The organism is Geomonas subterranea (genome assembly GCF_019063845.1).
Taxonomy (GTDB): Bacteria; Desulfobacterota; Desulfuromonadia; order Geobacterales; family Geobacteraceae; genus Geomonas; species Geomonas subterranea.
Window position 1 is genome coordinate 2,185,692 of record NZ_CP077683.1, and the last position, 57,671, is coordinate 2,243,362.

Consider the following 57,671-nt stretch of genomic DNA (forward strand, 5'->3'; position numbering starts at 1 on the left):
CTGCCATGACCCGCCTCCTGTTACCGTTTGGTAACGGCGATGATAGCCCCTCCCCCGCAGCGGGCCATGACTCAGGTCAAAATTGCGGAAACTGTCAGCGGATCTCCACCCGGTTTCTACCGGAGCACTTGGCCGCATACATGGCCTGGTCCGCCCGCCGGATCAATGCATTGGCCTCCCGACGCAGGTTCACGACGTTCGCGACGGGGGGAACAAACACCAGCGTCCAAACCAGCGCGAGCATGAGCGAGTAGGTCCGCGAGTGGTCCCGGCTCCGTGGCGGGAGTGAACCTTCGGGATGAACTGGCGCGTCCTTGTCCGCCGGGTCCCCGACAGCCCTATTGCAGGGTGAAATATATGGTCGCACCTTTGCCCACTTCTCCCTCGCAGCCGATCCGGCCGCCATGACGCTGAACGATCCTATTCACCGTGGCCAGCCCGATGCCGGCCCCCTCGAACTGCTGGGCGTTGGGAAGCCGCTGGAACGCCTCGAAAATGCGTTCGGCGTGGCCGCTGTCGAAACCGATGCCGTTGTCCCTGACGAAAAAGAAATCCCGCCCATCCCGGCATTGAACGCCCACTTCTATCCGCGTCTCCGCGCAATGACCGCTGTACTTCCAGGCGTTCCCCATCAGGTTCTGCATCACCACCCGCAACAACACGGCGTCGGCACGCGCGCTCATCCCTTTGGCGATGGTGAACACAGCCGGCCGAAGCGGCTCCCGGGCCATCAGGCCGGCTGCGATGTCGTCGGCGAGCGCGGTGAGATCCACCTCCGCCAGGACCAGTTCGTTCGCGGTGGCCCGCGCGAATTTGAGCAGGGCCGTGATCAGTTCGTCCATTTTCTCGACCGAGGCCAGGATGGCGTCGATGTACTGGTCCGCGTCGCTACGGTGCTGTGCCGGGATGTACCTCAGCAATTGGCAGTAGCCGGACACGGCGGTCAGCGGCGTGCGCAGGTCGTGTGACACGGTCGAGCAAAAGGCATCGAGTTCGCGGTTGACGGTTTCCAGTTCCCTGCCCCGCAGGGACAGGTCGCGGTTGAGTTCGATCAGCCTCCGCTCAGCCTGGTCCCGTTCGTGGATGGTGCGGGTCAGGCTCCTCGCCCCGATCGCTATCCCCATCACTCCGAGCGCCCAGAGCAGTACGAAGCTGGCGGCATTCACCAGGCAGTTCTGCATGGCGATGGCCATGAGGGGCGTCATGGGCACGGCGACGCTCAGTCCCCCGCGCACCTCTCCGACGCGGTACCCCTGCTTGCCGTGGCACCTGAGGCACTCGGCTTCCGTCTTCAGCGGTTTCATCAGCCTGAGAAACCTGCCGTCCGCCATGTCGACCACTGAGCTTTCTTCGAGGGATCCACGGGAAAAGGCGATCAGGGCGCGGGTCTCCCACGGATCGGGACGGTTCTCCGGGCGCAAGGGCTTTAAACTCGTGATGTGTCCCTTGTCGCCGTAGGACCGGGCGGCGAGATCGAAAACGAGCCGGCTCATGTAGGCGGGATTAACGAGGGTGAGATGCTTGCCGCAGGTGGTGAACAGGTCACGCTCCGGGACCTCGGCCAGGTAGGGGTTCGGCGGGATCTGCGGGGAGACCGGGACATAGACGGCACCGTAAGCGGCGTTCCAGTGCCTGTAGGTGAGATCCCGCTGGTATTGGCTTCTGGCCTGGGTGCGCGCGGTCTCGACGGCCTGTGACCGCTCATGGTGGTAGTTGATTACCAGCAGGAGCGCTATGACCACTGTCCAGCCGGCTGCGAGTCCCCACTTGTAACAGGTTAGACTCTGAGGTGCACTGAGAGGGGCCGGCTGTTGGGAATGCTCCATAACTGTTCCCCACTATCTGGCCACCAGCAGCGGCCTCGAATGATGTGACAATCGCTGAACCTATGGCCTGGGCGCGGGATACTCATTGACCGAAGTCAAGAAACAGGATTTTCCCGGCAAAAGAGATGGTTGTTGCCACATTGTGCAGTGCCGGAAAAGTCCCCTACCCCTCGCGGGTGGGGGTACGGGGGCACGGTGGGTACGGGGTATGGGGCGGGAGGAGGTGCCACATTTGCTAATGGCAAGTCCCCCCTGCCCCTTCCGTCAAAGGAGGGGAGAGCTGGATAACGCCAGTTTTTACAGGAGCGGAGGTAGACGGCAAAAAAGAAGAGTGGGCACCCGGAAGAGTGCCCACGATTATCAGCTACTGGTTTAGGGCGGGGGTACGTTCTTTGATCACGGCGTCGCGGTCGGGCATCTTTACGATCAGCGAGGCGCAGTTCTGGTTGTGCTCCATGGACTTGTTATTGAAGGACTCCAGTTCCAGCTTCAGCTTGTCGGAAGCCTCGTTGGCGGCTTTCACGAGCTTGTTGTGTTCCTGGGTGCGCCTGTTGAAATCCTCAACCTGCGCGTCATCCGACATGACCACCTTGCGCTGCATCTCGAGCAGCGCCGTGGCCTGCTTCTTTATCTCCATCATCGTCTGGTTGTTCTGGGCGATGTGCTCTTCGAGCATCTTGCGCAGGTCCTTGATGTGATCCTCTGAGTACATGCACTCCCGGTACTGCTCCTGGGTGCCGAAATCTATTTCTTTTTCGGCCACCTTACCGGCTTCCTGCTGGGCTTCCGGCTTGACCTCCGGTTTGGCTTCCGGTTTGGTCTCTACCGTAGCTTCCGATTTGGTCTCTACCGTAGCTTCCAGTTTGGCCTCTGCCTTAGCATCTGCGGCAGCCTCGGATTTAGCCTCTGCCGCAGTCTCTGGTTTGGCCTCTGGTTTGGCCTCTGGTTTGGCCTCTGGTTTGGCCTCTGGTTTGGCCTCTGGTTTGGCCTCTGGTTTGGCCTCTGGTTTGGCCTCTGGTTTGGCCTCTGCGGTAGCCTCGGGCTTAGCCTCGTGGGATGCAGTGGCATTGTGGCTGGACTTATGCCACAGGGGAACATTGTCTTCTTTTACTGTCACAGCCTCTTTGGCGAGAGCGGGACCCGACATACATGCAAGTAGAAGTGGCAGAAGGACGAACAGCGAGCGGTACATCACACACCTCCTTCAATGTCATCACATAAAAAAACGGGTCCGCGAACCCGGGACTTACGATGCTTTTTGCGCCCCCTGCGCCTGGGCCAGGAGGTCGCGCGCGATGGTATCTTCGGGATTCATCATTACCGCCAGCTTCAACTGCTCCAGGGCCTCATCCGGCCTCCCCAGCTGAAGACAGGCAACGCCGTAATCGCGGCGCAGGTTTGGCAGCGAGCTATTCAATTGCAGGGCGGAAGCGTAGTACGTGAGCGCCTGCGGGTCGTTCTCCCTGGCCAGCACGTTCGCCAGGGCGTAGTGGGCCTCGGGAATGGAGGGATTCACTTCTATGGCTTTCTCGTAGAGTTCCCGGACCGTCCGCAGGTCGCCACCCAGCCCCTGTTCCGCCGAGGCCAGTCCGTAGTAGGCCGGGGCGAGCTGGTCGTTGAGTTCGATGGCGCCGCTGAAGCTCTTGCGGGCGGCGGCGAAGTCCTGCTTGAGCAGGTAGATATACCCCAGGTTGATCTTCACCAGCGGCGCCTTGGGGTCCAGTTCCAGGGCGGTGCTGCAGTGCTCCAGCGCCTCGTCAACACGGTTTGCCCGCAGCAGGGCGGCGCCGAAGTTGTTCTGGCACCCCACGTGGGTCGGTACCAGCTTGACCGCTTTTTCGTAGTGAGCGATGGCCTCGTCGTTGCGCCCGAGATCCTGCAAGAGCACAGCATAGGTGTAGAGCGCGCCGAAGTGGTACGGTGCGTGTTTGAGGGCCTCCAGCAGCACAGACTCGGCGTAATCGTAGATGCGCAGGTCGTGCAGGGCATCTCCCAGTTTGTGCAGCATATGAGGGTTGTCCGGGGCAAGTCCTGTCGCTATCTCGAAGCAGACGGCGCCCTCGCGGATCTGCCCCTCCTTCTTGAGCAGGTCGCCAAAGGAAACCACCAACTCGGTGAGCGCGTGGCGTTTTACCGTGACCGAATCCTCCGCCAGCAGGTTCGCGAGTTCGACCACTATGACCCGCGAGATGCTCTCACCCGTCTCTGAGATCCGGCCGCTCAACTCGCACAGTTCCTGGACCGCCTCTTCCACTTTCCCGTTTTCCGCCTTGATGGCGGCGGCGAAGAAATGGGCCAGGAAGTCGTTGGGGTCGGCTTCCGTCATGCGGGCGTAAGCGGAGAGGGCCGGTTCCAGTTCGCCGCGCACATGCATCGACAGCGCGGTGATGAAGTTGACCGCTTTCGCCGGGGGCGCCCCTTTGCTCTCCGTGGAGTCTTTTCCGAACATCTTGCCGAATATGCCCATCGTGGTGATCCTTTTGGCGCGCCCTGATCTCGGTGCCCGCCGGGGAGAATTGTCGCGCCGCAAAGGTATAGGATTCTGCAGTTATTTGCAAGACTGTATGTGATATTCAAGGGGCGCAAGCACGCCATAGGGAAGGAGGATGCAACGTGGATGTCATGCACGTGGCACAACGGGCGCTCAGGATCGGATGTCAGCCTCGGGAACGGGTAAGCGCAGACTGGTGACAATCCAGTAGGTGGACATCGGTAAAGCCAGATGGACCACGCTGCCAATGGCCAGAAAGGAGAGGAGTCCAAGCTCTCCAGATGTTACGGCCTGAACACACCCCATGGCGATGAAGAGCGCGCTCAACAGGAAGATGAATCCCGCGCCAAACAGTGTCATGCCGACCATCTGCCAGTCTCCCTTCTTCTGGAGCGGAATCATCAATCCCAGGTAAATGGCCTGATTCACCTGTTCCATCATATTGTCCAGAGGTATGTCGACTGCTGCCCCCCGGTACACCATCACCTCCCCGTCAAGGATGATGGCGGAGAGAGTCTCGTGGCTGAGGAGCCTGTAAAAGACGCTGCTGGTAGCGGCCAAAACCGTGCCGTAACCTTCGCGAAAGATAAGGAGCAGGGCGTAGGCGGCGAGTGAGACAGCGATGACCTGCCCCACCCGCCGTATGGTGTGTTTGGAGACCGAGAAGCCCCCGTCCACCCAGAACCTCCAGATGGAAAAGACCAGGAGTGCGAAGGCTATGACCCAGAGGTAATCGTGAAAAAGGTTGAAGGCAGCGACAGAGACAGAGCCGATCACGCCGGTTACGAGCAGGCGGAAGGCATTGGCAAGTATCAGGACCGGCACGGCGACCGCGACGCCCAGGAGGCGGTAGCCGATGCCGTGGCGAACGTACAGCAGCATGGCTGTAGCTACTATGACTATGTAGTCAGCAGCCGTGCACTGCCGGATGATGCGCATGGCGAATCCGTTCACGGTGAGAACGTCTCCCGCCCCGGACGTGGCGACGCCGAAAAGGTTTCCAAGTACCGTGGTGCTCGCCATGGTCAGGTTGCGCCAGGCCGTCCAGTACCCTTCAGGGAGGTTGCCCAGGAGGGTCACGGCAGTGATGGCGCACCAGATGAAGGCGATGGCGAAAAAGGAGCCCGGATGTCCCTTCGCGTTCTGCGTCTGCGCGGCGTCAGTCATCGACGCTATTTGCGGCTCTTCCAGAACCCGTAGGCCGCTACCGCCGCCACAGTCACAGCGCTCACCTCCGCGTTACCAACAGGTGTGGAGGGAATAACCGGAGGTGCCGGAGGCCCGGCCCAGCATGAGGAGCAGAGATTGATTCCGGCTACAAGCATCAGGGCCGCGCTTTCTACCACTTTTTGTACTGTCAGTTTCATTGTCATATCCCCTTTACGGCTGCTCCGCGACTATCTTGAGTCGTGCGACCGAACCCGGCCCGGGAGCAGAAAGTATGTATTCGTTGTTGGTAAGGTCGACCTGCGTATTCCCCTCTTTTGCCGCAATGGTCGCCTGTTTCGGAAGCCGGCTCTCCTCAGGCACGATACTGACCACAAGCGGCGTCCCCTTGGCCAGACTGCTGGTGACGCTCACGTCCCATTGCTTCTTTTTGGCAGGGGACCGGGTGTCTCCCCGCATCTCCCTGGCCGGGCGCCACTCCGGATGACTGACGACGGCGCTGATGAAGGGATCGCCCATGTCGGCGTTCAGGTTGCCGGGGGAGATGATGTCATAGGCATTGTCGAAGCTGTCGGTCGCCCCGGGATGCTCGCCGATAACCACGTAGTCGTAGAGCTGCCCGCTCGACACCCGGACCGTGGCGGTCATGGGCTCGAAGCCCATGGCCGCCACCGCCGTTGCCAGGATCATCGCCACTGCTCCCCATGCGGGAAAGGCGGAAACAGTCTTACTTGGCATTGATGCTGAGGGTGTGGTTCACGGAGTCGATATTCAATATCCAGTACGCCTTCCACGGCTCGACCTGCGGGTTGCCGTTCACGATGGACCACGATTCGTACGTGGTCCCGTTCCACCAGTAGATCCCCCCTCCTATCTTGTTGGCCTGGATGGCGTTCGCCAGCGGGCTGCCGTCGACAAGCCAGCTAGAGGCGATGTTGCTCATGTTGTCCGGGGTCGGGTTCGCCACCATGGTCCACCCCGGCTTCAGGGTGACGGTTGCGCTCGCCGGGGATGTTGCCCCTTTGAAGTTGAAGGTGGTGCCGGTGCCGGCGGTCTTGACGAAGTATCCGTAACCGGGCAGCAGCGAGGTTACCGTCTTGTATGAGCCAAGAACCGAGCTGCTGCTCTCGGCGGTGGCCCCGGTTGGAACCCACTGGTACACGGCACTAACCGCACTCCCAAAGAGGGTGCCCGGGTTGACGCCGGTCGTATCGTAGGGCACGGCGATTATGTTCCATCCCGTGTAAAGCGGCGTGCGGATGCTGAGCAGTTCCGTTGCGCCCTCGACGTCCGACGACACGGTGTAGGTGTAGATGGTGTTGGGCTTGAGGAACCCTGTATCGACGAAGCTGGTCTGGCTCCCGGTGGAGAGAGCCGTAGCCGTCTTCCCGCCTTCGGAGCGCGACACGGTGAAGCTGGTTCCCTGCTTGATCCCGGTAAAGCTCCCCCCCGGCTGGCCGGTGGCCGTGACGACATAGGCCGCGCTGTGAACGCCCTCCGTGCTGGTGCCGTCCTTGCCGAAGAACTTCAGGGTGGTGTTTCCGGTGATGGTGACGGGGCCGCTATAGGTTGCCGAAGACACGCCGGGTGTGGTGCCGTCGGTGGTGTAGTAGATCGTGGTGCCGGTGCGGTTGGCGCTGAGCTTCACCATCAGGCTTCCGCCGGAGTAGCTGCCCGCCGGCGGCATGGCGGTGGTCGCGAGATCCGGGGGCAAGGTGCCGTCGGACTTGAAGAAGGCTGAAACGGTGCAGTTGCCGGTTATCTCGGCCGTCGTATAGACACTGCCGGAGAGCGTGCCGCCGCATCCGGTCACGGACTGGATCATGTAACCGGTGTTGGGTTTCACCGCGAGGGCCAGCTGGTAACCGCTGACGACGGACTGGCTGGCCGGGGTGATGGCGCCTCCCGCTCCGGCGGTGGCGGTCACGGTGTAACTGACCGGTGCCGTGCCCAGCAGGGTGACCGATTGCGTAGCCCCCTGGACGCTGTTGCCCGAGCTGTCGCTGGAGACAGGCGCGACATAGTAGGTGGTGCCGGGGACCAGGTTGTAGAGGGAAACGGTGTGGTTGGTCCTGGAGCCGGTGATCGAGGCCTGCCCGGTCATGGTGAAGGGGGTGGTCCCGTACTTGAGCACCGTGGTGGCTTGTTCGTCGGTGTTCCAGGCGACGTCGATCTCGGTAGTCGTGGCACCGGCAGCGGAGACGGCAGATATCACCGGCGCCATGGTGTCGGCCAACGCAGCCGTTGTGAATGAGAAGACCGCGGAAACCACCGTGTTGTTGGAGGGATCGGTCGACTGCACCTTGAAGTCATAGGTGGTGCCCGGTTTCAAGTTGGTCAGCGCGACGGAATGTCCCGCGGACTTGACGATATCGCCGGCGCTGCTGGTGAGGCTCTGTCCGGTCAGCCCGTAGTAGACCTGCGAGTCTGCGATCTCGTCCGTCACCCACTGGATCCGCGCCATGGTCGAGGTCGTGACGATGGTTCTCGGGGCGCTGGTGATGACCGGAGCGGTGCGGTCCGGCTGCGACTTGGTTATGAAGCCGACCCCGCCCGCGGCGCCCACAAAGGCATCGCTTAACATGAACGAGTAGTTCATGGCCAGCAAGGTGGACGGTGCCCCGGCCGAGGCGACCACCTTGTTGCCGGAGATGTCGGTGCAGGATACCTGGACGTTGTAGGAGGTGTTCGGGGTCAGGTTGCTGAGAGGCACCTGGTGTTCGGTCACCTTCTCGCTGTTCGATCTCTGCAACGCGTTGCTGCCGTTGGGACCGTAGTCCACTACCGTGTCGCAGGGTTTGTCCGTCTTGAAGGCGACGGTCGCGGCGTTGTCGGTCGAGTAGATGATGTTCGCAGCCTCGGTGATGACCGGAGCCTTGGTGTCCGGGTTGAGGTCTGTGGTGAAGCTGTAGACCTTGCCGGTCGCGCTGTTTTTCTGGGCGTCTGTCGCCTGCACGCTGAAGTAGTAGGTGGTGCCGGGGAGCAGGCCGGTGAGCGCACGGTTGTGCTTGGTGTTGAGCTCGGACTTCGCGTCGGTCATCTCCAGCGCTTCGGAGGTGCCGTACTGGATGGTGCTGCTGGCCGGTTCGTCGGTCTCCCAGTAGAGCACCACGGACTGGTGGGTGGTTGCCTTGACGATCGGCAACTGGGTGAAGACAGGCGCGTTGGTGTCCGGCGTGGCCTTGGTGCTGAAGCTCTTGGTGCCGCTCAGGGCGGGGCCGTTGCCGGAAGCATCCTTGGAGGAAACGACGAAGTTGTAGGTTTTGGACGCGCCGAGCCCCGTGATGGTCATGGAGTGGCTGGTGGTGAGGGCCCCGTCGGAGAGGACGCCGTAGGCGACGCCATCATCGTAGGAGACACCGCTGGTGGCGGGCTCGTCGGTCTTCCAGACGATGGTCGCGCTGCTGTCGCTGATGCTGATCGCCATCGGCCCCTCTACGACAACCGGGGCGGTGGTGTCGGGCGCAGTCAGCGTCCGGAAGGAGACTACCGAAGTGGACACAGGACCGTTGTTTGCCGCGTCGGTGGCGGTTACCTTCACATAGTACACGGTATCCGCGGCGAGCCCGGAAACGGTGACGCGGTGGCTGCCGGTAAGGGTGGAGTCTCCGACGGTCGTGTCAGGAAGCGTCGAAAGCCCGTAAATCACAGAACCTGTGGTCGGCTCGTCGGTAGTCCACTCGATGACCGCGGTCCCCTGGGTGATGCTGCTCACGGTGGGACCGGCGGTCACGGTAGGGGGTGTGGTGTCCGGCCTGGGCGCGGTGGTGAGGCTCACCACCTGGCTTGCAGTCGGGCCATTGCCTGCCGCATCGGAAGCGGTGACCTTCACGTAGTACTTCGTGTTCGGGCTCAACCCCGTGAGCTGCATCGAGTGGGAGGACACGAAGGACTGCTCGGCCACGGTGGTGCCCGGGGGATCGACGGTGCCGTATGCCACGCTTCCCTTGCTCGGCTCGTTGGTCTGCCATTCTATGGTGGCGGTGGTATCGGTGAATGAAGACACCGTGGGGCCGGACAGGATCTGCGGTGGCGTGGTATCCGGGAGGTTCAGAATGATGCTCTGCGAGAAGCTGCGGGTGGCATCGATGCCGGTGAGAACAGTCGGCGCGAAGCCGCTGCCGGCGGGAGGGGTTATGGTCTCGCTGTACCCAGTGCCTGCAATGAGGGTCAGGCTGAATTTGCCGAAGGCGTCAGACTTTATGGGGTAACTGCTGTTTTCGTTGGTCACGTAATAGTAGCCAGTGCCGGGATAAACGTAGTTGTAGGTCTGCTTGATAGTCACGTTCGGCACCGGTCGGCCGTTGCTGTCCGTTGCCGTTCCAGAGACCGTGACCAGCGGAATCACTATGTCAGCGGTGGTATTTGCCATAACCGCAACATTCTGAAGAATTTGGCCGCCGGAGAAATACTGCGGCGTAGCGACGCTGGGGGCACATGTCTGGTAAGAGCCGTTCGGCCCGCAGTACCCAGCGTTGTCAATCGAACCGCTTACGGAAAGATCGTAATTTCCCTTCCCAACTGTGGCGGAGTACTGCCCTGCCGCGTCGGTCCAAACTTGAGCGACTGTGGTGTTGGCGGCTCTATCTACTATGGAGACCCAAACATTCTGAATGCCGATACCGGCTGGTGTTTTCACCTTTCCCGATAGAGTCACCGGCTGTTGCAGTGCCAGGTCTCGCACTGTGTTAGTGGTCACGTTGATCCCACTGATCAGAGTTTGGCTGTATCCGCTACCAGCAGTAGGAATCAGCTTGACGGTGTAACCAGTTCCTGAGATTAGGGTGAGGCTGTAGTTGCCATTCGAGTCGGACTTGGGCGCGTAGTTCTGGTCATCATTTGCCACGTAATAATACCCGTAGGTTTGATTGACATAGCTGCCCTGCTGAAGCACCGCGACGTTGCTGACAGGAGCACTGGCACCGTCAGTGACCTTTCCGCTCAGAGACACCAGTAACGGAAGAGTGATGTTCTGTACTGTATTTCCAGAGACCGTGAAGGGCGCAACGATGTTGTAACCGTACAAGTACTGCGGCAACGGAACGTTCGGCGTACAATACTGGCTGGCTCCATTGGCTCCGCAGCCTCCATAGTAGCGTGAACCACCGTAGACGTAGAGCCTGTAACCACCGGGGGTTACAGGAAAATAGTAATTGCCGGAAGCGTCGGTGAATTTGGTACTGACATAGTTATCGTTCCGGTCATAAAGCCTGACCTCCATATTCTGCACACCGACGCCACTCGTGGTAAGAACAGTTCCAGAAAGGGTAACCGCCTGCTGAAAAGAGAGGTCTCTTACCGTATTGCTCGTCACATCCACGCCGGCAATGGTTGTCTGAACGTATGATGTACCTGTGGGAGGCACGAGTATAAAGCTGTACCCTGTCCCGGAAATGAGCGTCATACTGTAGTTGCCGGAGGCGTCAGCGAGGGTGTCACCGTTGTACACAGAGTAAGACCCGACAGCTTGGGACGGATAAGCCCACGGGGTCCGGACGGTTGCGTTTCCTACCGGCACGCCTGTGCTACTGGTAACTTTTCCTGTTAATGAAACCAACGGGACGGTGATGTTCTGGGTAGTGTTGCCAGTTACGCCAAGGTTCTGGACGATGTAATTGCCAGTGAAGTACTGGGGGGTAGGAACATTCTGAGGGCAAACTTGATATGCTCCATTGAGGCCACAGTAGCCGTACTGGTTGGAGCCGCCATTGATAGTGATCTTATAAGTGCCGGTCGCCAACGGGAGAGAGTAGGTGCCGCTTGCACCAGTGTAGATATCACCAATTACCACGTTTGAGCTTTGGGCATAGACCTGCACCCTGATGTTCTGCATCCCCACCCCGGCAGGGGTCTTCACGGCCCCGGAAAGGGTAACGGCCTGCTGGATGAGGACGACGTTTTGGGTCACGTCCGCACCCGAGACGGCGATGTTGTTGACCGTCGATGAGGTGAACCCGCTTCCCGCAGGTGGCGCGATGGCGAGGTTGTAGGTGCCGTCACCGGCGGTGAAGGAAAACTTACCTCCGGTGTCCGTGGACACGGACCCAACCTGCGCCGAGGTGGTGGCATTGGTAAGGGTGACCGTGGCGCCGGGAAGCGCACTGCTCCCGCCGTACACCGTCCCCGACAGCGTCCATGCCAGTGCCGCGTTCAGCGTACCGAACAGCACCAGCAGCGTGGCCGCCAGAACCACTCGAATCCTTTTAAAATTTAATTCCATGGTACGTTCCTCACTTTGGCTTTGATATCACATGATTCAAGGCTGCTTTTACTGCACCGGTTGCAGCACCACCGCCACGTCCCCAGCCTGGAACACCTCCACCGGCAGGTTGACGGTAGCGAATTCCTTACCATCCGGAGCCTTGATCTGGACGAAGGCATCGAGAAAATCCTCATCCGGAAGGGTGAAGCGCCCCGTCGCGTCCGTGGCCAGGGTGTACTTGTTCACCTCCTGCAAGTGCACGTACACAACCGCCCCCACGACAGGTTTGCCGTCAGGATAGGTAACTTTCCCCCCTGATGCCATGCAGGCAGCTGCGAACAGCAGCATCCCCGCACACACCATCGTCATCAAACCTAGCTTTTTCATTGCATGCTCCTTTTTGAAAGTGGCCAGCCGTGAACCGGCCGATTAAAGACAAGGCACCGTCTTGCAGTTGGCAATACTCAGGCCAAAAAAAAGGGGCTGCATTTCCAGGCATTTGGAATCTAATTAAATTCCATTATGTACACGATACGCACAGGTTGTACCGATTTGGTACAACTGCGCTACCACAGGGAAAGAGGATGGAGGTTGTGGGTAAGGTCACGGACGATCCGAAAGTTCGTGGGGGCGGAACTGGCAGGGAAACGGGGGACGCAAAAAAACCCCGCAGGCGTAGGCCTGCGGGGTTCACAGCGTCGGGGACAAGGGGGATCGGATGATCCCCTTTGTGCGTCAGGCTTTCTTCACGTACTCGGACTTCAACTGCATGGCGCCGATGCCGTCGATCTTGCAGTCGATGTCGTGGTCTCCGTCGACCAGACGGATGTTGCGCACCTTGGTGCCGACCTTGACTACCGACGACGAACCCTTGATCTTCAGGTCCTTGATCACGGTGACGGAGTCTCCGTCCTGCAGCGCGTTGCCGAAGGCGTCACGCACGACAATTTCGGATACGCCTCCTTGCTGCTCGACCTGGGGCCACTCGTTGCCGCACTCGGGGCAGACGTAAAGCGCGCCGTCTTCGTAGGTGTATTCAGAACTGCAGGAGGGGCATTTGGGGAGGGTTGTCATGTTCATCCTTTGTCTTTGAGATACGCGCGGAAGCAGAAACTCCGCGTCCCACCGGAATTAACCTCATCAGGCATCTTCTTGTCAAGAAAAGAGTATCGCCCCCCCCCCACTTGCTGCCGGGGAATCACCCACTAGAATATAAAATATTTTTAATTTCATTGTGAAGGGGGACGGTCTATGACTTGGGATCTGCACGTCGCTGAAGCCGAGACTTTGCTTGAATCTTCACGTATTCCCTCATCCCTGGAGATAATCACCCTCATCAAACGGATCAATCCCACCAGGCTCCAGCTCCCTGAGGCGGACCGGGAGCGTGGCTACCGCATCAAGGGCGCGCTGCAGAACCTGCTCCTCGAGCAGTACGGGGAGGCGTTCTGTCTCGTCCCGCTTGCCTGGAGCACGGAAATCGTGCTGATAAAACATAGCGTCCTCCCCTCGGTGGATGCCTGCCATGCAGTCGTCGGAGCATTGTCCGAGAAGGCCCTCCGCACCGTCGCCGAGCCCGTGGAGAGTTCGCCATCGAAGCTCCCCCCCAAAAAGAAGGCTAAGCCGCTGGACCCGTACCCTCCCAAGGATGCGCTACGGCAAGCGCAACAGCTGCTGGAAAAATTCGAATACTGCCAGGCGGAGGAACTGCTCTCCAGCATCCGGATAGAGAACAGCTGCGCTCTGCCGAGTTTGCTCGCAGCGGCCACCCTACTGATGGAGGAGATCGGCGCTTACGGCACCGTCATCGAGATGCTGCTGTCGCAGCCAAAGGCCGTTCTGAAGGATACCTCCGTCAGGGAGATTCTTGCGCTGGCCTACTACCGAAACGGCATGATCCCGGAGGCGCGTGCGCTTTTCGATGCGCTCCCCGCCGCAGTCCTGCAGAAGAACTCCCTTTGCGCCTATGCTGAAATTTCTTTCAAGGACGGAAGCCTCACCCACGCCTACCGGCTGCTGGAAGAGGCCGGCAGCAAGGAAGGCTTCGTCGCCATGCTCGCTCCGCTGAAAAAGGAAATCGAGGAGACGATGTTGGCGGAAGCGCACACGTGGCTGCAGAGCGCGCAGGAAGCTCTTTCCCGGGACCTTCTGGCGCAGGCCGAGTCCCTGAGCCTTGAAGCCCTTGCCCGCTACCCGGCGTTGCCGAAGGCACGGGAGATGGTGGCCAAGGTAAAGGCGAGGAGAGAGGCCGAGGAGTTGGCTGCGCTTTGGGAAAGGCTCGAGACGAGCGAGCAGGGTGCGCCGCGGCTCGACCTGCTGGAAACGCTGCTGAATCGGGACACGAAGCACAAGGAGAAGATCGCACGGCTGCTGGCGGCAGAAAAGGCGGCCATGAAGAAGGAATTGGTCCATAGCCGGCTGCAGGAGCTCCGGGAAGAAACCGCTCAGGAGCGGTGGCCCAAATGCTACCACATCATCGACTGGCTCTCCCGCCAGAGCGACCATGCCGGCAGCTACCGCGACGCCTGCGCCCTCTCGCCCAACTTCTCCGTTCTTCACAACAACAGGCGTCTGCAGAAGGTCGCCGGAAAGACCGCCAGGGAGGCGTGGCTTAGGTGGGTCCAGGCCAGGTCGGCGCTGCAGGCGGGGCGGCGGGAAGGATGCCTTGAATTGATGGAGGGGGTCAGGGAATACTTCGAGCACTACCCGGAGTTCGCTGAAGAGTACCGGAACCTTCTTGGATGGGAGCAGGAATCGGCGAGAAGCGAAATCGCGGACCTGCTGCAGCAGGTGGAAGGGGACGCGGATCCTCTGCGGGTATGCACCCTCTTCAACCGCGTCCGGAAGAAAATGACGATACTGCCGGAGGAGGAAAAGATCGCCTACAAAAAGATCATGCAGGACCGCATGGCTCTGGTCATGCCTGGCCCCACTGAAGAGGAGTTTGCGAACGCGTACCATTGCGCCCTTTTGTTCGGCAACGTCGAAGCCGCGGCCTACTTCCGGGAGATGGTTTCGGATACCGACCGGCTGGAGCAGGTCGAGAAGGACGTCTCAGAGCTGATGAAGCTGGAGGCTGCCCCTATGACGCTTACGTTTTCGGACGATATCCCGATCGACCTGGCCTCGCAGTCACCGCTACGCTGTCTGGGCTCCACAAATCGTCACATCTTTCTTGTGGACGACAAGGGTGACATGATCATGGCCGATCTGGAGGAGATGACCGCCACCAGGTTCACTTCGATCCTCGACAGGATGTCCCTCGTCGACGCGCTTCCCGCGCAAGGGATTTTCCTGTTCAGGACCTACGATGACAGCTTCTTCGCGCGCGCCGAGCTTTCCAGTGGTAAAGGCGCCATAACAGCGCTGTTCGATGCGCCGTCCGGGTTATTAATGAAAGACGGGACCAAGGTGAACAACATCTACCTGAGCAGCGAGAGAGCGATCGATTACTATCTCAACACCAGCGAAAAGGAGGGGACGGCGCCGGCGACCATGGGGAGGCAGCGTTTGCGGAGCAAAAACGGCATGGTCGATGCCATCCAGATAAACGACGAGCCGCGGATCTACAGTTGGCGCCTCTCCAGCAACCCTGACAAGTTCATCATAGGGGCCACGGACGAGACGAGAATATGCGCCAAAAATCTCACCCTCGATGTCGCCATGGCCATGACGCCCGACATCTGGGAGGTCGACGAGGCCAACGGCCACATCTACTACTTCTACATCCACATGCTCAAGCGAGTCGATTTTGATTTCGACAACTATGTGGAATTCCCAGACTCAGGGGGCTGCTTCTTCTTTCGTGACTACCACAGGATGCTCGGGTTGTGCCCGGCTACCAACACGATCCACCTCGCCCTGAGAGACAAATCAGCCTTGTATGATTACAGCGCCAACAAACTCTCGGAGCCCTTCTCGGCAGACACGATCGTCTCCACCAGACCCGCGAGGAAGTGGTATTGCTTTCATTACGACAGGGATGCGGGCGAACTGAAACTACGGGACGTAACGGAGGAAGTGTTCAAGATCCTTGAGTGGAAGACGGTACCATTCAGAATGGGGAGGACGTGGAGTGACAAAGAGTATCAGGAGTTACACAACCTGCTTTACTTCGGTTACTCCAGCGAGGACAACCCGGAGTCATCTGTATCGTCACAGGAAGGGGAGGACGGTTTCGGTGACACGGCACGAGTCGCTATGTAACCCCAGAGTCGGCTTAGCCGGCCAACCGTTCACACCCAGTTCTCCTTCCCTCACACTACCCCGGCAGCGGACAAAAGCCCCCCCGGCTCTCTCTGAAACCTTCATACCTGAAAGGTTTGGTGAAAGTCGGGGCAAAAAAAAAGGAATCCCGAAGGATTCCTTGTTGTTAGTATGGAGCGGGAAACGGGGTTGTCCGGAAACACCAGTTTTCTGAACTTCGTGGTGACAAAGACATCCGAAATGCGCCGGATCGTTAAGATCAGGCTGTCTCACACCCCCCGGCCACCTCAGCCAGAAAACTTGCCATCCTCACTTCCCCTCCCTTCAGCGGGAAGGTAAACCACCTATAACAACTTTCATTTGTCATCACAAATCTATCGCAATATATAGGGATCCTTTATACAAGTCAAAGGCGAAGTGAGTAAATGGTATCCCTGAACCGGTCATGTCGGCGGTCTTGCATCTTCTGACGCAGTCGCGCCCCCCCCGCTGCATGCGGAGTACCTGCAGTGGCTCAGATATTATCTGGATTTTTGCGATAAATATTCGCCTCCACAGTCGAAATCTGACCGGGTGCGGCTGTTTTGCGAGAAATTGAGGGAGAGAAGCCAGACTGCGGACCAGCAAGAACGTGCGGCCCATGCCGTTATACTTCGCCCTGCTAAAGAAAAAGGAGCGCTGTGCATATGGACCTCCTACGAGGTCCCAGCCCCCAAACCTGCCAGGACCAGACCAGAGTCCCCCCCTCAGGCGACCGCCATCGCGCTGGCCCAAAACCTGCCATCAACACGGTCACTGCTTCGCACCTCAAACTATGTTGAGGCGGAATACCCGGTAAAATCCGCCAAGGACAGAACGGTTCCGCCCCCTGGACTTTTGACCGCCTAACTACAACCCGTTCGAAAGCGAAGTGGAGGCTGGCTGTAATCGGTCCTGCAGCCGAAAAGGGCGTTTACACGAAATCCTTTACCCCCCACACAACTTCAGGAAAGACTTGCACAACTTTTACCAGGAGCTGTCAAGTTACGACAAGAGTCGAACAAGTTTTGACAAGAGTTGTGCAACTTTGGACGAGAGTCGCACAAGTTTTGATGGGAGTTGCGCAAGTTCGGGCGAGAGTTGTGCGAGTTATGATGAAAGTTGTTCAAGTTCGGGCGAGTGTTGTACAGGTTTGGTGGGAAGTCATGTCGATCGGCTTCCAGTTTTGACCCATCATCGGCACCTTGAGACCCACCTCTCAAACTGTAAGAACTCAATATTTCAAAAGGGGTGGGTCACCCTTGGAAGCCGATACTGGGTCAAAATCCGTAGCTGATTCACATCTTCACCATGGAAAACGGAATGACCTTCACTGCCGAGAGGTTTCAGCGGCGGGTATGGGTCAAGGCGCTGAAGCAGGCGGTAGTGCAGTACCGGAAGCCCTACACGGCCAGGCACACCTTCGCGGCATGGGCTCTGGCGATCAGAACCGACCAGAACCGGTTGGTAAACCTGATGGGGCACGCGAGTAAGCAGATGATCTACGAGGTCTACGGGCGCTACGTGGAGGGGCTGGAGCAGGACAGGCTGAGAATTCTTTCCTACTTCGGAAGGGACTTCAAAAAGGGTAGATAAGCAAAAGCCCCGGCTGCATGCGAAAGTTCATGCGAAGCCGGGGCCCAAAGCGAAGAATCCACAAGGATTCCTTGTTGTTAGTATGGAGCGGGAAACGGGGTTCGAACCCGCGACTTCAACCTTGGCAAGGTTGCACTCTACCACTGAGTTATTCCCGCTCAGCAGAGATCAGCTTTATAGCAAAACGGCTTTGACCAGTCAACCCCAAAATATGCGCCCGGCGGGATTTTTTTTCGCGGGAGGGGGAAAAGGGCGCGGCTCCGGTATCTTCCGTGGACAGGCTCTGCTGGCGGCTTCGCGGCAAACGCCTTAGGTGCCGGTGAGCACCTTCCGGACGCTTTCGTAGATCTCCTTGGGTACGAACGGTTTCATCAGGATCCCCTTCGCACCGGCATCGAGCGCGGCCTGCGTGTCGCAATCGAAATCGGAGGCGCTGGCTACCAGTACCCGGGCGCTGGGGTCGAGGGCTAGCAGGTCCTTGGTGGCGTCGATGCCGTTCTTGTCCGGCATGTAGATGTCCATGATCACGATGTGCGGGCGCAGGGCGCGGTACCTCTCGAGGGCCTCGGCACCATCGCCGGCCTCCCCGACCACGGTGAAACCGATCTTCTCCAGCACGGCGCGCAACACCTGACGGAAAAAAATCTCGTCGTCGACGATGAGTATCCTCACGTCCTTCAAAGCCATGCACACCTCCGCGCACTGATCCCAGAGCCTGTTCTTTTTAGCATCCTCTTATACTTTTTTTGGAGACAAAAGTCAAAACGCTCTCTCATTTTTTTTCATTGTGCCAGACGGTACACCGCTGCCAATGCATGACTGCTGTAATAGTGACAGATGCGCTCCAAGCCAAAAGGCGCCAGCAACCTGTCGAGTTCATCGTGACTGTAACTCTTCGCGGTGCCATCACAGCTGTAATAATGCTGCAGCACCGATCCACAAGGAACGCAATCCTCCTGCCTGCTGTTTACTTCTATGAGGAAGTAGCCTCCACAGCGCAGATTGGCCACCACGTTTCCCAGGTACTGTTTCCTGTGGCTCCGCGTCGCCAGGATGTTGAAGACGAAGGTGCACAGAACCAGGTCCACGGACAGCCCCGCCTGCGGCAGTTCCCCGACCGTCAATATCCCCGCCAGTTCACCCGCCTGTGGATGTGCCGCGAGTGCCTTCACCCGTTCGGGGACGTCGGCCGCGTAAACGTGGAACCCTTCTCCGGATAGATAAAGCGCGTTGCGCAACGGTCCCGCGCCGTAGTCGAGCACCCTGCGCACCCTGGCGAGCCTGAAGAAGTGCGCGTAACGGATCACGCTGCTGGCTGGTCTAATCATGTCCGTCCCCCGGAGTTGCCTCCGCTGCCGGTACTCCCTCAGCCGGCGCGGCCGAATATGGGGTTTTGCACCCGGACAATTGTATAGCAATCCGGCAAAAGATTAACCAAATCCAATCTTATTTTCCGCATCGGCGCCGTTTACGATTTTTTGTAAAAATGGGTTGACAGCAGGCAGGGGCGTTATTATTATCATGCCCTGTAAAGGGGAGTAGCTATCGGCCGGAGAAATGGCCGACCTTTGGTTCGTCAAGACGGTGGCAACACCCGGGCCCGAGGATAATTCATCTAACAGCAAGACCTTTACCTGTAGCGAGCAGTCGCCCCGGGTAAAGGTCTTTTTTTTTATCGCTACATGGCGCCGCCGGGCTGTAACGGCGCCCCTTGCAACGGGCAAGCACCCGAAAGGAGAGGAAAAATGGAACCGGAACAATACATAGCAAAAGTGAAGAGAAAACCCGGAAAGAAAAAGGTGGCCAGGGAACCGGTACTGAAGAACGTGGTGTCGCTCAGGGTGAGCGACCAGGAGAAACGCCTCCTGGAGCGCCTCACCAAGGCGACGGCGCTCAACGTATCCGACCTGGTGCGCGAGGCAATCGGCTTCTGGCTCGCCAAGGGAATCCCCAAGGGGCGCATCCGCGGCGGCTCGACCGGAAAGATCCCCGTGCAACCGATGCAACTGGCCGGCAACTGAACAACCAACAACAGGAGACCAACCACATGAAACGGAACTTCGCCAAAGCTTTCGCACTCTTCGCCGCCGTCTTGATGCTGAGCGCCACGGTGCTGGAAACAAGCGCCCACGCCCGCGCCGCCGGCGGGCGCTCCATCGGCAGCCGTGGCTCCCGCAGCTACTCGCCGGGGACCACCTACCGCCAGTCCACCCCGTACCAGCAGCCGGCTCCCTCCCGGATGCAGCAGCCGCAGATGCAGCAGCCCTCGGCCGGGGGCGGCTTCCTGCGCAGCATGGCCGGCGGCATCGCGGGCGGCCTCCTGGGCGGCATGCTCTTCAGGGGGCTCGCCGGCGCCGGGGGCATGGGCTACGGCGGCGGTGGCATAGGGATCTTCGAAATCATCCTCCTGGCCGGTATCGGCTACCTGATCTACCGCATGGTGCGCAGACGTCGCGCAGAAACCCCGCTGCAGAGCGTCTCGACCGGATACGGCTCGCAGGGATACGACGGCTACCAGCAGAGTATCCCCGCCTCCTACCAGGTGGAGGAGCCTGCGCGTGACGACGTCCAGACCGGGCTGTCCCACCTGCGGCAGATGGACCCCGGCTTCGACGAGGGACGCTTCAAGGACGTTGTGATGGACAACTTCTTCAAGATCCAGGGAGGGTGGATGAACCGCGACCTGCAGGCGCTTGCGCCGCTGCTCACCCCGGAGATGCAGGGGGTCTTCCGCGAGGACATCGGACGCCTTTTGCGCGAGGGGCGGGTGAACCGGCTGGAGAACGTGGCGGTGCGCAGCGTGGAACTCACCGAGGTCTGGCAGGAGGCAGGGCAGGATTACGTCACCGCCCTCATCTACGCCAACCTGCTCGACTACACAACCGACGAGCGCGGCACCGTGCTCGAGGGGAGCAAGAGCGAGCCGGTGAAGTTCGAGGAGTACTGGACCTTCACAAGGCCCGTTGGCAACAACAGCTGGCGGCTCGCGGCGATAAACCAGAAAGGGTAACACCGGGATAAAGATGAAGAAGTAAGCAAAGGGGCGCTCCCTTGCGGGGCGCCCCTTTCGTATTCCGGTCATTCCTCAATCGCGGTCATTCCTGCGTCCGTATTCCTGCCGTGGTCGCAAAACGCAATCTCAGCCTCACTCCCTATCCAGCACTTCCCGGACCTTGTGCAGCAGCGCCATCGGCTGCACCGGTTTCATGATGAGGTCGACGTTGTGATCGACGACGCCGCGGCTCTTCATGAAATCGGCGGTGTAGCCGCTGGAGTAGAGCACCCTTGCGGACGGGTCGATCCTCCTGATCTCCTCGAAGGCCTCCCTGCCGTTTTTCCCGGGCATGATCACGTCCATGAGGATCAGGTCGATCCTGCCGCCGTGCTCCAGGAATTTCCGCACGCAGTCGCTGCCGTCCACCGCCAGCACCACCTGGTAGCCGTACTTTTTCAGCAGCGATGCGACGAGCCCCCTGACGCTCGCGTCATCCTCCGCCACGAGGACGGTCTCGGTCCCAAGCTCCGGCGCCGCCAGGGCCTGATCGGACACGTCCTCCCCCGTCTCCGAGGAGGCCTCGGGGAGGTAGATCTTGAAAGTGGTCCCCTCCCCCGGTTCACTGTAGACGTTGATGAACCCCTTGTGCTGCTTGACGATGCCGTACACGATGGACATCCCGAGGCCCGTCCCCTTGCCCACGGCCTTGGTGGAGAAGAAGGGCTCGAAGATCCTGTCGCGTGTAGCCCGGTCCATGCCGCTGCCGGAGTCGGAAACGATGATGCAGGCATACCGCCCGGGTGCGCCGTACCCCTGGGACCTGGCGTAGGCCTCGTCCACGTGCTGCCAGCAGATCTCGATGCTGAGGGTCCCGCCGTCGGGCATGGCATCGCGGGCGTTGGTGGCGAGGTTCATCAGGACCTGTTCCAGCTGGCTTGCGTCGACGCAGACGTTCAGCGGCTCCGGGGCGGGGTTGAACTGCAGTACGACGTCCTCACCGATGATGCGCAGCAGGAACGTTTGCACCTGCCCCACCAGCGTGTTCAAGTCAAGGATGCGCGGGTTCATGACCTGCTTGCGGCTGAAGGTGAGCAGCCCGCGGGTGAGCTGCGAACCCCGTTCCGCCGCGGCGATGATCTGGTCCACCTGCTCGTGCTGCTGCTTGCAGAGGGACTCGTCCATCTCCAGGAAATTGCCGTACCCCACGATGACCGTCAGGATGTTGTTGAAGTCGTGGGCGATCCCACCCGCCAGGTGCCCGATGGCCTCCATCTTCTGGGACTGCCGGAGCTGCTCCTCGAGGTGCTTCTTGTCGGTCTGGTCGCTGGTCACGCAGGCGATCCTCGTGTTCCCCCCCTGGTCCTCGACCGGGGTGAAGGTGACGGCGACCGACCGGACTCCGCGTTCCGGGAAAGGCTGCTCCATCTCGAAGCGCACCGACTGCCCGGCCAGGCACGCGTCCAGGTGGTGCTTGATCTCCCCGAAATGCTCCTCCCCAGCGACTTCGAGCACGGTCCGCCCCACCACCTCGGATGCGGTGAGGTTGCGGTAGCGCAGGAAGGCGCCGTTGGCCATGCGGTAGCGGTAGTCCCGGTCGAGGACGCAGATCAGGTCCCGCGAGCACTCGATCACCTTCAGGTACTCGAGCAATTGCTCCTCGGAGCGCTTCTTCTCCAAGATGTGCTGCGCCTGCTGGGCATTCTGGTCCGCCAGCCGGGAAAGCTGGTGCTCCAGCGCCTCCTCCATCTTCTTGCGCTCGGTGATGTCGCGCACGATGGCATAGTCGTACTCGGTACCGGCGTAGCTGAAGTAGTTGGCGGTCACCTCGACCGGCACCAGGCGGCCGTCCCGGGCCAGGTGGGTCGCCTCGAACTGCAGGCTCCCCCTTTCCTTGAGCGACTCCCAGGTCTCCCGCCACCTTTTCGCGTCGCATCCCGGGCGCAGGTCGCCGATCACCATGGACCGGAATTCCGCCTCGGAGTACCCGAGCATCGTCGTGGCCGCCCCGTTCACCTCGCAGATACTGCCGTCCGGGCGGATCCAGTACCCCGCGTCCTTCATGTTGTCCATGGCGAACTTCTTGAGGTTCAGCACCTCGAGATGGTTCATCGCCTCCAGTTCCTGGGCGGTGCGGGAGCTGGCGATGCCGAGCAGTGTCTCGATCAGGGCGCGGTCCCGCAGCGGTGAGCGGCTCATGATGCCGAGAAGCCCTATCCCCTCTCCCTGGGCATCCCAAAGCGGCACCGCCGCGTACCCCTCCACCCCCAGGTCCCGCAGGATCCCATCATCCGGGAAGAGGGCGGTCACCCCCTGCGGGTAGACGCAGACGCTCTTCCCCATGACGTTGTCGCAGGGGGTCCCGGCCAGCCGGTAGGTGATATCGTTGCCGCCCCCCGAGCGGGCGTAGAAGCCGTGAGTGCGGGCCGAGCCGCCGTCCGGGGTCAGCTGGGCGACGAAAGCGTAATCCGCTTCGAGGCAGGTGGCGAGGTAACGGTTGATGCCGTGGAGAAGCTCGTCGGCGCGCAGCCTCGCGCCGGACTCGTTGATGAAGAAGAGCGTCTCCTCGATCATCTTCCGGTCTGCGGCCTGCCTCACCACCTCGGACGTCTTTTTCCGCACCTGGAGGCGGAGCAGGATGATGAAGACGCCGGCGCAGGCAAGGAAGAGGACCAGTCCGGCCAGGGTCGGGGCCAGCCAGGGGGGCACCACGTGAAGGGAGGCGGCGTCGCCGTGAGACCAGCGGTTGAGGGCCTTGTGGTAGGGTGAATCCTCGGTGCCGCGCCATCCCGTGAGGTAGCGGTCCAGGGTGGCGAGGAGCTCCGGGTTGCGCCCCTTCCCCGTGGCGAGGAAGATGTCGAAGGGGTTGAAGATGATGCCGGAGGAGACCAGGCCGTACTGGTACTGCTTGGCGGCGCCGAAGGTGTTGTTCACGACACCGGCGTCGACCCGCCCTGCGGCGACGGCCTGGAAGATCTCCTCGAAGTTGCCGTACTCCACGAAGCGGCAGTTGATGCCGAACTTCTCCACCATGTTGCGGAAGCTCGCCCCGTTGAAGTCCCGCTTCATCACGGCGACCTGCTTCCCCTCGACGTCCTTGATGCTGTTCAGGTTCGCCTTGCGCGGGACGTAGAGCTCCCCCCAGACGGTGAGCAGCGGCACCTTCCCGTAGTCGAGGTACTGGGCGCGCTCGCTGGTCCAGGCCACGCTGGTCAAAAGGTCCACCTCGCCGCTTTTGATGCGGGACATCCCCTCCGCCCAGTCGCCGTAGACGTACTCGACACGCCACCCCTCCCGGCGCGCGATCTCCGCGAGGGTGTCGACGTAGAAGCCCTGGATGCTGCCATCGTTGGCCTTGAAGATGCCGGGGTAGAAGTTGAACGCGGCGATGCGCACCGTCTGCTGAGCGGCAGAGGCGGGGGTAACCAGGAAGGCGGGCCAGCCGAGCCAGAGCACGGCAAGCAGGATGAAAAGGCGTCCGGTAACGCGCTTCACGCAGAAACTCCAGAAAACATGTGCATGGGTACTGAGGGGAGAGAACAGGGGAGCGTACACGCAAAAATGTGGTCTATAGTACACCGGCCCCAGCATCGTTGTCCAGCCACAAGGTGCTCCCCCTCCTTGTGCCCCTCCCTCCTCAGGACTCCCCCGCGGCGGTCTTGAAGATGGCGGGGACGTCGAGGATCAACGCCACCGACCCGTCGCCCAGGATGGTGGCGCCGGACATCCCCTCGACCTGCTGGTACATCCGCCCCAGTGACTTGATAACCGTCTGGTGTTCCCCGATCACCCAGTCCACCACGAGCCCCACCCGTTTCCCCTCCAACTGGCAGATCACGACCTGCTGGATCGCGGGGGCGCCCCCTCGATGCGGAACATCTTCCTGAGCGGGACGTAGGGGACCAGCTTCTCGCGCACCATGAGTATCTCGCGCCCGTGCCCCTGTGCGATCTCCTTTTCGGTGAGCAGGATGCATTCGTCGACCATGGCCAGGGGCATGACGAAGCGGTCCTTGCCGATCTGCACCAGCAGGCTCTCGATGATGGCCAGGGTGAGCGGGATCTTGAGCGTGATGCTGGTCCCCCGGTCCGGCTCGCTCTTCACGTCGATGCTGCCGCGCAACCCTTCGATCGCCTGTTTCACCACGTCCATGCCGACACCGCGCCCGGAGACGCTGGTAATCGTGGCTGCCGTCGAGAAGCCGGGGGCGAAGATGAGCTGCCAGATCTCGCGGTCGGAGAGGTCGGCCCCCTGGGAGATGATCTTTCTCTCCACGGCCTTGGCCCGGATCGCGTCGACGTTGAGCCCCGCGCCGTCGTCGCGGATGGTGATCAGGACGCTGTCGCCGGAGTGAACGGCGGCGAGGTGAATCCTGCCGTTTCTGGGCTTCCCCTTCAACGCCCGCGCCTGCGGCGTCTCGACGCCGTGGTCGATGCTGTTGCGGATGATGTGCACCAGCGGGTCGTTCAGTTTCTCGATCACCGTCTTGTCCAGCTCGGTCTCGGCCCCCTCGGTGGTGAGCTCGATCTCCTTCCCCAGCTCGGCGGAAAGGTCCCGGACCAGCCGCTTGAACTTGGAGAAGGTGGCGCCGATGGGGAGCATCCTGATGTCGAGGGCGTTGTCCCTCAGGTCGTTGGTGAGCCGCTCCACCTCCTCGGCCACCGAGACCAGCTCGGTGTGACGTTTCAGCTCCTGGGCCACCAGGCTCAGGCGCGCCTGGACCGTCACCAGTTCCCCCACGAGGTTCACCAGGAGGTCGAGTTTGTCCGCGCTGACCCGGATGCTGGAGGCGGCCTCCTGGCTCTGGGTCTGGGCCTGCCGCTCCTGGCGCACCTCCTTCACGTGCTGCTGCTCCACGAGGGCAGAGGTGATGGTGGCGGCGTTTACAAGACCCGCCTCCAGCGCCAGTTCTCCGAACTTCTTCTGTTTTCCCAGAAGCTCGTCCATCTGCTGCGGTGTCAGGTCGCCGCGCTCGATGAGGATCTCGCCGAGTTTCTTGTACCCCGCGCCGGCCTCGTCATCGATGCCGTCGTCGATCACCGTGATGCTCAGCTCACAGGAGTCGGTGACGAAGATGAAGACGTCGTCGACGGCGTCCCTCCCCGCGCTGGTGCTGAGGATGACATCCCAGAACAGGTAACAAAGCTCCGGTTCCAGCTCGTCCAGGGTCCGCATGTCGCAGGTGTTGGCGACGATACGGCACGGCCCGAGCTCCTGCAGCTCGCGCAGCAGCCCCAGCGGGTTGGCACCGCTTGAGAAGAAGCGCGGTTCCGGCCGGAACCGGATCCGGTAGGTGACTGTCGCCGCCGGAGGGCCGGCGTCCTCTTCCGCCGCCCCCTGCACGGCCGGATGCGCCCCGCTCTCCCCCTGGCCGGGAACCAGGCTGCGGAACCCCTTGATCACCTCTTCGTTTAGCTTCATGTCCGCCGGCAGGCCGCTTTCGGCCGCCTCGAGCATGGCGAGGATGCGGTCGCGTGCGGCGAGGCTCAGGTTGACCAGTTCCTTGCTGACCGACAGTTCGCCGTTTCTTACCAGGTCGTACACCGTCTCCACGTTGTGCGTGAACGAGGCGATGTCGTCGAAGCCGAACATGGCCCCCGACCCCTTGATGGTGTGCATGGTCCGGAAGACCCTCCCCACCAGGCCGAGATCGCCCGGATTCTCCTCCATCTCGAGGAGCGCCTCCTCGAGATCCGCCAGAAGCTCCCTGGCCTCGTCCTTGAACGCCTGGGCGAAAACATCGCTCATACCGTCACCTTGTCCGTATCGAGGCGCCAGATGCAGGTCCCCCCCACGTCCTGGACGCACCCCTTGAGGCGGGGGAGCCCCGCCACCTCGGCTGTCGCCGCGAGAGCCTCGTTTCGTCCGGTGACCGTGCAGGGAATCGCCCGGGCCACCGACGTCCTGTGGCAGCTGCACAGAAGCTGCAGGCCGGTCACGTCGATGGCCGTTAACCCGGCGAGGGAAACCTCCACCGGCTTGCCGGTCGCGAAGGCTTCCAAGAGCCGTTTCCTGAACTCGCCGGCATTGACGATGGTCATCTCCCCGGAGAAGGTCACCAGGGTGCGGTCCTTCTTCTTCGAGATCTTCACTTGCGCCCCTTCCATACCGTATCCTTCGCGAAAAGGCCGGGCGGCCTGAGGTACGGCCGCCCGGATCCGCTTTGTTCTAGAACCTCTCGAAGTCGTTGTCGCCGTCCATGTCGGCCATGACCAGGTCGTGCCCCATGGCTTTTCTCTGAGCGGCGGGCCTCTGTTTTAACTGCTTGACCTCGTTCTTGCCGGCGGACTTGGTGAGCTGCTTGGGGGCCGGCTGCTGCCCGCGCGCCACCATGTCGACCCTGAAGAAGGAGATGGTCGACTGCAGCTGCTCCGACTGCGAGGAAAGTTCCTCGGCCGTGGAGGCCATCTCCTCGCTGGCCGAGGCGTTTTGCTGGATTACCTGGTCCAGTTGCTGGATCGCCTTGTTGATCTGCTGGGCCCCGGTGTCCTGCTCCTTGCTGGAGGCGTTGATCTCCTGCACCAGCTCGGCCGTCTTCTGTATGTCCGGGAGGATGGCGGAGAGCATCTCCCCTGCCCGCTCGGCAACCTCGACGCTCGACACGGAGAGCTCCGAGATCTCCCCCGCGGCGACCTGGCTCCGCTCGGCGAGCTTTCTCACCTCGGAAGCCACCACCGCGAACCCCTTGCCGTGCTCCCCGGCGCGGGCCGCCTCGATGGCCGCGTTCAGCGCGAGCATGTTGGTCTGGCGCGCGATCTCCTCGATGATGGAGATCTTCCCGGCGATGTCCTTCATGGCCTGCACCGTCTCGGCGACCGCCTTGCCCCCCTCCTTGGCATCCTCGGCGGATTTCACCGCGATCTTCTCGGTCTGCTGCGCGTTGTCCGCGTTCTGCCTGATGTTGGCGCTCATCTCCTCCATCGAGGAGGACGCCTCCTCGGCGGCGGCCGCCTGTTGCGAGGCCCCTTCGGACATGGACTGCGCGTTGGCGGAGAGCTGGACGCTGCCGGAAGCGACGTTGTCCGCGGCCACCTTCACCTCGGTGACCACCTCGGTGATCTTGCCGACCATGGCGGAGAGGGCATGGATCAGCTCGTCCTGGGCGCTGCGCTCCTTCAGGGAGACCATCAGGTTTCCGTTGGAGACCTCCTTGGCCGCGTCGGTGATCTTGTTGATCGCCTCGATCAGCACGTTCAGGTTGGTCTTGATCAGGTTGTACTGCCCCTTGTACTCGGTCACGATGGCCGGGGGCATGTCACCCTTGGCGATGCGGTCCACGTAGTCAGCGGTCACCATGAGCGGGTTCACGATGTTGCTCACCGTGTCGTTCACGCCGGCCACCAGCTTGTTCCACCCGCCGACGAAGAGGGATGCGTTGGCGCGCTGGTCCAGTTCACCGTCGGCTGCGGCCTTGATGATGATGTCGGTCTGCTCGAGGAGTTCGTTCATCATCTTCACGACGGCGTTCAGGTTGTCCTTGATGATGTTGTACTGCCCCTTGTACTCGGTGACGATGGCCGGGGGGATGACACCCTTGGCCACCTTGTCGACGTAGTCGGCGGTCACCATGAGCGGGTTCACGATGTTGGTGACGATGTTGTTCACCCCGAGGACCAGCTCCTTCCAGCCGCCGATGAAGAGCTCCGCGTTGGCCCGCTCGTCCAGCTGCCCGTCGGCCGCGGCCTTCACCACCTTGTTCGCCTCGAGCAGCAGGTTGTTCATGATGTCGATGCAGTTGTTGAGGTTCAGCTTTATCTCGTTGAAGTCGCCGTTGTAGTTGTCCGTGATGCGCGGCGGGATGTCTCCCTTGGAGATGCGGTCCACATACTCGGCCGCCACGTTCAGCGGCCCGATCACCGCGTCCAGCGTCTCGTTCACCCCCTGGACGATCTTGCGGAAGTCCCCTTCGTGCCTGGTCGCGTCGGCACGGGTGGCCAGCTTTCCTGCCACCGCCGCCTGCACCAGCATGTCGGCATCGGCGATGAGCGCCTTCAGGTTGGTCCGCACCTGCTCGATGGTGTTGTTGATGAAGGCCTTCTTGCCCGGGAATTTTTCCAGTTCCGCCTCGAAGTTGCCGCGCCCGAACTCGGCTATGCAGGCCATCGCCTTCTTCTTCACCGCGATGTGGCCGTTCACCATGTTGTTCACGCCGGCCGCCATCTGGCGGTAGACCCCCTGGTAGTTCTCAGCCGCGATCTGGACGTCGATGTCACCCAGGTCGTGCTGGGTCGACATGTTGTTCATGTCCGCGATCAGGGTGTCCAGGGTCTCGATGCAGACGTTCAGGTTGTTCTTGATCTCGTTGAAATCGCCGTTGTAGCTGTCGGTGATCCTCGGCGGGATGTCCCCCTTGGAGATGCGGTCCACGTACTCGGCCGCCACGTTCAGGGGCCCGATAACGGCGTCGAGGGTATCGTTCACGCCCGAAACGATTTTCCTGAAGTCCCCCTGGTGCCTGGTGGCGTCGGCGCGGGTGGCGAGCTTGCCGTCCACCGCCGCCTGCGAGAGCATCGCGGCGTCTGCCACGAGGGCGGTCACCGCGTCGATGCAGACGTTCAGGTTGTTCTTGATCTCGTTGAAGTCGCCGTTGTAGCTGTCGGTGATCCTCGGCGGGACGTCCCCCTTGGAGATGCGGTCCACGTACTCGGCGGCCACGTTCAGGGGCCCGATCACCGCGTCCAGGGTGTCGTTGACACCGGCCACCACCTTCTGGAAGTCCCCCTGGTGCCTGGAGGCGTCGGCGCGGGTGGCGAGCTTCCCTGCTATGGCCGCGTCGGCCAGCATGTTGGCGTCAGCCACCAGAGCCTTGATGGAATCCACCATCTTCTGCATGGCGGCCATGACGCTGTCCTCGTGCTTTCCTTTCAGGTCGATGGCGACCGTCATGTCGCCGGCCGCCACGCGGTTGGCGACCTCGCCGACCTCTTTGGGATCGGCACCGAGCTGCCGCTGCACGATCCTGGTGATGAAAAGCCCAAGGCCCAGGGCCAGCGCCACGCCGACCACGATCAGGACCAGCATGATCTTGGTGGCTCCCGTGGCCAGCTCGGCGTTGCCGTCGGCGGTCAGCTTCGCCTGCTTCAGCTTGGCGTCCACCAGCTTGTCGATGGCGTCCTGCTCCATCCTGGAGAACTTGGCGCCGTCACCAGCCATGAGGGCCTTGGCCTCGTTGTCTCGGTTGACAAGGGCGAGCCGTACGATCTGGTCGATGATGGGGTCATACCCGGCGCTGGCCTGCCTGAACTCCTGGAAGAGCTTGCGCCCTTCTTCGGTCAGGATGGTCTTTTCGAACTCCCCGGCCGCCTTGTTCAGTTCGCCGCGCAGCATCTTGATCCTTTCCACCTTGGCCTGCTCCTCCTGCGGGGTGGCGGCCGCGAGCAGGTCCCTCATGTTGACACGGATGCGCTGGAAGGAGGTGGATACATCCTGCAGTTGCGCGATAGGGATGGTGATTTTCTCGTACAGCTTGCTGTCGGCCGCCTCGATGCCGTGAATCTCCCGGATGCCGAAATACCCGATCGCTCCGGCGATGACGGCTATGGCGATGAAACCCGTCATCAGTTTCGCCCCCAGCTTCAAATCGTAAAACCACTTCATGACTACCTCCTTGGTTCCGCGTTATCACCCGGCGACACGTCGCCCACTAAGGCTTCCGTATCGACGCGAGGGGAATGGCATGTTCAGCTGCGCTGCGATCTCAGCACCTCTTCGAGGGATTTAAGGAGTATCTCCCCCCCACCGGTGAGGACCGGCTCGTCGTGGCCGGAGTAGATGCTCCTGATTTTCAGCCCGCACAACCACTTCAGTGCGGCGACGTACTCGCTGGTGTAGCTTCCCCCCTCCCCCAGCACCCTCACCTGGGTGTCGCCGGAAAAGAGGGCTTGCGCGGCGGGGGCGTACAGGCAGATGGAATCGCTGGAGTGCCCCGGGGTATGCAGCACCTGCAGGAAATCGTCCCCGGCCCGGATGAACTGACGGTCATTCAAGACCTCGTCCACCCCCGCACCTTGCCGGTAGGCGAACACCTTGCAGCCGAAGGCCGACCGTATCGCCCCGAGCCCCGCGGTGTGATCGAAGTGGTTGTGGGTCAGGATCACCTGTTCGACCGGCTGCTTGCCGAACCCCGTCGAGAGCTCGCGGATTTGGTCGGCGATGTAGCCGTCGACCCCGGGATCGATCAGGGTGTTGACGTCGTCGATGCGGTTCCAGTCCCCCAGGATGAGATAGGAGTTGCAGCTGTAGGTCGCCGGACTCTTCTTCAGGGGGATGATCTTCACGGTTAGGCTCCGATCTTCTTGAACAGTTGCGCGTCCGGCACCACCTGCTGGAAAAGGTGGGCGACCTCCTGGGGGAGCTTCTGGGTGTTTTCGGTGGCCAGGTAGCCGCCGGGGGCGAGGGCCTGGTGGAACATCTTGAAGACCTCGACCCGCTCCGGGTACTGGAAATGAAGCAGCACGTTCTTGCAGACAACCAGGCAGTAGTCGCCGCCAGGGGCCTTAAGTGAGAGGAGGTCGTGGTATTGGAAGTTGACCCGGTCGCGCAGAAGCGGCACCACCCGGTGATGGCCTGGCTTGTCCGCCGGCTCGAAGTACTTTTGGAAGAGTTCCGCCGGGGTGCGCTGCAGTTCTTCGTAGGGATAGGTGGCAGCCTTGACCACGTCGCCGAAGTTGTTGGCGCTGTCGTAGTCGGTGGCGTCGATACGGAGGTTCTTGAAGCCGAAGGAGTTCATCTTCTGCGCGAAGATCATGGCTATGGTGTAGGTTTCCTGGCCGAGGGCGCAGCCGGCGTCCCAGATCTTGATGCGGCTTCGCCCCGTGGCGTAGCCGATCATGTGATCGGCCGCGTACTCAAGTGTGGGCTGGTCGCGCATGAAGAATGTGAAAGCCATCGGGCACCCCTGACAGTGAAGTGGAGGCAGTTAGCGAAAAGCATGGTGCCAAACCTCCTATGTGAGAGTTTTATCGGAACCCTCCCTTCATTCCTTGAATACCGCGGTTACATTTAACGTATTATTTATTTCTAATAGTACATCGCCCCCACGGTTCCGTCTGGACAGGCGGCAGCCTTACCGGAAACAACTGGGCCTGTGAGTGACGCAGTCGCGCCTCAACAATTGGGTCCTTCGACCACCCGGAAAACAGAGAGTAAAGTGTCCACCAAAAAAGCACCGCTCGTGAGGTAACTCCCCACTTCGCAAAGAAGGGAACCGTCCCGTCCTTCGATGGAGCACGCGCTGGTTCCCCGGGAATCCCGGAAGAACAAAAAAAGCCCCGACTCCATGTGGAGCCGGGGCTTTGCCAGCTTTACTGGCGCTTCTGCTATTTCTTGGGCTCGTCCTTCTTGGCTACCGTCATGGCGTCGTTGAGGATCTTGACGCCCGCCTTGGAGGCGGCGATGGAGCCGGCAAGGGATTCGCGGGCGAGTTCCGGGTTATGGAAGCCGTCGGAGTTCTCGGCGGTCCAGTATTCCCACAAGACGTGCGCCTCCTCGTGCTTCGCGCGCGCCTCGTCCAGGACGGTCGGGGCCACACCGAGCCGCTGGGCGGCGGCATAGGTGTCGATCAGCTGCCCGAGCCAGTACTCGGCCTTGCGCATCTTACCCTTCACGTAGTTCTGCGCGGCATCGATCTCGTAGCTCTTCTTGGCCACGCTGTCTTTGGGGTGGCAGCCAAGGCACGCCTCTTTCACGTGGTTCTTGGGACGGATCACGCCGTGGGTGGAGAACTTCTTGCCGTTCTTGGCTTTTTGCTGCGGCATGTGGCACTGGTGGCACTGAACGCCCGCCTTGTCGTGGACGCTCCCCGCGTAGGTCTCGGCTTCCGGGTGCTGGAACTTGATCAGGCGCGCGCCGGTTATGGCGTGCTTGAAGTCGAAGAAGTTCAGGTCCTGGTAGTGCTTCAAAAGCTGCAGCGAGTTCTTGAGCGGGAAGTGGTTGGTGCGCAGGTCGTCGTACTTCACCGGCTTTGCGTCGCTCCACTGGGTGCCCGCGTTGCAGTTGTACTCGACATGGCACTGGGCGCACATCATCCTGGAGTCGGTCTTCTGCATGATGCCGATCTTCCTGAAGCCGCGGAAGTCGATCACCTTCAGATCGGTGGCGCCGTTTTTGGCGAAGATGTTGCCCTTGGGGTCCTTCTCGATGGCCTGGATCAGCGCGTCGCGCACCACGCGCGGCTGGGTGCCGTGCGGGTCGTGGCAGTGCACGCACCCCAGCGGGTTGTTGGTGTCCTTGGCGACATCCACGATGTTGGAGGTGCGGTCCCACTTCGCCTTCGGATCCTTGTCACCCATGAACTTCCATTTCAACAGGTGATCGGAGGTCTTGCACTGGATGCAGGTCGGGTTGCCGGCCATGGCGGTTTCCGGGAGCTTCTTCCCGGTGTCGGTCAGAACGTCCCAGGTCTTGCCGGTGGAGGTGACCCCCTGCCACCCTTTCTTGAACTGGAAGCGCCCCCCCTGGAAGCGGTCCACGGCGAACTGGTCGATGACCATGAAGGCGTGGCCGCGCGGCTCGGCGTGCTCGAAGGTGAAGCCGTGGCCTGCCAGGAGCTTGTCCTGCATCGGCGAGCGCCCGGTGGGGGTCCCCTTCTCCTTCCTGGCGGACGCCTCGTAGTTCACCTCGAAGAAGCTTTCGTACTGCTCCTTGTGACATTTGCCGCACAGCGACTGGTCGATGACGGTGACCGGCTTGTTCTTTTCCGGGTCGCTCATGTGGGCGTCCAGCTTGTCGTGGCACACCTTGCAGGAAAGCTTGGCGTGTTTCGAGCCTTCCTTGAGCGCCTTCACCTCGTCGTGACAGTCGTAGCACTTGGCCCTGCCGTCGTTGGCGACCTGCACCGGCTTGCTCTTCGCCGCCGTGGTCAGGGCGGGGAGAGACAGCAGCGCGATGGCACCTACAACCGCTGCGGTTACAGCCACATTCTTCTTGAGCATCGTTTTCCTCCTTCTGTGAGGGTAAGGGATTCCGGCCGACATCGCCGATTGCAGCTTCAAAATGGGAGTAATTCATGCACGAAATGGTCGGCAAAAGATTTGACGGAAGTCAAATTTATTCAGATTGCCGCGCACTCACTATTAAAAACATACAATGCTGATACCAGGATCATCAACGGTGGCAGAAAAATCTGGTTACTACTTACAGAGGAAGGCATCCCAAGCTCTTGTCGTCGTACGATCACTAAAAATGAAACGCTAAGAAGTTTAGCCTGCAAATTGAACTGTGCAAGGAGCTGACAATGACTTAGGCGGGAAGGGACAACGACAGGTTCAGTGGAAAGAAATGAGGGTGCGAATAGAGATGGAACTCCCGACGTACATCCCGGCGGGAGATGGGTGCATCATGTGCTCAGGGCCTGCCGCAGCGTCCCCAGGAGTTCTTCCGGCTTGACCGGCTTCTGCAGGTAGGCGCCGCCGCCGCAGATCCCCTTCTCGGACATGACGTCGGCGGGATAACCGCTCATGAAAATGACGGGAACACCCGGCGCCAGCTGGCGCACCTGTTCGCAGAGCTCCCTGCCGTTCATGCGCGGCATGATCACGTCGCTCAAAAGGAGCTGCACGCTCCCCGGGTCCTGCCTGAACAGCTCCAGGGCCTCCTGGCCGTTGCACGCGGTGAGCACCCGGTAGCCGTGCCGTTCCAGGAGCAGCCGGGTCATGTTGCGCACCGTCTCCTCGTCCTCGACGAGGAGCACCGTGCCGCTGCCGGCGCCGGGGCGCTCCTCCGCGTCCCGGCGCTCCCCGGCCGGGCGCTCCACGGAGAGGGGAAGGTAGATGCTGAAGCTCGTGCCGGCACCCGGCTCGCTCTGCATCCGGATGGTCCCGTTGTGCTTTTTGATGATGCCGTAGCTCGAGGAGAGCCCGAGCCCGGTCCCCTTCCCCACATCCTTGGTGGTGAAGAACGGCTCGAAGACCCGCTCCTGGACCTCCGTCTCCATCCCCGTCCCGTTGTCGGAGACGGTGATCACGGCGCAGCGTCCGGCGGGCATCCCCTCCCCCTCCGGCTCCGCGACGCCGGTGGAGATGGCGAGGACCCCTCCCCGGGGCATGGCGTCCCGGGCGTTAACGGCCAGGTTGATCAGCACCTGCTCCAGCTGCCCCCGGTCGACGAGGCAGTAGAGCTCCTCCCCGGCGACCCGCACCACGAGCTCCACCTCCTCGCTGATGAGCCGGGTCAGGCTCTTGTGCAACTCCGCGACCACCAGGTTCAGGTCCACCGTGTCGAGGTGTACCTCCTGTTTCCTGCTGAAAGCCAGAAGGCTCCTGGTCATCTCCGCCGCGCGTTCCACCGACAGGACGATTTCCCCGGCCATGGCGGCGGCTTCGCTCTCCTCGCCGTTGATCTGGATCAGCGAGGCGTAGCCGGCTATCACGGTGAGGATGTTGTTGAAGTCGTGGGCGATCCCCCCGGCGAGGGTGCCGATCGCCTCCATCTTCTGCGACTGACGCAGCTGCTCCTCCAGGAGCTTGCGCTCGCTCACGTCCTTGATCAGGCAGGCCACCCGCTCCACGCGGTCGCCGTCGTAGACGGGGGAGAAGGTGACCAGCAGGTCGCGCATCCCCTTGTCGAGGTAGTCGTGGCTGTCCTCGAAGCTCAGCTCGCTGCCGGCGAGGCAGGCGTCTATGTGCGGCTTGATCCGGGCGAAGGTCTCCTCACCGACCACCTCCGGGAGGGTGCGGCCGATCAGGTCCGGGAACCGGCTTTTGCGGCACTCGCGATAGGCTTCGTTGGCCATGACGTAGCGGTAGTCGCGATCGAAGACGTAGATGAGGTCGCGGGTGCATTCGAAGACCTTGCGGTACTCCATGAGCCGTTGCTGCGCCCGGTTCAGCTCCTGCACCTTCTGTTCGAGGGTCCGGTTCACCTGCACCAGTTCCTGGTACAGCGACCGGTGGTCATCCTGCACCGGATAGGTGAACATCCCGTATTCCATCCCTTGATCATCACAACCTGGCACCATACCTCCACGGCCTTCATTTCATGAAATAGTCAGGTTAATCTCCCGCCACCTACGTCCACCTCACCTCTCCCCCCGGGAGAGGGGCAGGGTGAGGGCGCGGCCAAGGGCAAAAGGGCGCACGGCGGCCTTCACCCTCCCGGCCGCCCCCAGACGTAGAGGGCGAGCGCCCCGGCGTTGGCGAGCACGGTGAGCCGGAACACGAGCTGGAAGGACCTCTTTTGCGACTTGTGGTGCAGCACGCGTTGCGCGAGGACCGCCCCGGGCCACCCTCCGAAGAGACCGGCCAGGTGCAGGGTGCGCTCTCGGATCCTGCGCCCGCCCCGCACGGCGGCGCGCTTGTCGACGGCGTAGAGGGTGAAGGCCGTGAGGCTCGACAGCAGGTAGATGTAGAGAATGGGTACCGGGAGGCGCGCCAGCCGGACCAGCGCGCAGAGCAGCAGCAAAAAGGCGGGGCCCCACAGGTAGGAGCTGTGCGTGCGGTGCTCTCTTGCCTCGGCGTATCCCATCGGCGGTGCTCCAGGGGAATACCGCGCCAGGCCGCCGGTTCAGGCCCGGCTTCTGAGCGGTCATGAGGTATCCGCAGCCGGCGCCGCGGGGATAAGGTGGGCGGGAAAAACGGAGCTGTCCGCCAGTTGTTCGTCAAGCCTTCGTACTTATACAAGATGGTATTACCAGTTTCAAGCACTATCGCGGCAGTTATTCATGCCGCGGCACTGAAGCACGAAGGGCGATACGAACCGGGTGACCTTTTGAAGATGTAGGAATTGAATGGCTAAAGGCGGCCCAAACATGGCATAATGCGGCCGCATGTTCGAAGTGATTGCCTAAGCGGTGGGTCTCACACTGCGGCGAAGAAGCTTCCGCGAAAAGTTCTCAAGAAGGGGAGCGTTTTCACCGATGATGAATTAAACACTTCATCCCGTTTGCCAAAGGTCTGCGCGCCATGACAGAGTCGCGACAGTTTTATCGGGCACCATCATCGAAAAAGGTGGAACTGGTGCACCACGGTGAGTCCCTCGCCGGCGTGCTGGAGAACATCTCGTTCAACGGCGCCCTGCTCCACCTGTGCCATCCTCCCGGACTCAGCGGCGGAACCGGCTGCCTGCTGCGCATCCACCTCGACCCCGACCCAGAGCCCCGCCCTCCCCTGCAGATCTGGACCGAGGTGGTGCACGGCGCCAACGAGCTGCTCGGCGTGAAATTCGTGGACCATGACGTGGACGGCAGCGGCTGCATCGCCCTCCTCATGGAGCTGATGCGGGAAGAACCGGACCAGGAGCAGGACGACCTGGACCGCGTCCGCGGCTACCTGGCCGACTACTGCAACACCCCCTGACCCCGCGCCCATGTCGCTCCATCGCCGCCATTGCGCCACGAGGACCGCACCATGAAACCTGCCCGAAAAGGCGTGCGCACGGGGTGGGGCATCCTGCTTGCGCTGGCAATATCGCTCGCACTCGCACACCCCGCCCTCGCGCTTGAGCACGCCACCGTCCAGCTCAAGTGGCTGCACCACTTCCAGTTCGCCGGCTATTACGCCGCCCTGGACAAGGGTTTCTACCGCGAAGCGGGACTCGACGTGACCATCCGCGAAGGGGGCCCCGAGGTCGAGGTCGAGAACGCGGTCACCTCCGGGCGCGCCGATTTCGGCGTGGGGACCTCGGCGCTTTTGATGCACCGCGCCCACGGCGACGACCTCGTGGTGCTCGGCCAGATCTTCCAGCATTCCCCCGCCATACTGCTCACCCCGCGCAAGACCGGCATCCACAAGGTCTCCGACATGAAGGGTCGCCGCTTCATGTATTCCAACCAGCACGGCGACATGCTCACCCTGCTCAAGAATAACGGCATCGAGGAGAAGGACATCGTCAAGGTGGAGCACCGCGGCGACGCCCGCGACCTCATCGCCGGCAAGGCCGACGTGATGATGGCCTACAGCTTCAACGAGCCCTACATACTGGAACAGGCGGGCGAACCGTACCTGATCTTCTCACCGCTCACCTACGGCATCGACTTCTATGGCGACAACTTCTTCACCACCCGCGCCAACATCACCTCCCGCCCGGCGCTGGTCCGGGCCTTCCGGGAGGCGACCCTCAAGGGGTGGCGCTACGCCCTGTCGCACAAGGAGGAGATCGCCGACCTCATCCTCGCCAAGTACTCCCGCGAACGCAGCCGCGAGTGGCTCCTCTTCGAGGCGAACCAGATGGAGTCGCTGATCCAGCCCACCCTGGTGGAGCTTGGCTACCAGAGCCCCACCCGCTGGCGCCACATCGCCGACACCTTCGCCGGCATTAGGATGCTCCCGGACGGGTTCGACCCGACCGGCATCATCTACGACCCCAGGCCCGGCCCCAACTACTCGCTGCTGCTGGGCGCGCTGTTGATCTGCGCCGCGGTGATCGCGGTTTTGTGCGTCATCGTGATGAAGTTCCGGCAGCTGAACGCGGTGCTCCAGGCGGAGGTTTCGGAACGCAAGTCGGCCGAGGCGGCCCTCAAGGAGAGCGAACAGCAACTGAGGGTGACCTTCGAGACCTCGCAGGCCGGCATCATCATGGTGGACCCGCAGGGGATCATCCGCTTCGCCAACAACCGCATGGCCGAGATGTTCGGCTGCGGCATGGACCAGCTGATCGGCTCGAGCTACACGAGCCACCTGCACCCGGACCAGCATGAAGCCGGCAACCAGCTCATGCACCGGCTCATGACCGGCGAGGTGAGCCACGCCAGCACCGAACGCCACTACCTGTCCGGCCAGGGAGGACACTTCTGGGGCTACCTCTCCGGCAGGAGACTGGAGGCGCCGGACGGGTCGCTGCGGGCCCTGGTGGGGATCATCTCCGACATCACCGACCGTATCGAGGCGGAACAGGCGCGCGGCAAGGCGCTCATGCTGGTCGAGACGCTCCTGGCCCAGTCCCCGATGGGGATCGTGGTCTTCGACGGGGAGAGCGGCAATTGCATCAGGGCGAACCAGGCCGCGTCCGAGATCACCGGAGGGAGCGTGGCCGAGCTGCTGCGGCAGAACTTCAGGCACCTCCTCTCCTGGGGGGGGGAAGGGGGCATGGGGGAACAGGCGGAGCTGGTCCTCGCCGACGGCACCCCCCGGATCCTGGAGCGGGAACTGCAGTCGACCTTCGGCAGGGAACTCACCATGCGCTGCTACCTGGCCCGTTTCCAGGTGGAGGAGAGGGCGCACCTGCTGGTGATGGTGCAGGACATCACCGAGGAGAAGCGCCTGGACCGCGAGAACAAGCGGATCGAGGCGCAGATGCTCAACATGCAGAAGCTGGAGAGCCTCGGCGTCCTGGCGGGGGGTATCGCCCACGATTTCAACAACATCCTGACCGGCATCGTGGGTAACATCAGCTTCGCCCAGATGGTGCTGGAAAAGGAGCACAAGGCGAAGGGGCCGCTCGGGAAGGCGGAAAAGGCGTGCCAGCGGGCGGCGGAACTGGCGGGGCAGCTCCTCACCTTCGCGCGCGGGGGGCAGCCCGTCAAGAAGGTCTTCTCGGTGAAGCAGCTGGCCGGCGAATCGCTGTCACTGGTGCTGCGGGGGACCAACGTCAGGGGGAGGATCGACATTCCCGACACCCTCGACATCGTCGAGGCGGACGAAGGGCAGATGAACCAGGCCTTCAACAACATCATCATCAACGCGGTGCACGCCATGCCCGGCGGCGGCACCCTGACCATCACGGGGAGAAACGAGACCATGGAGCCGGAGAACCGGCTCGGGCTCGCGCCGGGGAATTACGTGCGGCTGGACTTCAGCGACGAGGGGTGCGGCATCTCGGAGAGCGATCTGAAGAGGATCTTCGACCCCTACTTCACCACCAAGGCCAGCGGCACCGGCCTCGGGCTCGCCTCGACCCACTCCATCGTCACCAGGCACGGCGGGGTGATCCTCGCGGACTCCTTCCCCGGGCGGGGCACCACCTTCACCATCTACCTCCCGTCGCTTGGACAAAGCGCCGCCCAGCTTGCCAGGGAGCAGCAGACCGGTCACGCCCCCGCCGGCGGCGGCAGCGTGGTGGTCATGGACGACGAGGAGCTGATCCGGGACTTGACCTCGGCCATGCTGGAGCAGCTTGGATACAGCTCCACCACCTGTTGCGAGGGGAGCGAGGCGGTGGAGCTGTACCGCACGGCGCGGCAAAACGGCGGGCGTTACGACGCGGTGATCATGGACCTGACCATCCCGGGAGGGATGGGAGGGAAGGAGGCGGCGCGGCGCATCCTGGAACTGGACCCGCAGGCCTGCCTGATCGTTTCCAGCGGCTACTCCAACGACCCGGTGATGTCCGAGTACAGGGAGCACGGCTTCCGCGCCACGCTCAGCAAGCCCTACACGGTGAAGGATGTGGCGCGGGTGCTGAGGAGGTGCTCCCCCCCTCCGGCGGCGGCTAGCCTCCCTGAGGGGGGCCCAAAAGCGCCGACAGCTTCGGGATCTCCCGGGCGTGCGCGAGCGCCAGCACCTCGTCCCCCGCCTCGAGCACGAGGTTCCCCCGCGGCACGATCAGCCTCCCCCCCCGGATCACCGCGGCGATGACGCTCTCGGCGGGAAGCGGTAGCTCCATGATGGAGCGCCCGGCAGCGCCCGAGCGGGGATGCACCGTCTCCTCCACCAGCGAGTACTCCCCCTTCCTGAGCTTCAAAAGCGTGATCATCTCGCCCAGCGACATCTCCTCGGCGATCAGGTGGGAGAGGATGTCCGCCTGGTTCAGCGCCACGTCCACGCCGAGCTTCGGGGTGAACAGCCAGAGGTTCTTCGGGTCGTTCACCCGCGCGATCACCCGCCGCACCCGGAACTCCGCGTGCGCGAGCCCCGCCACCACCAGGTTCGCCTCGTCGGTTCCGGTCACCGCCGCCACCGCGTCCGCCTCCCGCACCCCAGCCTGTTCCAGCACCTGCGGATCGCAGCCGCTTCCCTGCAACACCCGCACGTCACCGAGCTCGCGGGAGAGCGCCGCGCAGAGCTCGCGCCGCTCCTCGATCAGGCGCACCTCTTTCCCCCCCCGGGACAAAAGCCCCGCCAGGTGCGCCCCCACCTTGCCACCACCCACGACGATCACGAACATGGCGTCCTCCTTATGGCAGGCCGAGCAGGTGCTTGAGCCTTTGCGACGACGAGGTGAGCAGGGCCAGGTGCACCAGGTCCCCGTGCTGGAACAGGGTTCCCGGCGTCGGGATGAGCGTCCTTCCCTGCCGGGTGACGGCGACCACCATGATCTCCCCAACGAGGGTCAGCTCGCCGACGCTGCGGCCGGCCAGAAGCGGCGGAAGCTCGACCTGCACCAGCTCCACCTCCCCCCCTCCCAGGCTTTGCACCTGCTCCAGCGGCGAGTAGCACAAAAGCTCGATGATGCGCCCGACCCCCCAGGTGACGTGCGAGATGGTGGGGATCCCCAGGCGCCGGTACGCCTCGGCCTTCCCCGGGTCGTAGAGCCTCGCCACCACCCGTGGCACCTTGAACACGAGCCGCGCCGCCCGCGCGCTCACCGCGTTCACCTCGTCGCTCGCGGTGAGGGCCGCCAGGGCGTCCGCGCTCTCTATCCCGGCGCGCACCAGCACCTCCCGGTCGAACCCCATCCCCGCCACCTTGATCCCGGCAAAGGAGGGGGGGAGCCGCCCGAAGGCCGCTTCGTCCCGGTCCACCACCGCCACCTCCATGCCGCGCCGGGAGAGCGCCCCGGCGAGCGCGCCCCCAAGCCTGCCGCAACCGATCACTATTATCCTCATGTTGCACCTCCAGATCCCCCCTCGACCGCACGCCTCGCTTCCCTGCTCCGTAGCCACCATTTGCGCCCCTCCTCGGCGAGGAAGAGGAACAGGGGATAACAGGCGATCACCCCCCAGAAGCGGAGGGGAAGCGCCGTCACCTCGAAGAGGCGCTGCAGCGGGGGGAGGTAGACCAGGGCGAGGCAGAATAGAAGCTGGAACGCGATCCCCGCCAGCAGGAAACGGTTGCCGAACAGGCCGATGCGGAACACGGAGAACCGCTCGCTGCGACAGCAGTAGGCGTTTCCCGCCTGCGCCCCGATCACCCCGGCGAAGAACATGGTGCCGGCCAGCACGTAGACCCTGCCGTCGGGGGAGGCGAGGCGCTCCTGGTAGGGGACGAGATCCAGACGCGGCAGGTGACTCAGATCGCTATAGCCGTAGCTCCCGTACAGCAGGAAGAAGCCGGTGAAGCAGAACAGGGCCATCAGCGACCCGAGCCAGACGAGGGCCCGCAGCAAAAGCGCCCGGTTCACCAGCCTCTCGCTGCGAGGGCGCGGCGGCCGCTCCATGATCCCCGGCTCCGGGGGCTCCGTGCCGAGGGCGAGGGCCGGGAGGAGATCGGCCCCGAGGTCGATGGCGAGCACCTGCATCACGGTGAGGGCCAGGGGCACGTTGAGCGTGATCTGCAGGATGAAGGGCCAGGCCTCGACCATGTTGCTGGTGAAGATGTAGGTGACGAACTTCCTGATGTTGGAGTAGACGGCGCGCCCTTCCTCGATGGTACTGACGATGGAGGCGAAGTTGTCGTCGAGGAGGATCATGTCGGCCGCCTCCTTGGCGACGTCCGCCCCGGAAAGCCCCATGGCGACGCCGATGTCCGCCTTCTTGAGGGCCGGGGCATCGTTGACACCGTCGCCGGTAACCGCCACGATCTCCCCCCTTTGCTGCAGCGCGCTCACCACGCGCAGCTTGTGCTCGGGGGAGACGCGGGCGAAGATCACCTCCCCGGCGAGGACCCGGTCCAGGGCGGCCTGGTCCATGGCGTCCAGCTCGGCACCGCTCACCAGCCGGCAGGTGTCGTCCCGCCCGAGCACGCCGATGCGCCGCGCCACGCTCTCCGCGGTAAGGCCGTAGTCGCCGGTCACCATCACGACCCTGATCCCGGCGCTGTGGCACTTCTGCACCGCGCTGGCCACCTCGGGGCGGGGAGGATCGTTCATGGCGACCAGCCCCAGCAAGGTGAGCTCCCTCTCCACGCTCTGCGCCGTGTAATCCGTGAGGTCCCCCGGCAGGCTCCGTTCGGCGACGGCCAGCACGCGGTACCCCTGGCGTGCGTAAGCGTCCACCTGCCCGAGCACCTCCCGCAACAGGGGAGGCTCCAGGGGGAGCTTTGCCCCGTCCCGGGCCAACGAACTGCAAAGGGCCGCCACCTCGGCCGGCGCCCCCTTCACGAAGGCGGTCTCCCCCTCCCCCTCGCGGTGCACGCTGGTCATCCTCTTGCGCACGGAATCAAACGGAAGCTCGCGCAGCCGGGGGAGTAGCGCCCCTTGCGCCTCGGGATCGATCCCTCCCTTGCGGGCGACGACGATGAGGGCCCCCTCGGTGGGATCGCCGATGATGCACCAGGGCTCCGACGTCCCCTTCGGCTCGACAAGGCGCGCGTCGCTGCAAAGGGCCGCGGCGGTGAGCAGGCGCTTGAGGCCTGCGGAGGGGGCGCCGCCCCGGCCGATCTCCCCCCGCGGGGCGTACCCCACCCCGGAGACCTCCTGCACCGCGGCGTCCACCCAGAGTTCCCGTACGGTCATCTCGTTCTGGGTCAGGGTCCCGGTCTTGTCGGTGCAGATCACGGTGCAGCAGCCAAGGGCCTCGACGGAGGAGAGCTTCTTCACCAGGGCATTGCGCGTGGCCATGCGCTGAACGGCCATGGCCAGGGAAAGTGAGACCGTGGGGAGGAGCCCTTCCGGCACGAAAGCGACCACCATGCCGACCGCGAAGATGAAGCAGGTGTGCAGCTCGCGCCCCAGCACCGCGACCGAGAGCACGAAGAAGAGCGTGCCGACGGCAAGTGCCAGCGCGGTGACCACGCGGGTCATGCGGTCGATCTCGACCTGCAGTGGCGAGGGGGTATCCGAGGTCGCGGTGGCGAGGTGGGCGATGCGGCCGAACTCGGTGCTCATCCCGGTGGCGCATACCACGGCGCTACCGGTCCCGGCGACGGCGGAGGTGCCGGCGAAGACCAGGTTGGGGAGTTCGGTGCGGGAAAGGGGCTGCCCGGTAAGCGGGTCCGCGGTCTTCCTGGCGGGATGTGCCTCGCCCGAGAGGGTGGACTGGTCTACGCGCAGGTCCCACTCCTCGACCAGCCTCGCGTCGGCCGAGATGCGGTCCCCCTGGTTCACCCGTACCAGGTCCCCCGGGACCAGCTCCGCCGCCGGTATCTGGCGTTCCTCACCGTCACGCAGTACGGTCGCCTGGGCCGGCAGGAGTCTTTTCAACGCCTCCACCGCCTGCTCGGCACGGTGCTCCTGCCAGAACGAGAATGCCGCGTTGATGAAGATCACTGCCCAGATGGCAAAGGCGAGCTGCGGCATGCCCCCCAGGTAGGCCATGACGCCGCCGGCCCAAAGAAGCAGCGCCATCAGATGGGTGAAATTGGCCAGAAGTTTCAGGTAGAGGGGTTTTGCCGCGGCGGCGCGGATCGTGTTGGGGCCGTAGCGCGCGAGCCTCGCCGCGGCCTCCTGCGAGGAGAGCCCGGCGGCGGAAGTGCGCAGGGCGGCGAAAAGCTCCGGCACCGGGAGCTCGTGCCAGGGGAGGTTTTCGGGAAGCTTGTCGTGAGCGCCGTTCATGGTCACGCCCCGGCAACCGCCGTTGGCGGGCCGAGATCACAAGGACATGTCAGCAAAAACCGGACGCTTCAACTGTAATGGTAATTAGAAGGGAGTCAAACCCGAACTCATGTGAAAGTTCTGCAGAGGATTTAATTGATCAGCCGCCTCGCCCCCCCCTCCCCTTGCGGGAGGGGGTCAGGGGGTGGGGGAAGGTGCCATCATTTCCGGTACCCGGGATTCCCCTCAGGGATGCGGTCAGGCGGCCGGCATGGTGAAGGAGAAGACGGAGCCCTTTCCCTGTTCGCTCTCCACCCGCACCGTCCCGCCGTGGGCCTGCACGATGTGCTTCACGATGGAGAGCCCGAGGCCGGTGCCGCCGTTGTCGCGGCTTCGCGCCTCGTCCACGCGGTAAAAGCGCTCGAAGAGACGCGGCAGGTCCTTCTCCGGGATGCCGATGCCGCCGTCGCGCACCGAGATGCGCACCATCTCCCCCTCGCGGCGGGCGGAAAGCTCCACCCTCCCCCCCGCCTCGCTGTACTTGATGGCGTTGTCCAAAAGGTTGATGAGAACCTGGTCCAGCCGGGCGCGGTCCGCCTGCACCCGCAGCTCCCCCCCCGCGTCGTCGTAGCCGAGCGCCACCCCCTTTTCCTCGCCGCGCTGGGCCACGAGGAGGAGGGCGCGCCGCGCAGCGTCCGCCACCGCGATCCGCTCGGGCTTCACCCCCACCTCGCCGCTCTCCAGCTCGGAGAGGGTCAAAAGGTCGCGCACGAGACCCGAGAGGCGCTCGGCGTGGTTCAGGATGATCTGCAGGAAGCGCTCTCCCCGCTGGGGGTCCTGCGCCAGGAGGCCGGAGAGGAGGGTCTCGGCGTACCCCTTGATCACCGTGACCGGCGTCCTCAGCTCGTGCGAGACGTTGGCCACGAAGTCGCGGCGGATCCGCTCCACCCGCTTCAGGGCGGTGATGTCGTGGAACACCGCGACCGCTCCCGCCAGCTCCCCCTCCTCCAGAAGCGGAACCCAGTGCACCAGCGTCTCCCTCCCGCCGGGAAGGGAAATCTCCTGGTGCCGCTCGGTGCGCGCGGAGAGCACCTCACGGCAGGCGGCGTGCAGGTCCGGGTGCCGGCTGATCTCCAGAAGCGGTCGCCCCGCCACCTGCGGCCCCGTGTCGAAGAGGGAGCAGAACGCGGGGTTCACCAGGGTGACCGTCGCCTCGCGGTCGGTCACCATCACCCCTTCCCCCATACCTTCCAGGATGGCGTCCAGGCGCCCCTTCTCGGACGAGATCTGCTCCAGCTGCTGCCTGATCCGGCCGGACATCTCGTTCATGACCCGCGCGAGTTCCCCCAGCTCGTCGTGACCGCGGACGGCGATCCGGGTGCCGAACTCGCCGCGCCCGATCCGGTTGGCGCCGGCTGCGAGTTTGGTCAGCTTTCTCGAGTTGATGTTGGAGAGGAAGTAGGAAAAAAGCAGTGAAGCGAGCACCGCCACCGCCAGGGTCGCGCCCAGGCTCTTTCTCAGGCGCTCTTTGGCCGCCTCCAGCTCGGAGAGCGGCAGCGCCAGGCGGATCACCCCCTTGTTGCCAAAGGACGCCGCCACGTAGAGCATGTCGGTGTGCAGGGTCGCCGAGTAACGGACCGCGCTGCCGATCCCTTCCCGGAAGGCGGCGATCACCTCGGGGCGGTGGCCGTGGTTCTCCAGCCTGGACACCTGGACGGCTTCGACCCCGGAATCCGCCACCACCCGCCCGTCCCCGGCGATCACCGTGACCCGGGAGCGGATGGCGCGTGCCAGCGACGCGGTCAGGGCCGGCGCGTCACGGTCGAGGTCGCCGATCTCCTTGAGCGCCATCAACGCGGCCACCCGCGCCTGGTCCTCCAGATGTGCGCGGGTGTCCCTCGTCATGGAGCGCTGCAGGCTCCCGGAGAGGTAGAGGTAGAGCCCGGCGCCCAGAAAGAGCACCAGGGCCAGGTAGGACCCCATCAGCTTCCAGCGGAAGCTTCCCCTCATGCCTCCTCCAGCTTGTAGCCGAAGCCGCGCACGGTCTTGATCATGTCGCCGGCCGCCCCGAGCTTGGTGCGCAGGCGGGTCATGTGCGTATCGACGGTGCGGGTGTCTCCCAGGTAGGTGTAGCCCCAGACGTTCTGCAAAAGGACCTCGCGGCTTTGCACCCTCCCCAGCCGCTCGGCCAGGTTCATCAGGAGCTTGAACTCGGTGGAGGTGAGCTGCACCTCCTCGCCATCCACCTCCACGCGGTGCCCCTCGGTGTCGATGCGCAGGGAACCGAGCGCGAGCTGCGCCGGCCTGGGCGCCTGGTCTCCGCCGCGGCGCAGCACGGCGCGCACCCTCAGCATCAGCTCCCGGGTCGAGAACGGTTTCACCACGTAGTCGTCGGCCCCCATCTCGAAGCCGACCACCCGGTCGATCTCCTCCCCTTTGGCGGTGAGCATGATCACGGGGATGGAGCTGGTCTGCTCCCCCCCCTTGAGCAGGCGGCAGACCTCGGTTCCCATCATCCCCGGCAGCATCAGGTCGAGCAGGATCAGGTCGGGTTTATGGCGGCGCGCCTCGCTCAACCCCGAGTTGCCGTCCGCGGCGATCAGGCAGTGGTACCCCTCCTGCTCCAGGTGGAAAGCCACCAGTTCGGCCAGATCCCTCTCGTCCTCTATCACCAGTACCGTCGGCATGGCAGGTTTCGTTCCTCTCTCATGTGAATTACGGACAGCAGCATATTTAACGACTCTGAACCGGATGTCAACGATTATGGAGAGGTGAAAAACCCAATTTTTTAACGCAAAGCCGCAAAGGCGCAAGGGAGGCAAAAACAAACCTGATTAGCGATGATCTTCCGCCGATAAAAGTCCCCCTTTGGGGGGGAGCTCTGGTCAACGTGCACCACTTCGTAGGTCAAACTTTTCGCGTCCCCGGAATTCCCGAATGAATCTTGCCAAAGGGGGGAGCGGCAGGTAGCGGAAGATAGTAACTAACCGGGACAACAAAAGAGTCTAGGTCCTCTTAGCGTCATTGCGCCATTGCGTTAAATATATGCTTCTGTTTTTTTAAACCATCGGCACATGAGCCCCCCGGCGCGCGCATTTAAATTGGTGATTTTTAATTTTACTCCGCTATACTCCACCAATGTTCCCGCGGGACGGGGTCCGCACATGAGTGTCAAGGGGGTGCGATGAGCAACAGCATCAGCGATTACGGCATTATCGGCAACCTGCAGTCGGTGGCTCTCGTGGGGCGGGACGGCGCCATCGACTGGCTCTGCCTGCCGCACACCGACTCCCCCAGCGTCTTCGCGGCCATCCTCGACAAGGAACGGGGAGGAACCTTCTCGGTCACCCCGGAAGGGGAATGGGACTCCACCCTTTCGTATCTCGACGACAGCAACGTTCTCACCGCGCGTTTCCGCACCCGCAGCGGTAGCTGCACCCTGACCGACTTCCTCACCCTCCCCGAGCCGAAGGGAGAGGATGGTCTGCGCGACTTCGTGCTCCTGCGCCTCATCAAGGTCGACCGGGGGCGCGTGAGGCTCCGGGTCAGGTTCTCCCCCCGGTTCGACTACGGCCGCGTCATCCCTCACCTCACGCCGCACCCCGGCCGGGGCGTGGTCGCCCGCGCGGGGAGCGACACCCTCGCCCTCTCCTGCACCGGCGGGCTCTCCGTGACCGGGGGGGACGCCGGGGGGTGTGGGAGCTGCAGCAGGGGGAGCGGGCGGTTTTGAGGCTGCATTTCGGGGCGAGCGAGCCCGACCCCCTCGCCGAAGGACGGGCCGAGCACCTCCTGGTGGAAACCCTCTCCTTCTGGCGCGACTGGCTGCACAAAAGCGGGACCGGCTTCTTCAACGAGCTCGGTCCGCACCGGGTTCCGGTGATCCGCTCCCTTTTGGTGCTGAAACTCCTCTGCTTCGAGCCGCAGGGGACCATGGCCGCGGCGGCCACCACCTCGCTTCCGGAGGAGATCGGCGGGGTGCGCAACTGGGACTACCGCTACTCCTGGGTGCGCGACACCGCCATGGCGCTCACCGCGCTTTTCGAGGTGGGGCACTTCGAGGAAGTGCAGAGCTACCTCGGGTGGCTGGAAGAGGTGATCCTCAAAAGCAGCCGGAACGAGCTGCAGGTGATGTACCGCATGGACGGCTCCGGCACGCTTGACGAGTACGAACTGCCGCACCTGCAGGGGTACCGCGGCTCCGCCCCGGTGCGGATCGGCAACCAGGCTGCGGAGCAGAAACAGTTCAGCATCTACGGCCACGTCCTGATCGCGGCCCACCTGGCGCTCAGCCGCGACCGCGACAGCGCCCCGCGGATGTGGCAGGGGCTCAGCCTTATGTGCGACTTCGCGCGGGACCACTGGCGCGAGGCCGACTGGAGCATCTGGGAGATACGGGGCGAGCCCAGGCACTACGTCCACTCCAAGGTGATGTGCTGGGTGACCCTGGACCGGGGGCTGCGCATCTCCCGGCACCTCGGGCTCCCGCCGGGAGAGGGGTGGGATGAGGCGCGGGACGGGATCGCGGGCGAAGTGCACTCGCGCGGCTGGAGCGCCACGCGGCAGGCCTTCACCATGTGGTACGACAGCGACACCCTGGACGGGAGCGCGCTCCTCATGTCCATCAGCGACTTCATCCCCTTCGACGATCCCCGCATGATCGCCACGGTGGAGGCGTTGCGCATGGACCTCGGCGAGGAGGGGTTTCTCTACCGCTACCGCGCCGACGACGGGCTGCCGGGGCGCGACGGCACCTTCCTCGCCTGCACGCTGTGGCTCATCACCAACCTCGCCAAGCAGGGGGAGATCGAGGAGGCGGATCTCCTTTTGGGACGCGTGAACCAGGTGGGAGGGCACCTCCACCTCCTGGCCGAGGAGTACGACCCGACCTGGCAGGAGCAGTTGGGGAACTTCCCGCAGGCCTTCAGCCACGAGGCCTACATCGTCGCCGCCACCTCGCTGGCCAACGCCAGGGCGGACGAGCGGCGCAGGCCCCAGCCATCGGAGCTGCTCCTCCCCGACGCGCCACATGGGCCGGCCGCCGCGACCCCGGAGGACCTGGCGGCCCTCCTGGCCGAAGTGGCGCGGGATCACGCCCGGGAGGGGTACCCGGACTTCGGGGGGCTCGCGGCGTCGGGGATGCGTGAGAAAATCGCCGGGGCCCTCGCCTCGCTCACCTCTTTCGACCCGGAAACCCTCGCCGGAATCCCGGAGAGGACCAGCTTCTGGTGCAACCTCCACACCCTGGTCGTGATCCACGGCGTGCTTGCGCTGGGGCTGCGGGTTTCGGTGAAGGAGGTGCCCAGGTTCTACCGCAGGGCCGGGTGCCGCATCGGCGTGGAGGAGTTCAGTGCGGAGGCGATCCTGCACGGCATCCTGCGCGGCAACCGTCCGGCACCGGGATGGCTTCTCCCCCCCTTTCCCCCCGGGGACCCGCGCCTGCGCCACTCCATCCGCCCGAGCGACCCGCGGGTCCTGTTCGCGGCCTGCACTGGCACCGTCTCGTCCCCTCCCGTCACCGTCCTCACCCCGGCCACGCTGGACGCCGCCCTCTCGCACGCCCTGCGGCACTACCTCGCGCGGCAGGCGCGGCTCGACCTGGCCGGGAGGAAGCTTACGCTGCCGCGCATCTTCAAGTGGTTCGACGATCCCGGGAGGAGCGCGCACGACGTGGCGGTGTTCGTGGCCGGGTACACCGACGCCGCAACCGCGCGGGAGATCAGGGAGCACCCGGAGTCTTTTGAGCTTGAGTACGCGGAGTACGACTGGAGGCTCCAGGCGCCACCCCGGGCGTAACGGAAAGAGCGTCGCGGAAGCCGGGCGGCAAGGAGCGGCACGGAGGAGGAACCGGCATGAGACAGGCCATCGTGGAACGGGTCGAGGTGAACTGCTACCGCATCCCGACCGAGGAGCGCGAATCCGACGGCACCTACCGGTGGGAGGACACCGTCATGGTCGCAACGCACGTGTTCTGCGGCGGGGAAAGGGGCTTCGGCTACAGCTACGCCTGCCCGGCGGCGGCGACCCTGATCAGGGACAGGCTCGCCGACCTCGTGCGCGGGCGCAACGCGCTGGACATCGCCGGCTGCTGGGTCACCCTCGTCGGCGCCCTGCGCAACGTGGGGGAATCGGGGATCGGCATGCTGGCCGTCTCGGCCCTGGATACCGCCCTGTGGGACCTGAAGGCCCGGCTGCTCGGGGTGCCGCTGGTCTCCCTCCTTGGCGAGGCGCGCGAGCGGGTCCCGGCCTACGGCAGCGGCGGCTTCACCTCCTACTCCGTCGACAAGCTGCAGCGCCAGCTTTCGGGGTGGGTGGGACAGGGGATCACCCGGGTCAAGATGAAGGTCGGGCGCGACGCCAAGGCGGACCCGGACCGGGTCACGGCGGCGCGGCAGGCGATAGGGGGGGAGGCGGAGCTCATGGTGGACGCCAACGGCGGCTACTCCCGGAAACAGGCGCTGGCGCTCGCCGCCGGCTTCGCCGCCCAGGGGGTGACCTGGTTCGAGGAACCGGTGCCGCACCAGGACCGGGAGGGGCTGCGTCTCGTGCGCGACCTCGCGCCGGAGGGGATGGAGATCTCATCCGGTGAGTACGGCTTCAACCTCCGCTATTTCCTGGACCTTCTGCGGGATGGCTGCGTCGACGTGCTCCAGGCCGACGCCACCCGCTGCGGCGTGACCGGGTTCATGGAGGCCGCCGCCCTTTGCGGCGCCTGGGGGCTTCCCATGTCGTCCCACTGCGCGCCGGCGCTGCACCTGCACCTTTGCTGCGCCGCCACCCCCATCCGCCACCTGGAGTACTTCCACGACCACGTCCGCATCGAGCGGATGCTTCTGGACGGGGTGATCGAGCCATGGCACGGCACGCTGGCGCCCGACCTGGAGCGCCCCGGGCACGGCCTCGCGCTCAGGGTGACGGAGGCGGCGCGATTCGAGATCTGACGCAAGAGAGGTGAAGCGATGAGCGAAGCGGAAAGAACAGAAGGTGACATGCTGAACGCGAAGGCGCTCGAGGCCGACCTGCGCGCCGCGGTGGACGGGGAGGTCCGTTTCGACAGCACGAGCCGCGCCCTCTACGCGACCGATGCCTCCAACTACCGCCAGGTGCCGGTCGGCGTGGTGCTCCCGAGGAGCACGGACGCGGTCATAAAGACCCTGGAGGTCTGCCACAGACACGGAGCCCCCGTGGTCTCGCGCGGCGGCGGCACCGCGCTGTGCGGCCAGACCTGCAACGTCGCCGTCGTCATCGACCACTCCAAATACCTGCGCGGCATCCTGGAGATCGACCCGCAAAGGAGGATCGCGCGGGTGCAGCCGGGGGTGATCCTCGACCAGCTGCGCGACGAGACCGAGAAGTTCCACCTGACCTACGGCCCCGACCCGGCCACCCACGACCACAACACCTTCGGGGGGATGATCGGCAACAACTCCTGCGGCATCCACTCGGTGATGGCGGGGCGCACCGCCGACAACGTGCTGGAGCTGGACGTGGTCACCTACGACGGCGTGCGCATGACCGTGGGCCCGACTTCCGAGGAGGAACTGGAAAGGATCATCGCGGCCGGCGGGAGGCGGGGGGAGATCTACGCGGGGCTGCGCGATATCCGCGACCGCTACGCCAGGGACATCCGCCGCCGCTATCCCAGGATCCCGCGCCGCGTCTCCGGCTTCAACCTGGACGACCTCCTCCCGGAAAACGGGTTCAACGTGGCGCGGGCCCTGGTGGGGACCGAGGGGACCTGCGTCACCGTCCTGGAGGCGACCGTGCGCCTGGTGCACAGCCCGCCGTCCCGGACGCTCCTGGTGCTCGGCTACCCCGACGTCTACAGCGCCGCCGACGACATCGGGACGCTCATGGAGTTCGGGCCGGTCGGCCTGGAGGGGCTTGACGAACTCCTCATCAAGTTCATGAAGAAGAAAAAACTGCATCCAGAGGACATCGAGCTCCTCCCCGAGGGGAAGGGGTGGCTCCTGGCGGAGTTCGGCGGCGACAGCAAGGAGGAGTCCGACCGCAAGGCGCGCCAGGCGATGAAGAAGATCGGCAAGCGGGACGCCCCCCCCACCATGAAGCTCTTTTCCGACAGCAAGGAGGAGAAGATGGTCTGGGAGGTGCGCGAGTCGGGTCTCGGCGCCACCGCGAACGTTCCGGGGGTGCCGCTTGGGTGGCCGGGATGGGAGGACGCCGCCGTCCCGCCTGAGAAAGTGGGACCGTACCTGCGCGATTTCCATGCCCTGTTGCAGGAGCACGGCCTGATCGCCTCGCTCTACGGCCACTTCGGCGACGGCTGCATCCACTGCCGCATCTCCTTCGACCTCTTCACGCACCAGGGGGTGCAGAACTACCTGAGCTTCCTGGACAAGGCCACCGACCTCGTGGTCCGCTATGGGGGCTCCTTCTCGGCCGAACACGGCGATGGGCAGTCCAAGGCGATGTACCTGGAGAAGATGTACGGCCCCGGGCTCCTGGAGGCGTTCCGCCGCTTCAAGGAGCTGTGGGACCCCGGCTGGAAGATGAACCCGGGCAAGGTCGTGGAGCCCTTCCGTCCCGACCAGAACCTGCGGCTGGGGCCGGAGTACAACCCCTGGCAGCCGGAGACCCGCTTCCGTTTCCCCAACGACGACGGCAGCTTCCCGCGCGCTGTCCTGCGCTGCGTCGGGGTGGGGAAGTGCCGCCGCAGCCACGACGCCTTCATGTGCCCGAGCTTTCTGGCCACCCTGGAGGAGAAGCACACCACCCGGGGGCGCGCGCACCTCCTCTTCGAGATGTTCCGGGGGGATTTCGTCTCCGACGGCTGGCACAGCAAGGAGGTGCTGGAATCCCTGGAATTCTGCCTCTCCTGCAAGGGGTGCAAGACCGACTGCCCGGTCAACGTGGACATGGCCACCTACAAGGCGGAGTTCCTGCACCACCACTACCGTCACCGGCTCCGCCCGCTCCCGGCGTACTCCATGGGGCTGTTCGGGATCTGGGGCTCCCTGGGTGCCAAGGTGCCGGCCCTCGCCAACTTCATGGGGCAGACCCCGGTTCTTTCCGGCATCACCAAGGCAGTGGGGGGCATCGCGCCTGAACGGAGCATGCCCCGTTTCGCCGCGGAGACCTTCACCTCCTGGTACCAAAGCGGCAATCATGGCGGTCGCAGCGAAGGTCGGCGCGTCGTCCTCTACGTGGACATCTTCAACGACTGCTTCTTTCCGGAAACCCTGAAGGCCGCCTTCGAACTCCTCACCCGCTACGGCTACCAGGTGATCGTCCCGAAAAAGCGTCCCCCCGCGGTGCGCCCCCCATCGACTACGGCATGCTCGACTACGCCAGGAAGAAGATCCTCGAGGCGGTCGGGATTTTGAGCCCCTACGTGCGCCAGGGGATTCCGGTGCTGGTCCTGGAACCGAGCACCGCCGCGAGTTCCGCGACGAGCTATCCGAGCTCTACCCGCAGCACGAGGACGGCAAGAGGGTCACCAGCCTCACCCTGACCCTTTCCGAATTCATGAAGAAGGAGCACCTCTCGCCGCCGAAGCTTTCCGGGACCATCGTGTACCAGGCCCACTGCCACCAAAAGGCGCTTTTGAACCCCGAGGCCGCGCACGAACTATTGAAGCAGATGGGGCTCACCGTGGTCGAGCCCCAAAAGGGGTGCTGCGGCATGGCCGGCTCCTTCGGCTTCGAGAAGGGGAAGTACGAGATCTCCATGCGCATCAGTGAGATGGGGCTTCTCCCCGCGGTGCGAGAGGCCTCGTCCGGAGACCTCATCGTCGCCGACGGTTTCAGCTGTCGCACCCAGATCCTGCAGGCGACCGAGCGCAAGCCACTGCACCTGGCCGAGCTGCTCCTCCTCGCCCTGAACCGCACCCGCTAACCCCCGCCGGCAAGTTGCGGGCCGCAGGCCCGCAACTCCGGCTTTCTCATAGCGACTGACAAATCACTCCCCTCTCCCATTTCCCGTGCATATCCTCCTTCCCATCCTCACATTTATAGTGTAAACTTTTTTACCGAACGATCGTTCGATCACTGAGCAGATGCCTCACTCTGGCAGTTGCAGCATGAAACGGTGAAGCACCCGCCCGCTATGTCACAACCAAAAGAGAGGAGTCAGTCATGTCTTCGAAAGCAAACACGACAGTCAGGATGTTCGGCCTTTTGCACACCTTCAGGAAAGACCATGGTCTTCCTTCCCAGGCCGAGGTGGCGGTCCCCGAGGAGGGATGTCCGGCGGAAGCCATCGCCCGTGACCTCGGGCTTCCCATGGAGAAGATCGAGGCGGTTTTCGTGAACCACAAGGCGTATGCCCTGGACCACGAGGTGCATCCGGGCGACCAGGTTGCCTTCGTTCCCACCGGCATCCCCGGCCCCGGCCGGATGATGCTCGGCATCCGTCACGCCCAACACTAGCGGTTCCCCTCCAGGCACCCGCGCCCGGCACAGGGAGGCGTCTGAAGAGTCACGGACGCCCCCCTCTTTTTCCCCAGCTCCCCCCCCCCGGCCGCGGTCGCACTTTTCTTCCGGTTCACTTCTCTTCCAGGAAGCGGCGCAGGCGCTCGTCCACCACCGGGGCGACCGGCTCGGCGTCCTTCTTGGCCATGATCAGCACCCGGACATTGGCGCCGAGGTCGTCGTCCAGTAATAGCCCCGCGATGATGTTGGCGTCACGGTGGATGCTGTCATGGACCACCCGGGAGGCGTCATCGAAGTCATCCATGGTGATGTTGGTCGAACCTTTGATGCAGACGAGGAAGGCCCCCTGCCGGCAGAGGTCCACCCCCTGCTCCCTGATGGTCCGCACGGCCTTTTCCGCCGCCAGCGCCGCCCCCCCTTCCCCGCCGGCCAGCCCGACCCCGAGGCAGGCATCGCCGCTGCCGTCGCGCATTATGGCCCGCACATCCGCGTAGTCGATGCAGATCAAGCCGCGCTCGGTGATGAGCCGCGTGACATCCTCGATCATGCTGCCGGCCAGCAATTCCTCCAACGCAAGCTCCGTCATGATGCGGGGGGCATCCTGGTACAGCGGTTTCAGATTCAGGTGCGATACCAGGAACAGCGCGTCCACCACCTGTCCCAACTCCTGCAGACATCGGAGCACGTCCGAAGTGGGAGCGACCGAGGATTGGGTCACCACGGCCACGCAGAAGCCACCCGAAGGGAACCCGCGCGCCAGGGTCGCTCTCCGCACTGTCTCGCGGGCGACCGTCTCGTCCTCCATCCCGCTCACCACAAACGCCAGGTCCATCGGCTGGGTGTCCCGCTCCTCACAGGAATCACTCTCCGGCAACGTCTCCAGGACGGGGAGCCGCTGGCCAAGTTTTCCAGTGATCCGCACCCCGCCGGGGCCGATTGCGGCCACCCCCACACGAGCGCCCCGGTCCGTTTCAGGATCCAAAATCATCTCCACACCTCCTCTTTCGGTCAGGATATCCGGTCCATGCGTCAATAAACGTCGCACCACCCGGGACTGCGCCCCTTGCCTCACCCGCTTTCGATCAGCATCCCCCTCTTGCAGGACCGCCGCCCCGACACCGCTCTCCCTCCCGTACCGCGCCTTCCCCGGATTTTCCCCGGATATTCTCCGTGGCCAATGGTTGTCCCTCTGCTAGACTTGAACCTCGTGTTTTCATTCCAGCCGGCAAGGGGGATGTCGAGATGCCCAAAGGGAGCGACATGGATGCCGTCGTCGTGGGCTCCGGGCCCAACGGTCTGGCCGCCGCCCTGACCCTGGCCAGGGCCGGCCTGTCGGTCACCGTGGTGGAGGGAGCCGCCACCATCGGAGGTGGAACCCGCAGCGACGAACTCACCCTCCCCGGTTTCCTGCACGACGTCTGCTCCGCCATCCACCCCCTGGGTGTCGCCTCCCCCTTCTTTCAGTCGTTACCCCTTTCCGATCACGGCCTCCAGTGGATCCATCCCGAGGTGCAGCTCGCCCACCCTCTCCCCGATGGCGATGCCGCCCTCCTGTATCGTGACCTGGAGCGGACCTCCTCCCTCCTTGGCACCGATGGCCCCTCCTACCGCACCCTTTTCGCGCCGCTGGTGGAGCGCTGGGACGACCTCGCCCCGGATCTCCTGGCGCCGCTTCATTTCCCCCGGCACCCCATCTCCATGGCCCGTTTCGGCATGAAGGGACTGCTCCCCGCGCAGCTGCTCGCCCGGCTCGCCTTCAAGGAAACGCACGCCCACGCCCTCTTCGCCGGGATGTCCGCCCACGCCTTTTTGCCGCTGGAGCGCCCGCTTTCGGCCGCCTTCGGCCTCATCCTCGGCACGCTCGGCCACGTGGCCGGCTGGCCCGTCGCCCAGGGGGGCTCGCGCAGCATCGCCTCCGCTCTCGCCTCCTGCCTGAGCTCGATGGGAGGGGATATCGTCACCGGGTGCCGCATCAAAAGCCTCGCCGACCTCCCGGCGGCGCGGATCGTCATGCTAGATATCACCGCGCGCCAGCTGGAGCCGCTCGCCGGACCGCGCCTCCCGGCGGGTTACCTTCGCACGCTGCGGCGCTACCGCTACGGCCCCGGCGTCTTCAAGATCGATTGGGCGCTGAGCGCCCCCATTCCCTGGACCGCCGCCGGGTGCCGCCGCTCCGCAACCGTTCACGTAGGGGGGGCCGCGGCGGAGATTGCCGCCGGCGAGGCGGAGGTCTGGCGGGGCAGCCACCCGGAACACCCCTTCGTGCTGGTGGCGCAGCCCACCCTGTTGGATGCCTCGCGCGCGCCGCAGGGAAAACACGTCGCCTGGGCCTACTGCCACGTGCCGCACGGCTCCACCCTGGACATGACTCAGCGCATCGAGGCGCAGGTGGAGCGCTTCGCCCCCGGCTTTCGCGACCTCGTCCTGGCGCGCAGCACCCGCAACTGCCTGGAGTTCGAGGAATACAACGGCAATTACATAGGAGGCGACATCAACGGCGGAGTCCAGGACCTGCGTCAATGCCTGGCCCGCCCCAAGCTCCTGGCACCATACCGGACCCCGCTTCCCGGCGTTTACCTCTGTTCCTCGGGGACTCCCCCCGGCGGCGGCGTGCACGGCATGTGCGGCTACCACGCCGCCACCCTCGCGCTCAGGGACCTGGGGGTGACGTGACAGGGTAGCGCGGAGGCCCTATGAGCGCCGGCCGGCAAATACCTGGTGCCGGTCTCCCTGGAGCACCCGGTCTCGAGCCGGGTCCTGGAGAAATATCAAAGGAGCCTGCAAAGCTGGCGACGTGCACTGCCGCCGCCAGAGCGCCGGAGGCCGGAATCCGATGGATCCGGCCTCTCTTATTAACGCCGACCAGGCAGCCGTTTAATGCCTTAGGCATTGCCCCTATTTTCTTGGAAAAATATAATCAGCTTATCGGTGCACGACTGACAGCAGCAAAGGAGGTCACAGATGAGGACCAAGATTCTCGCCGCAGCGATTCTGGCGTTGTTGCTTCTGCCGGTGTCCTCGCACGCCCATCTCTACGATTACGAATACGTCGGAGTCCCCTTCGACTGGTTCAGCGGGACCACCTACACTCCCGCCAACCACGTCACCATCTCGTTGCTCACCGATCATCCCCTGAGCTACGGCGAGCGAGGCTTCGCCGAGAACCAGTGCTCGGAAATGATCTCCTTCGTCATGTCCGATGGCTACCAGACCCTGAACATGGCCGACGGCTACGTCGCGGAACTGCAGATCTTTGACGGTCTCAAAGCTGACGGGACCCCCT

General features: G+C 63.3%; 38 protein-coding genes, 1 tRNA gene and 2 pseudogenes (2 of these 41 cut by a window edge). 14 read left to right on the plus strand and 27 right to left on the minus strand.

The window, feature by feature from the left end:
• The 9 genes from KP001_RS09465 to KP001_RS09505 form a co-directional block, all read right to left on the minus strand.
• Window positions 1-7 carry the beginning of a sigma-54 interaction domain-containing protein gene (locus KP001_RS09465; RefSeq protein WP_217289270.1) on the minus strand. It extends 1,361 nt beyond the left edge of the window, so the window shows 7 of its 1,368 coding nt (coding positions 1-7); it begins with the start codon at window positions 5-7; the stop codon falls past the left edge of the window.
• 331 nt (window positions 8-338) lie between these two features.
• A complete protein-coding gene (locus tag KP001_RS09470; RefSeq protein ID WP_239027951.1) occupies window positions 339-1,742 on the minus strand; it encodes an ATP-binding protein in 1,404 nt (467 codons plus the stop codon).
• Window positions 1,743-2,190: 448 nt separating this feature from the next.
• On the minus strand, window positions 2,191-3,018 hold the full coding sequence (locus KP001_RS09475) for a hypothetical protein (protein WP_217289272.1): 828 nt from the start codon (window positions 3,016-3,018) through the stop codon (window positions 2,191-2,193).
• A gap of 54 nt (window positions 3,019-3,072) precedes the next feature.
• Window positions 3,073-4,293: a tetratricopeptide repeat protein gene (locus KP001_RS09480; RefSeq protein ID WP_217289273.1), complete on the minus strand. Its 1,221-nt coding sequence runs from the start codon at window positions 4,291-4,293 to the stop codon at window positions 3,073-3,075.
• Window positions 4,294-4,470: 177 nt separating this feature from the next.
• Window positions 4,471-5,484 (minus strand): exosortase/archaeosortase family protein, encoded by a 1,014-nt coding sequence (locus KP001_RS09485; protein WP_217289274.1) that lies wholly within the window; start codon window positions 5,482-5,484, stop codon window positions 4,471-4,473.
• A gap of 213 nt (window positions 5,485-5,697) precedes the next feature.
• On the minus strand, window positions 5,698-6,174 hold the full coding sequence (locus KP001_RS09490) for a hypothetical protein (RefSeq protein ID WP_217289275.1): 477 nt from the start codon (window positions 6,172-6,174) through the stop codon (window positions 5,698-5,700).
• A gap of 37 nt (window positions 6,175-6,211) precedes the next feature.
• Window positions 6,212-9,769, minus strand: coding sequence for a fibronectin type III domain-containing protein (locus KP001_RS09495; protein WP_217289276.1), 3,558 nt, complete (start codon window positions 9,767-9,769; stop codon window positions 6,212-6,214).
• Window positions 9,770-11,752: 1,983 nt separating this feature from the next.
• Window positions 11,753-12,073, minus strand: coding sequence for a carboxypeptidase-like regulatory domain-containing protein (locus tag KP001_RS09500; protein ID WP_217289277.1), 321 nt, complete (start codon window positions 12,071-12,073; stop codon window positions 11,753-11,755).
• Window positions 12,074-12,421: 348 nt separating this feature from the next.
• Window positions 12,422-12,760, minus strand: a complete 339-nt coding sequence (locus tag KP001_RS09505; RefSeq protein WP_217289587.1) for a zinc ribbon domain-containing protein YjdM — start codon at window positions 12,758-12,760, stop codon at window positions 12,422-12,424.
• A gap of 177 nt (window positions 12,761-12,937) precedes the next feature.
• Between KP001_RS09505 and KP001_RS09510 the strand changes: the two genes are divergently transcribed.
• Together KP001_RS09510 and KP001_RS09515 are read left to right on the plus strand one after the other, a co-directional pair.
• The gene (locus KP001_RS09510; protein ID WP_217289278.1) at window positions 12,938-15,892 is read left to right on the plus strand and encodes an ATP-binding protein; all 2,955 of its coding nucleotides are present in this window, start codon (window positions 12,938-12,940) and stop codon (window positions 15,890-15,892) included.
• 1,341 nt (window positions 15,893-17,233) lie between these two features.
• The gene (locus KP001_RS09515) at window positions 17,234-17,506 is read left to right on the plus strand and encodes a site-specific integrase (protein ID WP_217289279.1); all 273 of its coding nucleotides are present in this window, start codon (window positions 17,234-17,236) and stop codon (window positions 17,504-17,506) included.
• Window positions 17,507-17,589: 83 nt separating this feature from the next.
• Here the strand turns inward: KP001_RS09515 and KP001_RS09520 are convergent.
• The 3 genes from KP001_RS09520 to KP001_RS09530 form a co-directional block, all read right to left on the minus strand.
• Window positions 17,590-17,664: transfer RNA gene (locus KP001_RS09520), tRNA-Gly, on the minus strand.
• A gap of 151 nt (window positions 17,665-17,815) precedes the next feature.
• On the minus strand, window positions 17,816-18,193 hold the full coding sequence (locus tag KP001_RS09525) for a response regulator (RefSeq protein WP_217289280.1): 378 nt from the start codon (window positions 18,191-18,193) through the stop codon (window positions 17,816-17,818).
• A gap of 95 nt (window positions 18,194-18,288) precedes the next feature.
• A complete protein-coding gene (locus tag KP001_RS09530; RefSeq protein WP_217289281.1) occupies window positions 18,289-18,834 on the minus strand; it encodes a class I SAM-dependent methyltransferase in 546 nt (181 codons plus the stop codon).
• A gap of 417 nt (window positions 18,835-19,251) precedes the next feature.
• Between KP001_RS09530 and KP001_RS09535 the strand changes: the two genes are divergently transcribed.
• Both KP001_RS09535 and KP001_RS09540 read left to right on the plus strand, forming a co-directional pair.
• On the plus strand, window positions 19,252-19,527 hold the full coding sequence (locus KP001_RS09535; protein WP_217289282.1) for a ribbon-helix-helix protein, CopG family: 276 nt from the start codon (window positions 19,252-19,254) through the stop codon (window positions 19,525-19,527).
• Window positions 19,528-19,553: 26 nt separating this feature from the next.
• The gene (locus KP001_RS09540; RefSeq protein WP_217289283.1) at window positions 19,554-20,516 is read left to right on the plus strand and encodes a Tim44 domain-containing protein; all 963 of its coding nucleotides are present in this window, start codon (window positions 19,554-19,556) and stop codon (window positions 20,514-20,516) included.
• A gap of 135 nt (window positions 20,517-20,651) precedes the next feature.
• Here the strand turns inward: KP001_RS09540 and KP001_RS09545 are convergent, their stop codons facing one another.
• The 9 genes and pseudogenes from KP001_RS09545 to KP001_RS09585 form a co-directional block, all read right to left on the minus strand.
• Complete coding sequence (locus KP001_RS09545; RefSeq protein ID WP_217289284.1) at window positions 20,652-23,993, minus strand: PAS domain S-box protein; 3,342 nt, start codon at window positions 23,991-23,993, stop codon at window positions 20,652-20,654.
• Window positions 23,994-24,135: 142 nt separating this feature from the next.
• A pseudogene (locus KP001_RS09550) lies at window positions 24,136-26,246 on the minus strand (chemotaxis protein CheA).
• A complete protein-coding gene (locus KP001_RS09555) occupies window positions 26,243-26,605 on the minus strand; it encodes an STAS domain-containing protein (RefSeq protein WP_217289285.1) in 363 nt (120 codons plus the stop codon). Before KP001_RS09555 ends, KP001_RS09550 begins: the two are co-directional and overlap by 4 nt.
• A gap of 61 nt (window positions 26,606-26,666) precedes the next feature.
• Window positions 26,667-30,095, minus strand: coding sequence for an MCP four helix bundle domain-containing protein (locus KP001_RS09560; protein WP_217289286.1), 3,429 nt, complete (start codon window positions 30,093-30,095; stop codon window positions 26,667-26,669).
• 83 nt (window positions 30,096-30,178) lie between these two features.
• Window positions 30,179-30,775: an MBL fold metallo-hydrolase gene (locus tag KP001_RS09565; RefSeq protein WP_217289287.1), complete on the minus strand. Its 597-nt coding sequence runs from the start codon at window positions 30,773-30,775 to the stop codon at window positions 30,179-30,181.
• 2 nt (window positions 30,776-30,777) lie between these two features.
• The gene (locus tag KP001_RS09570; RefSeq protein ID WP_217289288.1) at window positions 30,778-31,386 is read right to left on the minus strand and encodes a CheR family methyltransferase; all 609 of its coding nucleotides are present in this window, start codon (window positions 31,384-31,386) and stop codon (window positions 30,778-30,780) included.
• A gap of 430 nt (window positions 31,387-31,816) precedes the next feature.
• Entirely contained in the window at window positions 31,817-33,430 is a 1,614-nt protein-coding gene (locus KP001_RS09575; RefSeq protein WP_217289289.1) for an ammonia-forming cytochrome c nitrite reductase subunit c552, read from the minus strand.
• 404 nt (window positions 33,431-33,834) lie between these two features.
• Window positions 33,835-35,427, minus strand: a complete 1,593-nt coding sequence (locus tag KP001_RS09580; protein WP_239027952.1) for a hybrid sensor histidine kinase/response regulator — start codon at window positions 35,425-35,427, stop codon at window positions 33,835-33,837.
• Window positions 35,428-35,582: 155 nt separating this feature from the next.
• Window positions 35,583-35,960, minus strand: coding sequence for a DUF1294 domain-containing protein (locus KP001_RS09585; RefSeq protein WP_217289291.1), 378 nt, complete (start codon window positions 35,958-35,960; stop codon window positions 35,583-35,585).
• Window positions 35,961-36,397: 437 nt separating this feature from the next.
• Here KP001_RS09585 and KP001_RS09590 point away from each other — a divergent pair, with 437 nt between their 5' ends.
• On the plus strand, window positions 36,398-36,790 hold the full coding sequence (locus tag KP001_RS09590) for a PilZ domain-containing protein (protein WP_217289292.1): 393 nt from the start codon (window positions 36,398-36,400) through the stop codon (window positions 36,788-36,790).
• A 51-nt stretch (window positions 36,791-36,841) separates the two neighbouring features.
• The gene (locus KP001_RS09595; RefSeq protein ID WP_239027954.1) at window positions 36,842-40,006 is read left to right on the plus strand and encodes an ABC transporter substrate-binding protein; all 3,165 of its coding nucleotides are present in this window, start codon (window positions 36,842-36,844) and stop codon (window positions 40,004-40,006) included.
• Here the strand turns inward: KP001_RS09595 and KP001_RS09600 are convergent.
• The 5 genes and pseudogenes from KP001_RS09600 to KP001_RS09620 all read right to left on the minus strand — a co-directional run.
• A pseudogene (locus KP001_RS09600) lies at window positions 39,939-40,535 on the minus strand (potassium channel family protein); the annotation flags it as partial. The gene KP001_RS09595 and the pseudogene KP001_RS09600 sit on opposite strands and share 68 nt — an antisense overlap.
• A 10-nt stretch (window positions 40,536-40,545) precedes the next feature.
• Complete coding sequence (locus KP001_RS09605) at window positions 40,546-41,196, minus strand: potassium channel family protein (protein WP_217289294.1); 651 nt, start codon at window positions 41,194-41,196, stop codon at window positions 40,546-40,548.
• Window positions 41,193-44,021 carry a cation-translocating P-type ATPase gene (locus KP001_RS09610; RefSeq protein ID WP_217289295.1) on the minus strand — a complete coding sequence of 943 codons (2,829 nt, stop codon included), beginning with the start codon at window positions 44,019-44,021 and terminating at the stop codon, window positions 41,193-41,195. Before KP001_RS09610 ends, KP001_RS09605 begins: the two co-directional genes overlap by 4 nt.
• A 237-nt stretch (window positions 44,022-44,258) precedes the next feature.
• Window positions 44,259-46,010, minus strand: coding sequence for a two-component system histidine kinase PnpS (gene pnpS / locus KP001_RS09615; RefSeq protein ID WP_217289296.1), 1,752 nt, complete (start codon window positions 46,008-46,010; stop codon window positions 44,259-44,261).
• A complete protein-coding gene (locus KP001_RS09620) occupies window positions 46,007-46,687 on the minus strand; it encodes a response regulator (RefSeq protein ID WP_217289297.1) in 681 nt (226 codons plus the stop codon). The genes pnpS and KP001_RS09620 overlap by 4 nt, the downstream gene beginning before the upstream one ends.
• 497 nt (window positions 46,688-47,184) lie before the next feature.
• Between KP001_RS09620 and KP001_RS21980 the strand changes: the two genes are divergently transcribed.
• The 6 genes from KP001_RS21980 (at window position 47,185) to KP001_RS09640 (ending at window position 54,385) form a co-directional block, all read left to right on the plus strand.
• Window positions 47,185-47,730 (plus strand): trehalase-like domain-containing protein, encoded by a 546-nt coding sequence (locus tag KP001_RS21980; RefSeq protein WP_239027955.1) that lies wholly within the window; start codon window positions 47,185-47,187, stop codon window positions 47,728-47,730.
• A complete protein-coding gene (locus KP001_RS09625) occupies window positions 47,727-49,793 on the plus strand; it encodes a glycoside hydrolase family 15 protein (RefSeq protein WP_239027956.1) in 2,067 nt (688 codons plus the stop codon). Before KP001_RS21980 ends, KP001_RS09625 begins: the two co-directional genes overlap by 4 nt.
• A gap of 56 nt (window positions 49,794-49,849) precedes the next feature.
• A complete protein-coding gene (locus tag KP001_RS09630; protein WP_217289298.1) occupies window positions 49,850-50,938 on the plus strand; it encodes an enolase C-terminal domain-like protein in 1,089 nt (362 codons plus the stop codon).
• Between the two features lie 18 nt (window positions 50,939-50,956).
• A complete protein-coding gene (locus KP001_RS09635) occupies window positions 50,957-53,341 on the plus strand; it encodes an FAD-binding and (Fe-S)-binding domain-containing protein (RefSeq protein WP_239027957.1) in 2,385 nt (794 codons plus the stop codon).
• A 142-nt stretch (window positions 53,342-53,483) separates the two neighbouring features.
• Complete coding sequence (locus KP001_RS21985) at window positions 53,484-53,852, plus strand: heterodisulfide reductase-related iron-sulfur binding cluster (protein ID WP_239027958.1); 369 nt, start codon at window positions 53,484-53,486, stop codon at window positions 53,850-53,852.
• Between the two features lie 239 nt (window positions 53,853-54,091).
• A complete protein-coding gene (locus KP001_RS09640; protein ID WP_217289299.1) occupies window positions 54,092-54,385 on the plus strand; it encodes a MoaD/ThiS family protein in 294 nt (97 codons plus the stop codon).
• A gap of 115 nt (window positions 54,386-54,500) precedes the next feature.
• Here the strand turns inward: KP001_RS09640 and KP001_RS09645 are convergent, their stop codons facing one another.
• Window positions 54,501-55,376 carry an FtsZ/tubulin family protein gene (locus KP001_RS09645; RefSeq protein WP_217289300.1) on the minus strand — a complete coding sequence of 292 codons (876 nt, stop codon included), beginning with the start codon at window positions 55,374-55,376 and terminating at the stop codon, window positions 54,501-54,503.
• A 254-nt stretch (window positions 55,377-55,630) separates the two neighbouring features.
• Between KP001_RS09645 and KP001_RS09650 the strand changes: the two genes are divergently transcribed.
• Both KP001_RS09650 and KP001_RS09655 read left to right on the plus strand, forming a co-directional pair.
• Window positions 55,631-57,061, plus strand: coding sequence for a phytoene desaturase family protein (locus KP001_RS09650; RefSeq protein ID WP_217289301.1), 1,431 nt, complete (start codon window positions 55,631-55,633; stop codon window positions 57,059-57,061).
• Window positions 57,062-57,349: 288 nt separating this feature from the next.
• Window positions 57,350-57,671, plus strand: the 5' portion of a protein-coding gene (locus tag KP001_RS09655; protein ID WP_217289302.1) for a PEP-CTERM sorting domain-containing protein. Its footprint extends 260 nt past the window's final position; the window shows 322 of its 582 coding nt (coding positions 1-322); it begins with the start codon at window positions 57,350-57,352; the stop codon falls past the right edge of the window.

What these genes read in the sequence shown, in the direction of transcription:
- KP001_RS09475 (WP_217289272.1), bottom strand. Translation starts at nt 3,018, where the DNA reads ATGTACCGCTCGCTGTTCGTCCTTCTGCCACTTCTACTTGCATGTATG.
- KP001_RS09480 (WP_217289273.1), bottom strand. Translation starts at nt 4,293, where the DNA reads ATGGGCATATTCGGCAAGATGTTCGGAAAAGACTCCACGGAGAGCAAA.
- KP001_RS09485 (WP_217289274.1), bottom strand. Translation starts at nt 5,484, where the DNA reads ATGACTGACGCCGCGCAGACGCAGAACGCGAAGGGACATCCGGGCTCC.
- KP001_RS09490 (WP_217289275.1), bottom strand. Translation starts at nt 6,174, where the DNA reads ATGATCCTGGCAACGGCGGTGGCGGCCATGGGCTTCGAGCCCATGACC.
- KP001_RS09500 (WP_217289277.1), bottom strand. Translation starts at nt 12,073, where the DNA reads ATGAAAAAGCTAGGTTTGATGACGATGGTGTGTGCGGGGATGCTGCTG.
- KP001_RS09505 (WP_217289587.1), bottom strand. Translation starts at nt 12,760, where the DNA reads ATGACAACCCTCCCCAAATGCCCCTCCTGCAGTTCTGAATACACCTAC.
- KP001_RS09510 (WP_217289278.1), top strand. Translation starts at nt 12,938, where the DNA reads ATGACTTGGGATCTGCACGTCGCTGAAGCCGAGACTTTGCTTGAATCT.
- KP001_RS09515 (WP_217289279.1), top strand. Translation starts at nt 17,234, where the DNA reads ATGACCTTCACTGCCGAGAGGTTTCAGCGGCGGGTATGGGTCAAGGCG.
- KP001_RS09525 (WP_217289280.1), bottom strand. Translation starts at nt 18,193, where the DNA reads ATGGCTTTGAAGGACGTGAGGATACTCATCGTCGACGACGAGATTTTT.
- KP001_RS09530 (WP_217289281.1), bottom strand. Translation starts at nt 18,834, where the DNA reads ATGATTAGACCAGCCAGCAGCGTGATCCGTTACGCGCACTTCTTCAGG.
- KP001_RS09535 (WP_217289282.1), top strand. Translation starts at nt 19,252, where the DNA reads ATGGAACCGGAACAATACATAGCAAAAGTGAAGAGAAAACCCGGAAAG.
- KP001_RS09540 (WP_217289283.1), top strand. Translation starts at nt 19,554, where the DNA reads ATGAAACGGAACTTCGCCAAAGCTTTCGCACTCTTCGCCGCCGTCTTG.
- KP001_RS09555 (WP_217289285.1), bottom strand. Translation starts at nt 26,605, where the DNA reads ATGGAAGGGGCGCAAGTGAAGATCTCGAAGAAGAAGGACCGCACCCTG.
- KP001_RS09560 (WP_217289286.1), bottom strand. Translation starts at nt 30,095, where the DNA reads ATGAAGTGGTTTTACGATTTGAAGCTGGGGGCGAAACTGATGACGGGT.
- KP001_RS09570 (WP_217289288.1), bottom strand. Translation starts at nt 31,386, where the DNA reads ATGGCTTTCACATTCTTCATGCGCGACCAGCCCACACTTGAGTACGCG.
- KP001_RS09575 (WP_217289289.1), bottom strand. Translation starts at nt 33,430, where the DNA reads ATGCTCAAGAAGAATGTGGCTGTAACCGCAGCGGTTGTAGGTGCCATC.
- KP001_RS09580 (WP_239027952.1), bottom strand. Translation starts at nt 35,427, where the DNA reads ATGGAATACGGGATGTTCACCTATCCGGTGCAGGATGACCACCGGTCG.
- KP001_RS09585 (WP_217289291.1), bottom strand. Translation starts at nt 35,960, where the DNA reads ATGGGATACGCCGAGGCAAGAGAGCACCGCACGCACAGCTCCTACCTG.
- KP001_RS09590 (WP_217289292.1), top strand. Translation starts at nt 36,398, where the DNA reads ATGACAGAGTCGCGACAGTTTTATCGGGCACCATCATCGAAAAAGGTG.
- KP001_RS09595 (WP_239027954.1), top strand. Translation starts at nt 36,842, where the DNA reads ATGAAACCTGCCCGAAAAGGCGTGCGCACGGGGTGGGGCATCCTGCTT.
- KP001_RS09605 (WP_217289294.1), bottom strand. Translation starts at nt 41,196, where the DNA reads ATGAGGATAATAGTGATCGGTTGCGGCAGGCTTGGGGGCGCGCTCGCC.
- KP001_RS09610 (WP_217289295.1), bottom strand. Translation starts at nt 44,021, where the DNA reads ATGAACGGCGCTCACGACAAGCTTCCCGAAAACCTCCCCTGGCACGAG.
- pnpS (WP_217289296.1), bottom strand. Translation starts at nt 46,010, where the DNA reads ATGAGGGGAAGCTTCCGCTGGAAGCTGATGGGGTCCTACCTGGCCCTG.
- KP001_RS09620 (WP_217289297.1), bottom strand. Translation starts at nt 46,687, where the DNA reads ATGCCGACGGTACTGGTGATAGAGGACGAGAGGGATCTGGCCGAACTG.
- KP001_RS21980 (WP_239027955.1), top strand. Translation starts at nt 47,185, where the DNA reads ATGAGCAACAGCATCAGCGATTACGGCATTATCGGCAACCTGCAGTCG.
- KP001_RS09630 (WP_217289298.1), top strand. Translation starts at nt 49,850, where the DNA reads ATGAGACAGGCCATCGTGGAACGGGTCGAGGTGAACTGCTACCGCATC.
- KP001_RS09635 (WP_239027957.1), top strand. Translation starts at nt 50,957, where the DNA reads ATGAGCGAAGCGGAAAGAACAGAAGGTGACATGCTGAACGCGAAGGCG.
- KP001_RS21985 (WP_239027958.1), top strand. Translation starts at nt 53,484, where the DNA reads ATGAAGAAGGAGCACCTCTCGCCGCCGAAGCTTTCCGGGACCATCGTG.
- KP001_RS09640 (WP_217289299.1), top strand. Translation starts at nt 54,092, where the DNA reads ATGTCTTCGAAAGCAAACACGACAGTCAGGATGTTCGGCCTTTTGCAC.
- KP001_RS09645 (WP_217289300.1), bottom strand. Translation starts at nt 55,376, where the DNA reads ATGATTTTGGATCCTGAAACGGACCGGGGCGCTCGTGTGGGGGTGGCC.
- KP001_RS09650 (WP_217289301.1), top strand. Translation starts at nt 55,631, where the DNA reads ATGCCCAAAGGGAGCGACATGGATGCCGTCGTCGTGGGCTCCGGGCCC.